57 protein-coding genes (2 of these 57 only partly in view) are annotated in these 55,410 nt (G+C 64.4%); 39 read left to right on the plus strand and 18 right to left on the minus strand.

The genetic code is table 11. From position 1 onward, the window contains the following. The 15 genes from AC1DW9_RS16935 to AC1DW9_RS17005 all read left to right on the plus strand — a co-directional run. Window positions 1–284 carry the final stretch of an NADH-quinone oxidoreductase subunit M gene (locus AC1DW9_RS16935; protein ID WP_441505508.1) on the plus strand. The gene continues 1,228 nt to the left of window position 1, outside the view, so the window shows 284 of its 1,512 coding nt (coding positions 1,229–1,512); its start codon lies beyond the left edge, outside the window; it ends in the stop codon at window positions 282–284. Window positions 285–296: 12 nt separating this feature from the next. Next, complete coding sequence (nuoN, locus tag AC1DW9_RS16940; RefSeq protein ID WP_441505509.1) at window positions 297–1,724, plus strand: NADH-quinone oxidoreductase subunit NuoN; 1,428 nt, start codon at window positions 297–299, stop codon at window positions 1,722–1,724. A 13-nt stretch (window positions 1,725–1,737) separates the two neighbouring features. Next, window positions 1,738–2,496, plus strand: a complete 759-nt coding sequence (locus AC1DW9_RS16945) for a biotin--[acetyl-CoA-carboxylase] ligase (RefSeq protein ID WP_441505510.1) — start codon at window positions 1,738–1,740, stop codon at window positions 2,494–2,496. Between the two features lie 111 nt (window positions 2,497–2,607). Beyond that, window positions 2,608–4,278 carry a ribonuclease J gene (locus tag AC1DW9_RS16950; RefSeq protein ID WP_441491867.1) on the plus strand — a complete coding sequence of 557 codons (1,671 nt, stop codon included), beginning with the start codon at window positions 2,608–2,610 and terminating at the stop codon, window positions 4,276–4,278. A gap of 110 nt (window positions 4,279–4,388) precedes the next feature. Continuing rightward, on the plus strand, window positions 4,389–4,793 hold the full coding sequence (gene mce / locus AC1DW9_RS16955; RefSeq protein ID WP_476770135.1) for a methylmalonyl-CoA epimerase: 405 nt from the start codon (window positions 4,389–4,391) through the stop codon (window positions 4,791–4,793). Between the two features lie 34 nt (window positions 4,794–4,827). Further along, window positions 4,828–5,205: a RidA family protein gene (locus tag AC1DW9_RS16960; RefSeq protein WP_476775419.1), complete on the plus strand. Its 378-nt coding sequence runs from the start codon at window positions 4,828–4,830 to the stop codon at window positions 5,203–5,205. Window positions 5,206–5,307: 102 nt separating this feature from the next. After that, window positions 5,308–5,538, plus strand: coding sequence for a DUF1467 family protein (locus tag AC1DW9_RS16965; protein WP_069880671.1), 231 nt, complete (start codon window positions 5,308–5,310; stop codon window positions 5,536–5,538). A 381-nt stretch (window positions 5,539–5,919) separates the two neighbouring features. Further along, the gene (locus AC1DW9_RS16970; protein ID WP_441491865.1) at window positions 5,920–6,471 is read left to right on the plus strand and encodes a peptidylprolyl isomerase; all 552 of its coding nucleotides are present in this window, start codon (window positions 5,920–5,922) and stop codon (window positions 6,469–6,471) included. A gap of 18 nt (window positions 6,472–6,489) precedes the next feature. Beyond that, window positions 6,490–7,119, plus strand: coding sequence for a hypothetical protein (locus AC1DW9_RS16975; RefSeq protein ID WP_441491864.1), 630 nt, complete (start codon window positions 6,490–6,492; stop codon window positions 7,117–7,119). After that, complete coding sequence (locus tag AC1DW9_RS16980) at window positions 7,119–7,589, plus strand: peptidylprolyl isomerase (RefSeq protein ID WP_441491863.1); 471 nt, start codon at window positions 7,119–7,121, stop codon at window positions 7,587–7,589. Before AC1DW9_RS16975 ends, AC1DW9_RS16980 begins: the two co-directional genes overlap by 1 nt. A 131-nt stretch (window positions 7,590–7,720) precedes the next feature. Continuing rightward, complete coding sequence (queA, locus tag AC1DW9_RS16985) at window positions 7,721–8,827, plus strand: tRNA preQ1(34) S-adenosylmethionine ribosyltransferase-isomerase QueA (protein ID WP_441505512.1); 1,107 nt, start codon at window positions 7,721–7,723, stop codon at window positions 8,825–8,827. A gap of 62 nt (window positions 8,828–8,889) precedes the next feature. Next, window positions 8,890–9,552 carry a tetratricopeptide repeat protein gene (locus tag AC1DW9_RS16990; protein ID WP_476775418.1) on the plus strand — a complete coding sequence of 221 codons (663 nt, stop codon included), beginning with the start codon at window positions 8,890–8,892 and terminating at the stop codon, window positions 9,550–9,552. A gap of 45 nt (window positions 9,553–9,597) precedes the next feature. Further along, window positions 9,598–10,989 carry a ribosome biogenesis GTPase Der gene (gene der, locus AC1DW9_RS16995; protein WP_441491860.1) on the plus strand — a complete coding sequence of 464 codons (1,392 nt, stop codon included), beginning with the start codon at window positions 9,598–9,600 and terminating at the stop codon, window positions 10,987–10,989. Continuing rightward, the gene (locus AC1DW9_RS17000) at window positions 10,986–12,083 is read left to right on the plus strand and encodes an NAD(P)/FAD-dependent oxidoreductase (RefSeq protein WP_476775417.1); all 1,098 of its coding nucleotides are present in this window, start codon (window positions 10,986–10,988) and stop codon (window positions 12,081–12,083) included. Before der ends, AC1DW9_RS17000 begins: the two co-directional genes overlap by 4 nt. Before the next feature lie 17 nt (window positions 12,084–12,100). Continuing rightward, window positions 12,101–12,514 (plus strand): NUDIX hydrolase, encoded by a 414-nt coding sequence (locus AC1DW9_RS17005; protein ID WP_476770024.1) that lies wholly within the window; start codon window positions 12,101–12,103, stop codon window positions 12,512–12,514. A 112-nt stretch (window positions 12,515–12,626) separates the two neighbouring features. On the opposite strand, the gene AC1DW9_RS17010 is transcribed toward AC1DW9_RS17005, so the two are convergent. The 10 genes from AC1DW9_RS17010 to rpsF form a co-directional block, all read right to left on the minus strand. Continuing rightward, on the minus strand, window positions 12,627–13,370 hold the full coding sequence (locus tag AC1DW9_RS17010) for an SDR family NAD(P)-dependent oxidoreductase (protein WP_441491857.1): 744 nt from the start codon (window positions 13,368–13,370) through the stop codon (window positions 12,627–12,629). 12 nt (window positions 13,371–13,382) lie between these two features. Next, window positions 13,383–14,855, minus strand: a complete 1,473-nt coding sequence (purF, locus tag AC1DW9_RS17015; RefSeq protein ID WP_476775416.1) for an amidophosphoribosyltransferase — start codon at window positions 14,853–14,855, stop codon at window positions 13,383–13,385. 42 nt (window positions 14,856–14,897) lie between these two features. Further along, window positions 14,898–15,581 carry a CvpA family protein gene (locus AC1DW9_RS17020; RefSeq protein ID WP_441505517.1) on the minus strand — a complete coding sequence of 228 codons (684 nt, stop codon included), beginning with the start codon at window positions 15,579–15,581 and terminating at the stop codon, window positions 14,898–14,900. Between the two features lie 107 nt (window positions 15,582–15,688). Further along, window positions 15,689–17,086: a DNA repair protein RadA gene (gene radA / locus AC1DW9_RS17025; RefSeq protein ID WP_441491854.1), complete on the minus strand. Its 1,398-nt coding sequence runs from the start codon at window positions 17,084–17,086 to the stop codon at window positions 15,689–15,691. Between the two features lie 6 nt (window positions 17,087–17,092). Next, window positions 17,093–18,226, minus strand: coding sequence for an alanine racemase (alr, locus tag AC1DW9_RS17030; protein WP_476770022.1), 1,134 nt, complete (start codon window positions 18,224–18,226; stop codon window positions 17,093–17,095). Then, window positions 18,223–19,710, minus strand: coding sequence for a replicative DNA helicase (locus AC1DW9_RS17035; RefSeq protein WP_069880684.1), 1,488 nt, complete (start codon window positions 19,708–19,710; stop codon window positions 18,223–18,225). Before AC1DW9_RS17035 ends, alr begins: the two co-directional genes overlap by 4 nt. A gap of 166 nt (window positions 19,711–19,876) precedes the next feature. Further along, entirely contained in the window at window positions 19,877–20,443 is a 567-nt protein-coding gene (gene rplI, locus AC1DW9_RS17040; RefSeq protein ID WP_441491852.1) for a 50S ribosomal protein L9, read from the minus strand. Window positions 20,444–20,469: 26 nt separating this feature from the next. Beyond that, on the minus strand, window positions 20,470–21,417 hold the full coding sequence (locus AC1DW9_RS17045) for a DUF2232 domain-containing protein (RefSeq protein WP_441505519.1): 948 nt from the start codon (window positions 21,415–21,417) through the stop codon (window positions 20,470–20,472). Window positions 21,418–21,558: 141 nt separating this feature from the next. Further along, the gene (gene rpsR / locus AC1DW9_RS17050) at window positions 21,559–21,804 is read right to left on the minus strand and encodes a 30S ribosomal protein S18 (RefSeq protein ID WP_038367644.1); all 246 of its coding nucleotides are present in this window, start codon (window positions 21,802–21,804) and stop codon (window positions 21,559–21,561) included. Between the two features lie 3 nt (window positions 21,805–21,807). Next, window positions 21,808–22,260: a 30S ribosomal protein S6 gene (gene rpsF, locus AC1DW9_RS17055; protein WP_113518472.1), complete on the minus strand. Its 453-nt coding sequence runs from the start codon at window positions 22,258–22,260 to the stop codon at window positions 21,808–21,810. A gap of 324 nt (window positions 22,261–22,584) precedes the next feature. Between rpsF and fabD the strand changes: the two genes are divergently transcribed. From fabD to fabF, 4 genes are all read left to right on the plus strand, one after another. Further along, window positions 22,585–23,529 (plus strand): ACP S-malonyltransferase, encoded by a 945-nt coding sequence (fabD, locus tag AC1DW9_RS17060; protein WP_441505520.1) that lies wholly within the window; start codon window positions 22,585–22,587, stop codon window positions 23,527–23,529. A gap of 38 nt (window positions 23,530–23,567) precedes the next feature. Then, window positions 23,568–24,305 carry a 3-oxoacyl-[acyl-carrier-protein] reductase gene (gene fabG / locus AC1DW9_RS17065; protein WP_476775414.1) on the plus strand — a complete coding sequence of 246 codons (738 nt, stop codon included), beginning with the start codon at window positions 23,568–23,570 and terminating at the stop codon, window positions 24,303–24,305. A gap of 256 nt (window positions 24,306–24,561) precedes the next feature. After that, window positions 24,562–24,795 (plus strand): acyl carrier protein, encoded by a 234-nt coding sequence (locus AC1DW9_RS17070; protein ID WP_043236751.1) that lies wholly within the window; start codon window positions 24,562–24,564, stop codon window positions 24,793–24,795. 45 nt (window positions 24,796–24,840) lie between these two features. After that, complete coding sequence (gene fabF / locus AC1DW9_RS17075) at window positions 24,841–26,106, plus strand: beta-ketoacyl-ACP synthase II (protein WP_441491919.1); 1,266 nt, start codon at window positions 24,841–24,843, stop codon at window positions 26,104–26,106. Between the two features lie 44 nt (window positions 26,107–26,150). Here fabF and AC1DW9_RS17080 read toward each other — a convergent pair whose 3' ends face one another. Then, window positions 26,151–26,381: a hypothetical protein gene (locus tag AC1DW9_RS17080; RefSeq protein ID WP_476775413.1), complete on the minus strand. Its 231-nt coding sequence runs from the start codon at window positions 26,379–26,381 to the stop codon at window positions 26,151–26,153. Between AC1DW9_RS17080 and mltG the strand changes: the two genes are divergently transcribed. From mltG to gmk, 3 genes are all read left to right on the plus strand, one after another. Beyond that, the gene (gene mltG / locus AC1DW9_RS17085; protein ID WP_441505521.1) at window positions 26,374–27,606 is read left to right on the plus strand and encodes an endolytic transglycosylase MltG; all 1,233 of its coding nucleotides are present in this window, start codon (window positions 26,374–26,376) and stop codon (window positions 27,604–27,606) included. The genes AC1DW9_RS17080 and mltG overlap by 8 nt on opposite strands. A 184-nt stretch (window positions 27,607–27,790) precedes the next feature. Further along, window positions 27,791–28,672, plus strand: coding sequence for a YicC/YloC family endoribonuclease (locus tag AC1DW9_RS17090; RefSeq protein ID WP_441491846.1), 882 nt, complete (start codon window positions 27,791–27,793; stop codon window positions 28,670–28,672). 6 nt (window positions 28,673–28,678) lie between these two features. Next, window positions 28,679–29,326: a guanylate kinase gene (gene gmk / locus AC1DW9_RS17095; RefSeq protein WP_476775412.1), complete on the plus strand. Its 648-nt coding sequence runs from the start codon at window positions 28,679–28,681 to the stop codon at window positions 29,324–29,326. A 9-nt stretch (window positions 29,327–29,335) separates the two neighbouring features. Here gmk and rsmA read toward each other — a convergent pair whose 3' ends face one another. From rsmA to lptF, 5 genes are read right to left on the minus strand one after another with little or no spacing between them, the layout of a single operon-like run. After that, window positions 29,336–30,190 carry a 16S rRNA (adenine(1518)-N(6)/adenine(1519)-N(6))-dimethyltransferase RsmA gene (rsmA, locus tag AC1DW9_RS17100; RefSeq protein ID WP_441505523.1) on the minus strand — a complete coding sequence of 285 codons (855 nt, stop codon included), beginning with the start codon at window positions 30,188–30,190 and terminating at the stop codon, window positions 29,336–29,338. Beyond that, window positions 30,187–31,203, minus strand: coding sequence for a 4-hydroxythreonine-4-phosphate dehydrogenase PdxA (gene pdxA / locus AC1DW9_RS17105; RefSeq protein ID WP_441505524.1), 1,017 nt, complete (start codon window positions 31,201–31,203; stop codon window positions 30,187–30,189). Before pdxA ends, rsmA begins: the two co-directional genes overlap by 4 nt. Before the next feature lie 49 nt (window positions 31,204–31,252). After that, complete coding sequence (locus tag AC1DW9_RS17110) at window positions 31,253–33,760, minus strand: LPS-assembly protein LptD (protein WP_441491843.1); 2,508 nt, start codon at window positions 33,758–33,760, stop codon at window positions 31,253–31,255. Between the two features lie 58 nt (window positions 33,761–33,818). Further along, window positions 33,819–34,907 carry an LPS export ABC transporter permease LptG gene (gene lptG / locus AC1DW9_RS17115; protein WP_441491842.1) on the minus strand — a complete coding sequence of 363 codons (1,089 nt, stop codon included), beginning with the start codon at window positions 34,905–34,907 and terminating at the stop codon, window positions 33,819–33,821. After that, entirely contained in the window at window positions 34,907–36,100 is a 1,194-nt protein-coding gene (gene lptF, locus AC1DW9_RS17120; RefSeq protein WP_441491841.1) for an LPS export ABC transporter permease LptF, read from the minus strand. Before lptF ends, lptG begins: the two co-directional genes overlap by 1 nt. A gap of 162 nt (window positions 36,101–36,262) precedes the next feature. Between lptF and AC1DW9_RS17125 the strand changes: the two genes are divergently transcribed. The 3 genes from AC1DW9_RS17125 (at window position 36,263) to AC1DW9_RS17135 (ending at window position 38,657) form a co-directional block, all read left to right on the plus strand. Continuing rightward, complete coding sequence (locus AC1DW9_RS17125) at window positions 36,263–37,756, plus strand: leucyl aminopeptidase (protein WP_441505601.1); 1,494 nt, start codon at window positions 36,263–36,265, stop codon at window positions 37,754–37,756. A gap of 47 nt (window positions 37,757–37,803) precedes the next feature. After that, window positions 37,804–38,256 (plus strand): DNA polymerase III subunit chi, encoded by a 453-nt coding sequence (locus AC1DW9_RS17130; RefSeq protein ID WP_441505525.1) that lies wholly within the window; start codon window positions 37,804–37,806, stop codon window positions 38,254–38,256. A gap of 134 nt (window positions 38,257–38,390) precedes the next feature. Next, on the plus strand, window positions 38,391–38,657 hold the full coding sequence (locus AC1DW9_RS17135) for a hypothetical protein (RefSeq protein ID WP_441505526.1): 267 nt from the start codon (window positions 38,391–38,393) through the stop codon (window positions 38,655–38,657). 150 nt (window positions 38,658–38,807) lie between these two features. On the opposite strand, the gene AC1DW9_RS17140 is transcribed toward AC1DW9_RS17135, so the two are convergent. Next, complete coding sequence (locus AC1DW9_RS17140; protein WP_476775411.1) at window positions 38,808–40,682, minus strand: ABC-F family ATP-binding cassette domain-containing protein; 1,875 nt, start codon at window positions 40,680–40,682, stop codon at window positions 38,808–38,810. Between the two features lie 165 nt (window positions 40,683–40,847). Between AC1DW9_RS17140 and AC1DW9_RS17145 the strand changes: the two genes are divergently transcribed. The 5 genes from AC1DW9_RS17145 (at window position 40,848) to AC1DW9_RS17165 (ending at window position 45,123) form a co-directional block, all read left to right on the plus strand. Further along, on the plus strand, window positions 40,848–41,036 hold the full coding sequence (locus tag AC1DW9_RS17145; RefSeq protein ID WP_441505527.1) for a hypothetical protein: 189 nt from the start codon (window positions 40,848–40,850) through the stop codon (window positions 41,034–41,036). 54 nt (window positions 41,037–41,090) lie between these two features. After that, a complete protein-coding gene (coaD, locus tag AC1DW9_RS17150) occupies window positions 41,091–41,591 on the plus strand; it encodes a pantetheine-phosphate adenylyltransferase (RefSeq protein WP_441505528.1) in 501 nt (166 codons plus the stop codon). A 152-nt stretch (window positions 41,592–41,743) separates the two neighbouring features. Continuing rightward, complete coding sequence (gene proS, locus AC1DW9_RS17155; protein ID WP_441505529.1) at window positions 41,744–43,075, plus strand: proline--tRNA ligase; 1,332 nt, start codon at window positions 41,744–41,746, stop codon at window positions 43,073–43,075. A gap of 37 nt (window positions 43,076–43,112) precedes the next feature. Continuing rightward, window positions 43,113–44,414: a lipoprotein-releasing ABC transporter permease subunit gene (locus AC1DW9_RS17160; RefSeq protein ID WP_476775410.1), complete on the plus strand. Its 1,302-nt coding sequence runs from the start codon at window positions 43,113–43,115 to the stop codon at window positions 44,412–44,414. 19 nt (window positions 44,415–44,433) lie between these two features. Beyond that, window positions 44,434–45,123, plus strand: coding sequence for an ABC transporter ATP-binding protein (locus tag AC1DW9_RS17165; protein WP_069880703.1), 690 nt, complete (start codon window positions 44,434–44,436; stop codon window positions 45,121–45,123). A gap of 27 nt (window positions 45,124–45,150) precedes the next feature. Here AC1DW9_RS17165 and AC1DW9_RS17170 read toward each other — a convergent pair whose 3' ends face one another. Further along, complete coding sequence (locus tag AC1DW9_RS17170) at window positions 45,151–46,125, minus strand: DMT family transporter (protein WP_476775409.1); 975 nt, start codon at window positions 46,123–46,125, stop codon at window positions 45,151–45,153. Between the two features lie 407 nt (window positions 46,126–46,532). On the opposite strand from AC1DW9_RS17170, the gene dnaE reads away from it, so the two are divergent. The 9 genes from dnaE to tsf form a co-directional block, all read left to right on the plus strand. Then, window positions 46,533–50,006, plus strand: coding sequence for a DNA polymerase III subunit alpha (dnaE, locus tag AC1DW9_RS17175; RefSeq protein ID WP_441505531.1), 3,474 nt, complete (start codon window positions 46,533–46,535; stop codon window positions 50,004–50,006). A 17-nt stretch (window positions 50,007–50,023) separates the two neighbouring features. After that, window positions 50,024–50,638: a bifunctional nicotinamidase/pyrazinamidase gene (gene pncA, locus AC1DW9_RS17180; protein ID WP_441505532.1), complete on the plus strand. Its 615-nt coding sequence runs from the start codon at window positions 50,024–50,026 to the stop codon at window positions 50,636–50,638. A gap of 9 nt (window positions 50,639–50,647) precedes the next feature. Then, window positions 50,648–51,340 (plus strand): helix-turn-helix transcriptional regulator, encoded by a 693-nt coding sequence (locus AC1DW9_RS17185; RefSeq protein WP_441505533.1) that lies wholly within the window; start codon window positions 50,648–50,650, stop codon window positions 51,338–51,340. A gap of 69 nt (window positions 51,341–51,409) precedes the next feature. After that, on the plus strand, window positions 51,410–51,781 hold the full coding sequence (locus AC1DW9_RS17190; RefSeq protein WP_441491830.1) for a VOC family protein: 372 nt from the start codon (window positions 51,410–51,412) through the stop codon (window positions 51,779–51,781). Between the two features lie 10 nt (window positions 51,782–51,791). Beyond that, on the plus strand, window positions 51,792–52,109 hold the full coding sequence (locus tag AC1DW9_RS17195) for an EVE domain-containing protein (RefSeq protein ID WP_441505534.1): 318 nt from the start codon (window positions 51,792–51,794) through the stop codon (window positions 52,107–52,109). Between the two features lie 344 nt (window positions 52,110–52,453). Continuing rightward, window positions 52,454–52,849, plus strand: coding sequence for a pore-forming ESAT-6 family protein (locus tag AC1DW9_RS17200; RefSeq protein WP_441491828.1), 396 nt, complete (start codon window positions 52,454–52,456; stop codon window positions 52,847–52,849). A gap of 99 nt (window positions 52,850–52,948) precedes the next feature. Beyond that, on the plus strand, window positions 52,949–53,275 hold the full coding sequence (locus tag AC1DW9_RS17205; protein WP_441491827.1) for an MmcQ/YjbR family DNA-binding protein: 327 nt from the start codon (window positions 52,949–52,951) through the stop codon (window positions 53,273–53,275). Window positions 53,276–53,436: 161 nt separating this feature from the next. Next, window positions 53,437–54,441, plus strand: a complete 1,005-nt coding sequence (locus AC1DW9_RS17210; protein ID WP_476855136.1) for a 30S ribosomal protein S2 — start codon at window positions 53,437–53,439, stop codon at window positions 54,439–54,441. A gap of 203 nt (window positions 54,442–54,644) precedes the next feature. Then, a protein-coding gene (tsf, locus tag AC1DW9_RS17215; RefSeq protein ID WP_113518499.1) for a translation elongation factor Ts crosses the window boundary here: on the plus strand, window positions 54,645–55,410 show its 5' portion. 158 nt of this gene lie beyond the right edge of the window; 766 of the gene's 924 nt are visible here — the first part of the coding sequence; the start codon lies at window positions 54,645–54,647; its stop codon lies beyond the right edge, outside the window.

The following is a 55,410-nucleotide window of genomic DNA, read 5'->3' on the forward strand; positions in this document are numbered from 1 at the left end:
TCGCGTTCTTTGCAGCTTTCGGCGTCATCCTCTCGGCCGGCTATGCGCTCTGGCTCTATCGCCGCGTCGTGTTCGGCGAACTGGTGAAGCCCGAGCTCAAGAGCATCACCGATCTCAACACCCGCGAGGTCGTCATCCTCGCTCCGCTGATGCTGCTGACGATCTGGTACGGCATTGCGCCGGGTACCATCCTCGACGCCTTTGCTGCGCCGACCGAAGCCCTCATCAAGAATTATCAGGCCGCACTCACCGCCGCGAAAACGGCGATGCTGGTCGTACAGTAAGGTTTGGCAGCAATGACCTTGCCCGCCCTCGGCCCAGCTCTGCCGGAAATCACCCTCGCCATCGGCGCGATCGCCATGGTGCTCTACGGCGCCATCCGCGGCGAGGGCGCGACCCGTACGCTCGAAGCCTTCGGACTTGCCTTGCTCGCGCTAGCGCTCGTGATGGTGCTCTCGGGCACCGGCAAGGCGGTGACCTTCAACGGCGGCTTCGTCGCTGACGGTTTCGCGCGCTTCATGAAGGCACTGACCCTGATCGGTGCCGGCGCGGCGATCGTGCTCGCAGGCGATTTCATGCGCCGCGACGGCTCGATGCGTTTCGAGTTCCCCGTGCTGGTCGTGCTCGCCACGATCGGCATGATGATGATGATCTCGGCCAGCGACCTGATCGGCCTTTATATCGGTCTCGAGCTGCAGAGCCTTGCGCTCTATGTCGTCGCCGCCTTCGACCGCGACAATACCAGGTCGACCGAAGCGGGCCTGAAGTACTTTGTCCTCGGCGCGCTGTCCTCGGGCATGCTGCTCTATGGCAGCTCGCTGGTCTATGGCTTCACCGGCACCGTGACCTATTCCGGCATCGCCCAGGCCGTCCACGGCGAGCATATCAGCCTCGGGCTGATCTTCGGCATCGTCTTCGTCGCCGCCGGCCTTGCCTTCAAGATCTCGGCCGTGCCCTTCCACATGTGGACACCGGACGTCTATGAGGGTGCGCCGACGCCGGTCGCCGCCTTCTTCGCGACTGCGCCCAAGATGGCTGCGATGGCGATGATGGTTCGCATCTTCGTCGGGGCGTTCCCGGGCGCGCTGCATGAGTGGCAGCAGATCATTATCTTCATGTCGATCGCCTCGATGGCGCTCGGCGCCTTCGCTGCCATCGGCCAGCGCAACATCAAGCGCCTGCTCGCCTATTCCTCGATCGCCAATATGGGCTATGCGCTGGTTGGCCTTGCGACAGGAACGGCAGCGGGCGTCCAGGGCGTGATGACCTATATGGCGATCTATCTCGCCACGACGCTTGCCGCTTTTGCCTGCGTTCTGCTGATGCGCCGCAACGGCAAGCCGGTCGAAGACATCTCCGAGCTTGCCGGGCTCTCGCGTACCAATCCCTGGATGGCTTTCGCGCTGGCGATGATGATGTTCTCGCTCGCCGGCATTCCGCCGCTGGCCGGTTTCTGGGCGAAGTTCTACGTTTTCTATGCCGCGATCGATGCCAAGCTCTACGCACTTGCCGTGATCGGCGTGGTGACCAGCGTGGTCGGCGCCTACTACTACCTGCGCGTCATCAAGGTGATGTATTTCGACGAGGCGAAGCCGGCCTTCGAGAAGGGGGACATCGGCGTGCGCGGCGTGCTGCTGGTCTCGACTCTGTTCGTGCTGATGCTCTCGTTCGTGCCGGCCCCGCTGTTCGACTCGGCTGCTGCTGCCGCCAAGTCGCTGTTCTAAGGGGGCGGGCGGCGTGCTCGGCGAGGCGGCACGCGCCGCCGGCTACCGGCTGATCGTGCGGGACGCGGTAGGCTCGACCATGGAAGAGGCGCGTCGCGCCTCCGACCAGGGCGACCCTGGCTTACTCTGGATCGTGGCTCGCAGCCAAAGCGCCGGGCGTGGCCGTCATGGCCGCAATTGGGGCTCACCGCCCGGAAATCTCTACGCCAGCCTCTTGCTCGTGCAGCCCTGCGAACCTGCGCTGGCGCCGCAGCTCGGGTTTGTTGCCGGCCTCGCCTTGCATGACGCCGCAGCCAGGGTGACCGGCCTCTCTGCTCCGCGCCTTGTTTTGAAATGGCCCAACGACCTGCTGATCGACCGCGCCAAGACGGCGGGGCTGCTGCTCGAAGGCGAGAGCCGGGCAGGGCGCTTTGCGGTCACCATCGGCATGGGCGTCAATGTCGCCAGCCGACCGGACGATACCCCTTATCCCGCGACCTTCCTGAAGGCCGAAGACCAGGCTGCGAGTATCGAGGCTCTGCTGGCCGCGCTCAGCGACGCCTGGGTTGCCCGCTTCAATGCCTGGTCATTGCCGGGCGGCTTTGGCCCGGCCCGGGCGGCCTGGCTCGAACGTGCAGCATTCCTCGGCGAGACCATCACCCTGCGCCTGGCGGAGGGGCCGCTGAGCGGTCGCTTCCTTGGCCTCGATGCTTCGGGTCGGCTCGAGCTCGATGTCGCAGGCGCGCGACATCTGGTTGACGCAGGCGATCTCTATTTCGGCCCTCCCGGCTGAACGGCTACGCCTGTCCCAGAGCGGCTCCTGTCGCGCTTCCACGGCCTTCATGCTAGGCCTTGCCACTCATCCGGCGCGCTCTGCGCCCTGCCTTTTGCCTTAGGATTTCCCGTGACCCGTTCCAGCGACCAACTCGTCTTCGTTCCCCTCGGCGGCCTAGGCGAGATCGGTATGAATGCGGCACTCTATGGCTTCGGGCCTGAAGGGCGGCGCAAATGGATCCTGGTTGATTGCGGCCTGTCATTTGCCGGTCCCGATGTTCCGGGCGTCGACATCGTCCTCCCCGACCTGCGCTACATCATCGAGGAGCGGGCCAATCTGCTTGGCATCGTGATCACCCACGCGCATGAGGATCATATTGGCGCGCTCGCGGCGCTGTGGCCCTCCCTGCGCGCGCCCGTCTACTGCACACAGTTCGCGGCCGGGCTGCTTGCCACGCGGCGGCTGGGCGAGCCCGGCGCTCCGAAGGTGCCGATCAACGTCGTCGCCCAGGGCGGACATGTTACGCTGGGGCCCTTCGAGATCGAGTTCGTGCCGGTGGCGCATTCCATTCCGGAATCCTGCGCGCTGGCGATCCGTACTCCGGTCGGCCTCGTCGTTCATACCGGCGACTGGAAGATCGACCCGACGCCGCAGGTCGGCCTGCCAACCGACGAGAAGCGACTGCGCGAGCTCGGCGACGAGGGCGTGCTCGCCCTGATCTGCGACTCGACCAACGTTATGCGTGACGGCATCAGCCCGAGCGAGGCGGACGTCGCAGCCAAGCTGAAGGAACTGGTCGCTTCCGCGCCCGGCCGAGTCGCCGTCACGACATTCGCCTCGAATGTGGCCCGGCTGCGGGCCGTCGCCGAAGCTGCCATGGCCGGTCATCGCGATGTCGTCGTGGTCGGCCGTGCGATGGACCGTGTCATCGATGTCGCGCGCGAATGCGGCTATCTCGACGGCATTCCGGCATTCCGCTCCGTCGAGCACTATGGCTACCTGCCGCGCGACAAGGTTGTGGCGCTGCTCACCGGCAGTCAGGGTGAGCCGCGCGCCGCGCTCTCGCGCATTGCGTCCGACGATCATCCCGAGATCGCCCTGTCGCCAGGCGACCGTGTGATCTTCTCGTCCCGCACCATTCCGGGCAATGAGAAGGCGGTCGGCAACATCCTGAATGCACTGGCACGGGACAATATCGAGATCATCACGGACCGCACGCATCTCGTCCATGTCTCGGGCCATCCGCGCCGCGAGGAAATGGCCCGGCTCTATGGCTGGCTCCGACCGAAGATCGCCATTCCCGCCCATGGAGAGGATCTGCATCTGAGCGAGCACGCGGCCTTCGCACGCGGGCTCGGCGTCAAGAACGTCGTTCGTGCCGGCAATGGCGACATCATCGCCATTACGGCCGATGGCGCCGGCAAGATCGATGAAGCACCCCATGGCCGGCTCTATCAGGACGGGGCTCTCCTGGTGAATGCCATGGAGAAGACGATCCAGGAGCGCCGCCGGCTCTCCTTTGCCGGCATGATTTCGGTCGCGGTTGCGGTTGACGACAAGGGCGGTATCGCCGGCGAGCCAGAGATTGCCGTGCTGGGCCTGCCGCCGGCCGCGCGCGACGGCACGCCCTTCGACGAACTGGTCGCCGATGCGGTCTCCGACCTGCTCGACAACATCCCCAAGGCGCGTCGCCGCGATCCTGAAGCGCTGCGCAACGCGCTGGAGCGTGGCCTGCGTAGCACCGTCAACGAGGAATGGGGCAAGAAGCCGCTGGTGCATGCGCTGGTGATCGAAGTCTAAGATATCGGCCCGAAAACTGGATTGCGGTTTTCGGGCCGATGCCAGCGCGGAAGGCTAGATCATCGGCAGTATGGACGGCGGTGTTCTCGCCGGATGCAAGGGAACTCTGAATGATTGGTCGCCTCAACCATGTCGCCATCGCCGTAAAGGACCTTGCGGCCTCGAGTGCGCTCTATCGCGATACGCTCGGTGCACGCGTCTCCCAGCCGCTGCCGCAGCCTGAGCACGGCGTCACGGTCGTCTTCGTCGAGCTGCCCAACACCAAGATCGAGTTGCTCGAGCCCCTTGGAGCGGATTCGCCTGTCGCGAAATTTCTCGAGCGGAATGTCGATGGCGGCATTCATCACATCTGCTACGAGGTCGACGACATCCTGGCTGCGCGGGACCGGCTGAAGGCAACGGGCGCGCGCGTGCTCGGTTCCGGTGAGCCGCGCATCGGCGCCCATGGCAAGCCAGTCCTGTTCCTGCACCCCAAGGATTTCTGCGGAACGCTTGTCGAACTGGAACAGGCCTGAGATCCGACGGCGCGAAACAAGCGGGAGACGATTGATGATCGAGTTCTTCGGTGAGCCCGAAGCGGGCTCGCCACGCCCGTTCAGTGCGGCGCCGCGGGCAGCGGGGCTTATCTTTGTCTCCGGACATTCGGCTCCGCATGATCCTGCGAACGGCATCCACCGCGGTGCGACACCGGTCGATGAGGTTCGCAATGCGCTGGGGCGGATCAGCGAGATTCTGACGGAAGCGGGCAGCAGCCTCGACCGTGTCGTGCAGATGACGATGCTGATCACCGACCCATCCGACTACGTCGCCTGCAATGCTGAATATGTGAAGCATTTCCCCGGCGGCCTGCCGGCGCGCCATACCGCGCGCTTCGGCGTGCCCACGGAAGCGCGCGTCGCATTCTCCTGCGTCGCCTTGGTCGGATAGGCTTTCGCGTGGATTGCGAGGGGCTGCGGCAGCGAGGAGCCTTGCCGCAATCCCGCTGGCTTGCCATGAGATGACCGCCTCCGCCCGAGAAAGGATCAGGCCATGACCATTGCTGGCGGTCTCGCCGTTTATTTCGTGATCTGGTGGACGGTTCTGTTCGTGACCCTGCCGTTCGGGGTCCGCAGTCAGGCGGAGGACGGGGAGGTCGTTCAGGGCACCGAGCCAGGCGCGCCCGTGCTTCCGGGCCTCGCCAAGAAGGCGCTGATCACAACGATCCTGGCCGGAATCATCTTCGTGTTCGTCTGGTATATCTGGTCGGCCTACGATCTTTGATCGGCCGCGGACGGTAACGCCAAAAACAAAGGGCAAGGCCGAAGCCTTGCCCTGGAGTCTGTTTTTTCCGCAGTAACGGCGCACATCTGGTTGCGTGCGACTCATATACTAGGCGGGCGTTTGTTCCTCCCGAGACCTGGTCCGCGGCGCTCAAGGTTTCCCCGAGCGAGCCCAGCGCCAGATGAGTATCCGATTGTGACAGGGCTGTCACCCATTTAGGCAGCGCTAGCCTGATCTTTTTGCAAGTTAAATGAAGTTTGCTCTTGTGCAGTGCAGCATGCTCCAGATGTGGCGGCTCAACGCCTTGTTCCCGTCAAAGGATGCCGTTACGACGCCGGTGATGATCGGCCGGATCCTCCGGCAACGACGGAGATGCTTCACATGCTGCGCAGTTCTCTCGCCATTCTCGCCCTTGCTGCGTCGCTTGGCTGCGCTCAGGCGCAAGCGCCGGCCTCCGATCCCAACAATACGGTCGTGCTCGAGACCAAGGACGGCAACATCACGATTCGTCTTCGTCCCGATCTGGCGCCCAAGCATGTCGAGCAGATCAAGGCGCTGACCAAGCGTGGCTTCTATGATGGTATCGTCTTCCATCGCGTCATCGACGGCTTCATGGCCCAGACCGGCGACCCCACCGGCACCGGCACGGGCAAGTCAGACCTGCCTAATCTCCCGGCTGAATTCAGCCCCACGCCCTACAAGGTCGGCTCGGTCGGCATGGCGCGTTCCGCCTCGCCCGATTCCGCCAATTCCCAGTTCTTCATCTGCTACGAAGGCTGCGGTTCGCTGACGGGGCAGTACACGCTGTTCGGCGAAGTAGTGTCCGGCATGGATGTGGCGCGCAAGATCAAGAAGGGCAGCTCGGCCAATAATGGCCAGGTCAGCGGCCCCGACAAGATCGTGCGCATGCGTCTTCAGTCCGACGCGAAATAGCAACGAGCGGCTACCTGCATGTCGCGTGTCCTGCCCCTGTTCGTCGCCGGCTTGTCGATCGTCATGGTCGGCGCTGGCGCGGCACAGGACACACGCGACCTGGGATTGCCACCGCCCTCCGGCTCGCAGAACCCGGTTCTGCCTCCGCCTTCCGGCTCGCAGAATCCCGTGCTGCCCCCACCGACGGGGCAGCGCTACCTGCCGGGGATCGGCGGGCCGTTCGGGGAACACGCGCCACGCCGCGCCATTCCAAGCCTGCCGCCTCCTGTCGATTCGGGGCTGAGCGGTTCGGTCTCGCCAGTGACGCGGAGCTTTGAAGGCGACGCCGTCGATCGCGTTTCGGAGCTCGGTCCAGCGTTTCGACGCTGCTGGAATCCGCCTGCGATGACCGGCTCCAGCGACAGCGCCATGGCGACTGTCCGCTTCAGCCTGCGGCGCGACGGCACCATCTTTGGCCAGCCGCGCGTCACCTGGGAAACGCGCCGCACCGACCCCGATCTGCGGGAACGGTTCACCGCCTCCGTGATCGACGCCATCCGAAACTGCGCACCTGTGAGGTTGTCGCCGCGCTTCGGAGCGAGTATCGCGGGGCGACCCTTCACCATTCGCTTCCACGGCCGTGCGCCGTCCAATGAAAGGCCGATCTGATGTCGCTCGATCCCGAGAACACCCTCGTCATGGAAACCACAAAGGGCCGCGTTGTCATCAAGCTGCGCCCCGACCTCGCCCCTGCCCATGTCGAGCGCCTGAAGACGCTGGCGCGCCAGGGCTTCTATGACGGCATCGTCTTCCACCGCGTCATTGATGGCTTCATGGCGCAGGTCGGCTGCCCGCATGGCACCGGCACCGGCGGCTCCGACCTGCCGGACCTGAAGGCCGAGTTCAACGCCGAGCCGCATGTTCGGGGCATCTGCTCGATGGCCCGTTCGCAGAACCCGAACTCGGCCAACAGCCAGTTCTTCATCGTCTTCGACGACGCCCGCTTCCTCGACAAGCAGTACACGGTCTGGGGGCAGGTCGTTGAAGGCATGGAGAATGTCGACAACATCAAGCGGGGCGAGCCGGTGCGTGAGCCGGACTCCATCGTCTCGATGAAGGTGATGGCCGACGCGGCCTGATATCGCCACGGGCCCCGTTCGAACGGGGCCTGAGTTCAGATGAGCCCTCATCCCGGCAGCGCCGCAGGCGCGTCCCGACGGATGGGGGCTCATCTTGTTCTGGTTCGCAGTTTTGTGAGGCGGATTCGATCGTGGATGTCGAACTTTTCGACTTCGACCTGCCGGAAGAACGTATCGCGCTGAGGCCCGTCAGCCCACGCGATGCTGCGCGGATGCTCGTGGTGCGGCCGGATGCAGCCGAACCATTCGAGGATCGCGGCGTTCGCGAACTCGCCAGCCTGCTTCAACCCGGCGACGCGCTCGTCCTCAACGATACGCGCGTGATCCCGTCCCGGCTCTACGGCCGGCGCGTCAGGGGAGAGGCCTCGGCGCGCGTCGAGATCATGCTGCACAAGCGCGAAGCATCCGACCGATGGCTCGCGTTTGCCAGGCCGGCCAAGAAGCTCGCTCTCGGCGAGACGGTCGTGTTCGGCTCGGATGCGGCATCGAATGCGTGCGAGCTCGGCGCGCTGCATGCCGAGGTCGTCGGAAAGGGCGAGGGCGGCGAGGTCGAGTTGCGCTTTGCCTGGTCCGGTCCGGTGCTCGATGAAGCGATCGCGCGGCTGGGTGAGTTGCCGCTCCCGCCCTATATCGCGGGCAAGCGGCCGACCGATCTGGCCGATGCCCACGACTATCAGACGGTTCACGCCCGTATGGATGGAGCCGTGGCCGCCCCGACCGCCGGTCTCCACTTCACGCCGGAGCTGTTTGCAGCCCTCGACGCGCACGGCGTTTCCCGCCATTTCGTGACGCTTCATGTCGGCGCGGGCACGTTCCTCCCGGTCAAGGCCGAGGATACGCGCGAACACCGCATGCATGCCGAATGGGGTAGCGTGAGCACTGAGACCGCAGCAGCGCTGAACCAGGTCAAGGCAAGGGGAGGCCGCATCGTTGCCGTTGGGACCACGGCCCTGCGGCTGCTCGAGAGCGCTGCCGGTGAGAACGGGGTCGTCGCGCCATTCTCCGGTGATACGGCCATCTTCATCACGCCAGGCTATCGCTTCCGGGCCGTCGATATCCTGATGACGAACTTTCACCTGCCGCGCTCGACACTGTTCATGCTGGTCTCGGCTTTCTGCGGGCTCGACCTCATGAAACAGGCCTATGCCCATGCGATCGCGGAGAAATATCGGTTCTATTCCTATGGTGACGGCAGTTTGCTGTTCAGGGCTGAACCCACCACGCCACGCCACGCTTGATCCGGCTCGCAATCGGCCAGCGAAAATGCTACCCGGCAGGGTGAAGAGGATTGTGACACCCTATGGCCGATATTTTTCGTGAGATCGACGAGGAGGTCCGGCGCGACAAGGCGGCGGCGCTCTGGAAGAAATATGGCAACCTGCTGATCGGTTTGGCCGTGGCTGCTGTCGTGGCCGTCGCAGCCTGGCAGGTCTGGCTGTATCGCGAGCAGCAGGCTTCGCAGGCCGTGGGTGCGCGGCTGGAAGAGGCGCTGAGGGCTTCGCGCGACAATCGCGGCGCCGAGGCGGAGTCGATCCTCGTTGACCTCGCGGCCAACGCGCCGGTGGGATACCGCCAGATCGCGCGGTTCCGCCTGGCTGCCGAAACCGGCAAGCGCGACGCTGCCGCGGGCGCAACGGCCTTCGACGCACTGGCGAATGACAGCTCTCTCGATCAGCTCTATCGCGATCTTGCCCGGCTTCGTGCCGGGATGTTGCGCGTCGATCTTGCGCCCTATGCCGAGACCCGCGCCGCGCTTGAGCCGCTCGCGTCTCCGCAGGGCGTCTGGCGCCATTCGGCCCGTGAGTTTCTCGGCATTGCCGCCCTCAAGGCCAATCTGTTCGAGGATGCCGGCCGCTGGTTCGATGCCATCGTGACCGATCCGCAATCGCCGCAGGTGCTGCGCCAGCGTACCGATCTCTATCTTGCGCTGGTGCGCGGCGGCGCCGTCGAGACCAAGAATTGACCCGACGCGCCGATCCCGGCGCGTAACAGGACGAATTTGAACACCATGACCGCGACCGTCGCCATCATCGGCCGGCCGAATGTCGGCAAATCGACGCTCTTCAACCGGCTCGTGGGCAAGAAGCTCGCTCTGGTCGATGACCGGCCGGGCGTGACCCGCGACCGGCGCGAAGGTGATGCCTCACTCGGCCATCTGCGCTTCCGCATCATCGATACCGCCGGACTCGAGGAGGCCGACAAGGACTCCCTTGCGGGCCGCATGCGCGCTCAGACCGAGACCGCGATCGCTCAGGCCGACGTGATCCTTTTCATGATCGATGCGCGGCTTGGCCTGACGCCGATGGACCAACCCTTCGCGGATCTGGTGCGCCGTTCTGGAAAGCCTGTGATCCTGCTCGCCAACAAGGCGGAAGGGAACAAGGGCAAGGACGGCACATTCGAGGCCTATGCGCTCGGGCTCGGCGACCCCGTTCCGTTCTCGGCCGAACATGGCGAAGGCACCGCGGATCTGCTCGAAGCGCTCGTGCCATTCATTGCCGACGAGCCAGACGAAGACGAGGACGATCAAGCCTGGGCCGAAGCTCCCGCCGCGGATCTCGATGAAGACAGCGACCCCAACAAGCCGCTGCGCGTCACCATTATCGGCCGCCCCAATGCCGGCAAGTCGACGCTGGTCAACCGGATGATTGGCGAAGACCGGCTGCTGACGGGACCGGAAGCCGGGATCACCCGAGACACCATCTCGGTTGACTGGGAGTGGCGCAGCCGCCCGGTCAAGCTCTTCGACACGGCGGGCATGCGCAAGCGCGCCCGCATCGAGGAGAAGCTCGAAAAGCTCTCGGTCGCCGATGCGCTTCGGGCCATTCGGTTCGCCGAAGTCGTCGTCGTCCTGCTCGATTCGACCATTCCCTTCGAGAAACAGGACCTGACGCTGGTCGACCTGACCGAGCGCGAAGGCCGGTCGGTTGTCATCGGGCTGAACAAGTGGGATCTCGTTGCCGACAAGCAAGGCCTGCTGGCCGAGCTCAAGGAGAAGGCGAACCATTTGCTGGCGCAGGTGCGCGGCGTGCAGATCGTTCCGCTGTCAGGTCTGGCGGGCGAGGGTATCGACCGGCTGATGCAGGCTGTCTTCGCCAGCTATGACGTCTGGAATCGCCGCGTCTCCACGGCGCGGATCAACCGCTGGCTCGAAGGCGTGCTCTCGGCTCACCCGCCTCCGGCCGTCGCCGGACGCCGCATCAAGATCCGCTATATGACGCAGGCAAAGGCGCGCCCGCCGACTTTCGCGCTGTTCGGCAACCAGCTCGACCATTTGCCGGTGTCCTATACGCGCTATCTCGTCAACAATCTGCGCGAGGCATTCGAGCTGCCGGGCACACCGATCCGCCTGCATACGCGCGGCGGTGACAATCCCTACGATCGCAACAAGCGCAAGTGAAGGTCACCGTCGTCGGCGCGGGCATTGGCGGCCTTGCGACGGCCTGGGCTCTCAGCGGACGTGGCCATGACGTAACGCTGCTCGAGCAGGCGCCGGTGATTCCCAATCCCTACGCCGCCTCGGGCGACCAGCATCGCATCATCCGTCGCGCCTATGGCAGTGCCGATGGCTATGCCCGCACCATCCCGGAGGCCTTCGCGGCATGGGACGAGATGTGGGCTGATCTCGGCCGGTCCCACCTCGCCAATTGCGGCGTTCTCGGCGTCTCGCTGCAGGAGGGCGACGAGGGCGAGCAGTATCGCGACGGGCTCGACCGGACGTCACAGCCTTATACGCTGCATGCGCCTGCCGAAGCCGCGACGCGCTGGCCCTTTCTCGATGCGGCAAGCCTCCGCTACGCCTATTTCAGTGCCGACGGCGGCGCTCTCTTTCCGGCACGGATTGCGGCGGATCTGCTCCGACTTCTGGCGGAACGCGGCGTCGCGATTCAGGCCAATGCGCGTGTTTCTGCCGTGGAGCCGGATGCCGGCGTCGCCATCCTTGACGATGGGGCGCGGATTGCTGCCGACCAGGTCGTGGTGACGGCTGGGGCCTGGGTGCTGCGCCTGTTCCCGGAACTCGGCGATGCGCTGAAGACCTACCGCACTGCGGTCGTCTATCTCGATCCGCCCGGGGATCTCCGTGACGCCTGGCAGCGTGCGCCTGCCATGGTCAGCGTCGGTGGCGACAGACACGGTTACATCCTGCCGCCGGTGGACGGGACCGAACTGAAGCTGGGCGCAGGAATCCATCGCCGCCCGAGAGAGCCCGACGAGGAGCGCGAGCCTCGTCCCGGGGAGGGCGAGCAGACCCGCGACTATTTTGCCCCGCCGCTCGCTCGGCTCGATGAGTATCGCGTCAAGCGTACCGCGACCTGCGCCTATACCTTCACCGAGGATGGCACATTCTTCGCGCGCCGGATTGGCAAGGCGCTCGCGGTCTCCGCATGTTCGGGGCATGGCTACAAATTTGGCGCCGCGGTCGGTCGACGGGTCGCGACTGCTCTGGAGAGCGGAGACGACGCCGCATTGTTCCGCTGGTTGCGGGCGGAGTAGGCCAGATGGAGGGGCGGATGCTCGAGACGGTCAGCGCCCTGTTCGTCAGCCCGGAAAACAAGGTTCTGCTCGGCTTGAGGGCATCCTGGAAGCGCGCATGGGCCGATCACTGGGATGCGATCGGTGGCCGGGTCGAACCGGGGGAAGGCCTCCAGGAAGCGCTTCTGCGCGAATGCCGTGAGGAAGTTGGCCTTGTCCCGACACGGTATCAGCTGGTGCTGTCGGAGCCGGAGCGCTTTCCGGAGCGCAATGGCGAGGCGCTGCACCACATCTACGTCGTGCATGCCTGGGCGGGCGGGGACGCGGTCAACCTCTGCGACGAGCATGTCGAGATACGCTGGTTTACGCTCGACGAGATGGCGGCGCTGCCAAACCTCACCATCCCCGATCTGATCACGCTGGCGCGTGCGGCGCCGCGCGCGGGAGACTGATTGCTCTCGAGCAGGGCATCAGACCGAAAAGTGGAATCCACCTCTCGGGGAAAATCCGATGCTGCCTAAAGAGAGGGATCGCCACTTTGCGCCCCCCAGGACGCGCGCCAATTTAGGCCGGCATTTGCGGGCTCAGTACCTTGCCCTGCGGAAAATCGAAAATCTTGCCGGTCTCCGCCCAATCGGGCGAGGCCAGGCGTACGAGATGCGGAGCGAGGTCTTCCGGGGTCTTCAGCGTCAGCGGATCCTCGCCCGGCATCGCTTCTTCCCGCATGCGGGTGCGCAGGGGGCCGGGGTTGACGATCATCACCTTGAGCGGGGTCGTCACGGTCTCGGCTGCATAGGTGCGCGCCATGGCCTCGACGGCCGCCTTCGAGATCGAGTACGGGCCCCAATAGGCCAGGCACTTATGCGCCGCACCTGACGACATCACGATGACCCGGCCCGAATCCGAGGCCTGCAGGGCCGGTTCGACCGATTTGATCAGGCGCCAGTTGGCCGTGACATTGGTTTCGAACACCTTGGCCCATTCCTTCGGCGAGGCATGGGTGAGCGGGGTCAGGGGGCCGAGGATGCCGGCATTGGCGAGCAGGATGTCGAGTTTGCCCCAGCGCTGCAGCAGAGCGGGGCCAAGCTTCTCGATCGCAGCCGCATCGCCGAGGTCGACAGGAACCAGCGTCGCACTGCCGCCAATGCCCTGAATCTCATCATCGAGTTCTTCAAGCGCGCCGGAGGTTCGCGCCAGAGCAACGACATGGGCGCCGGCATTGGCGAAGGCGAGGGCTGCGGCGCGGCCAATACCGCGCGACGCGCCAGTGACGAGCGCGACGCGCCCTGCGAGAGGCTTGGTCATCATAGACTCTTGTGATCAGCCGGCTTCGGCCAAGAGGGACAATTCCTGCTTGGCGCTCTCGCCGATGACGTCGGTCAGCGAGGTCGGGTAGTCGCCGGTGAAGCAATGGTCGGTGAATTGCGGCCGGGCGGGATCGCGCCGTTCATGCCCCATGGCGCGGTAAAGACCGTCGACCGAGAGAAAGGCGAGCGAATCCGCGCCGACGAACTGGCGCATCTCCTCAAGGGTATGCGTTGCCGCCAGCAGCTTCTCGCGGTCGGGCGTGTCGATGCCGTAGTAGTCGGGATGGGTGATCGGCGGCGACGAGATGCGGAAATGCACCTCGCGCGCTCCAGCCTCGCGCATCATCTTGACGATCTTGAACGAGGTCGTACCGCGCACGATCGAGTCGTCGACCAGAACGATACTCTTGCCCTCGACCACGCTGCGGTTGGCCGAATGCTTCAGCCGCACGCCGAGTTCGCGGACCTTCTGGGTCGGCTCGATGAAGGTGCGCCCGACATAATGGTTGCGGATAATGCCGAGCTCGAAGGGAACGCCGCTTGCCTGGGCAAAGCCCAGCGCCGCCGGCACGCCCGAATCCGGTACGGGCACGATCACATCGGCATTTGCCGGCGCTTCCGAGGCCAGCTGCGCGCCCATGCGCTTGCGACGTTCATAGATGCTCTGGCCCTTCACGATCGAGTCCGGCCGGGCGAAGTAGATATACTCGAAGATGCAGGGGCGTTCCGCAACCGGCGGGAAGGGCTTGTGGCTCTCGATGCCGTCCTCGGAGATGACGACGACTTCGCCGTTCTCGACCTCACGGACGAACTTGGCGCCGATGATGTCGAGCGCACAGGTCTCGGAGGTCAGGATCGGTGCCCCGTCGAGCTCGCCGAGCACGAGCGGGCGGATGCCCAACGGATCGCGAGCGCCAATCAACTTCTTGTTGGTGATGCCGACGAAGGCATAAGCGCCCTCGATCTGGCGGATGGCATCGACAAAACGATCGATGAAGCGGGTCTTGCGGCTGCGGGCGACAAGATGGAGCAGCACCTCCGTATCGGAGGTCGACTGATAGATCGCACCGTCACGGACAAGGTTGCGGCGCAGCGTCAGGCCGTTGGTGAGGTTGCCGTTATGCGCAACGGCAAAGCCGCCGCCATGCAGCTCGGCGAAGAGCGGCTGGACGTTTCGGAGGATCGTTTCCCCCGTTGTCGAATAGCGCACATGACCGATCGCCTGCGCGCCCTGGAGATTGTCGATGACCGAGGCTTCCGAAAACGCATCGCCGACAAGGCCGAGACGCCGCTCCGAATGGAAGCGCCTGCCGTCGAAGGTCACGATACCAGCCGCTTCCTGGCCACGATGCTGGAGAGCATGCAGGCCGAGCGCGGTCAGCGCGGCGGCATCGGCATGACCGAAGATGCCGAAGACGCCGCATTCCTCGCGCAGCCGGTCGGCATAGGGATCGAAGGCGTCGTGGGTCTCGGGTTGAGACGTCATTACGGGCTCCATACGCTGTAACACGGCTGCGTTACGCTCCAATTACGGACGAGTTTGGGCAGGCGTTCCCGGGCGGGTGCCTTCGATCGCACGCTGTAGCGCCTGGCGGTCGTTGGCGTTCGGCACTTCAGTGCGGCGCTGCGGGTCAGCGGTCGGGCTCGCCGGTGGGCGCGGCTCCTCGGCCGGCGCCTCGGCGGGCTCTTCGCCGGTCTTGGGCTTCAGCAGCTTCTTGACGAAGTCAGAATTGATGTCCTGCGGCAGCATCGTCAAAAGCGAGCGGCCGGTCTCTTCGAGGATCGGCTTGGCCTTGGCGTCCTTTGCCCAGGTCGGGAGATTCTTGTCGCCCATCAGCGCGGTGAAGAACACGTAACCGATCACCGCCAGCAGCAGCCCGCGGGCGGCGCCGAAGACAAAGCCGAGCGTCCGGTCGAGCGCGCCGATACGCGAGTCGAGGACGAAATCGGAAATCCGGGCAGTCACGAGCGACACGATGATCAAGGTTACCAGGAACAGGGCCGCGATCACGGCGACCAACGCGATGGTCTGGTTCGGGATATGTTGCTGCGCCAGCGGCAGGAGCTGGGGATGAAACACCCAAGCCACCACAGCTGCCGTCGCCCAGGACGCGATAGCCAACACTTCTCGTGTCAGCCCGCGCACAGCGGCCAGCAACGCCGAGATCAGAACCACGCCGATGACGACGAGATCGAGGATTGTGACAGGCATGTAGGAAGCCGCTTCTCTAGCATCTAGGGGTGGCCCGCAAGAAATGGGCTGGCCGCAACGATTTTGCTATACGCGTTCGAAGGGGTTCCGTCACCCTTGGGGGCGGTTCATTTCACATCCCTGCGAGGAGCGCGAGCCGCGATATCGGCGACGAGCTCCGCAACATGCCCGAAACGGCGCAGTCCCAGCCCGCTGCCATCGCCGAAATCTGCTCCACCTGCGGGAAAGAGTGCAGCCTCGAAGCCGAGCTTGGCAGCCTCGCGCAAGCGGGCAGCCGTGACGGAAACCGGACGAATCGCCCCCGACAGTGCGATCTCGCCAAAATAAACGCCTTCGGCCGGCAGAATCGCTCCGGTCAGCGAGGAGATCAGCGAGGCGGCAACCGCCAGATCCGCGGCCGGCTCGTTGACCCGCAGGCCGCCGGCTACGTTGAGATAGACATCATGCTGGCCGAGCCTTAGGCCGCCATGGGTTTCGAGCACGGCAAGCACCATCGCGAGACGGCTGTTCTCCCAGCCGACGACAGCGCGCCGCGGCGTGCCAAGTGAGGTCGGCGAGACCAGCGCCTGGATCTCGACCAGCACCGGCCGCGTGCCCTCAACTCCGGCGAAGACCGCGGCCCCAGGGGCGGCCTGATCCCGGCCCGCCAGGAAAAGGGCCGATGGATTGGTGACTTCCGACAATCCCTTGCCGGTCATCTCGAAGACGCCGATCTCGTCAGTTGCTCCGAAGCGGTTCTTCTGCCCGCGCAGGACGCGGAAGGCATGTGCGCCTTCGCCCTCGAAGGAGAGAACGGCGTCGACCATATGCTCGACCACACGCGGCCCGGCGATCTGACCGTCCTTAGTGACATGGCCTACGAGGATCAGGCAGGCGCCGCTGGTCTTGGCATAGCGGATCAATGCCTGGGCCGAGCCTCGTACCTGCGTCACTGTGCCCGGCGCGCTTTCAACCTCGCCCGACCACATGGTCTGGATCGAATCGATCACGACGAGGGCCGGACGCTGACCCTGATTGAGGGTGGCGACGATGTCCTCGACATTGGTTTCTGCAGCGAGGTCGACCGGCGCATCGGCGAGGCCCATGCGTTCGGCCCGCAGGCGGACCTGCCCGGTCGATTCTTCGCCCGAGACATAGACGACGCGATGGCCGCCATTGGCGAGCGCCGCACAAGCCTGCATCAGCAGGGTCGATTTGCCGATGCCGGGATCGCCGCCGATCAACAGCACAGAGCCGGGCACGAAACCGCCACCGGTGACGCGGTCGAGCTCACCGATGCCGGCGACAATGCGGGGAGCATCCTGTGTCTCGCCTTTGAGCGTCTCGAGCGCAAAGACACGGCCCCGCGCGCGGCCGTTCGACGAGCCGCGTCCGCCCGGCACCGGCGCAGCCTGCGCTTCCTCGCTGAGCGACGACCATGTGCCGCAGGCGTCGCATTTGCCCTGCCAGCGATGATAGACTGCGCCGCAGGCTTGGCAGGTATAGGTTGGACCGCGTTTCGCCATTCGGCACTAGAGCCCGACATAGCGGCGCGCATAGCGCCCGCCCAGCCCGGTCAGGATCTCGTAGCCGATGGTCTTGGCTCCAGCGCCCACCGTCTCGATGTCGAGCGGCCCGCCGATCAGCGTCACCGGCGCGCCCCGCACGGCGGCAGCGGCAGGCGCATCCGTGACATCGATGATGATCAGGTCCATCGAAACCGTGCCGACGAAGGGGCAGGTAACGCCGCCAACGATCGCCGAACCGCCGGTGCTGCTATCCGTCCAGCTCGCATTGCGCGGGTAGCCATCGGCATAGCCGAGGCAGATCGTGGCGAGCTTGCGCGGCCCCGGTGCGGTCCAGCGGCCGTTATAGCCCACCTGCGTGCCGGCCTGGACCTCGCGCAGTTGGAGAATGCGTGCCTCCAGCCCGATGACAGGCTGCATCGGGTTCGGCTGGTTCGGCGTCGGGTTGCCGCCATAGAGTGCGTAGCCCGGCCGGGTGAGCTGATAGGATGGGACATCCTTGAGGAAATGACCCGAAGAGTTCTTCAGCGAGGCGGGAATGCCGGGGAAGGCGGCTGCAATATCGGCGAAGGCTGCGGCCTGTCGCGCGTTGGCTGGATCGGCCTCATCCTCGGATGAGGCGAAATGCGACATCACAAGACCGATGCCTGCGGCCGTGATCGTGCCTGAGCGCTCACGCGCGAGGTTCAAGCCTTCGCCGGCCCAGAGCCCGAGCCGGTTCATCGCGGTGTCGACATGCAGTGCCGCCGACCTGACCGCGGCTCCGCCCTGGCGGAAAGCGGCCCATTCGAGCAGTTCTTCATGCGAACCGAGCACCGGTGACAGGCCGTGCAGGGCAAAGTGGCCGCAGGTTTCCGGCAAGAGGCCGTTCAGCACATAGATCGCCGCGTCCGGATCCACGGCTCGTGCCCGAATGCCCTCGGACAGATGGGCGACGAAGAACGTCCGGCAGCCGGCCTTGGCGAGAGCTGTGACCGCTGGCTCGATGCCGATGCCATAGGCGTCGGCCTTGACCACGGCGCTGGTCTCGGCCCCGCTGGCACGCTGTCCGAGCGCACGCCAATTCGCTACCAGCGCCCCGAGATCGATCGTCAGTGTCGCGCCGGCCATGCCGGCATCCGGGGTATCGAAGGCGGTCATATCTGTTCCGGCAAATGGGCTTCTTCGGCGCGGTCGGAGAAGCGTGTGACGTCGGCATCGAACTGCAGGGCGATGGTGCCGGTCGGGCCGTGACGCTGTTTGCCGATGATCAACTCGGCGAGACCATGGGCCACCTCCATCTCGTTGAGCCAGGTCGCATGTTCCGGCGTGCCGGCACGCGGTTCCTTGCCCTTGAGGTAATATTCCTCGCGATAGACGAACATCACGACGTCAGCGTCCTGCTCGATCGAGCCCGATTCGCGCAGGTCCGAGAGCTGGGGCCGCTTGTCGTCGCGGTTCTCGACCTGGCGCGAGAGCTGCGAGAGCGCGATGATCGGTACCGAGAGTTCCTTGGCCAGCGCCTTCAGGCTGGTCGTGATCTCGGTCAGTTCCTGCACGCGGTTCTCGCCCTTCTTGGCCGAGCCCGAGAGCAGCTGGAGGTAGTCGATGAAGAGAGCATCGAGCCCCTTCTGGCGCTTCAGCCGTCGCGCGCGCGCCATCAGCTGGGCGATCGAGAGGCCACCGGTCTGGTCGATATAGAGCGGCAGTTTCTCGATCTGGTTTGCGACATCGGCCAGCCGCGCGAAATCGCCTTCGGAGATGCGGCCCTGCCTGATCTTGTATGACGAGATGCCCGATTGTTCGGCGACGATACGGGTCGCGAGCTGGTCGGCCGACATTTCGAGTGAGAAGAAGGCGACGATACCGCCGTCGACGGATTTGAGCGAACCGTCATCCTGTCGCTCGCCGCGCCAGGCCTTGGCGATGTTGAACGCGATATTGGTCGCAAGCGAGGTCTTGCCCATGGCCGGGCGACCGGCCAGCACGATCAGGTCCGAGCGCTGCAGGCCGCCCATGCGCGCGTCGAGATCGCGGAGGCCGGACGAGATGCCTGAGAGACCGCCGGCGCGCTGGTAGGCGCTCGCCGCCATGTCGATCGCGAGGCGAAGCGCGCCATCGAATTTCTGGAACCCGCCCTCGTAGCGGCCCTTCTCGGCCAGTTCATAGAGCCGACGCTCGGCTTCCTCGATCTGCTCGCGAGGCGCCATCTCGACCGGTGCGTCATAGGCGACGTTGACCAGATCCTCACCGACGCCAATGAGCAGGCGCCGGATGGCGAGTTCGTAGATGGTGCGCCCGTAATCCTGCGCGTTGATGATGGTCGTGGCCTCGGCCGCGAGGCGCGCGAGATATTGCGAGGCCGTGATGCCGCCAAGATCGATCTCGGCGAGAAATGTCTTCAACGTGATCGGCGTCGCGATCTTGCCCGCTCGGATCAAACTCGCGGTCAACTCGAAGATGCGCTGGTGGATCGGCTCGAAGAAATGGTCCTGCAGCAGGAAGTCCGAGACGCGGTAGAACGCGTCGTTATTGACCAGGATTGCACCCAGCAGCGCCTGCTCAGCCTCGATATTATGGGGCTGGACGCGATACTCCGCCTCTTGACTGTCGAGACGGGCAACGAGGGCGGTGGCAGTGGCCATGATCTGCGGGCAAGCTCGGCTGAGATGAGTCGGATAAAATGTACTCTAGCACCCTGACGCCCGATGCCAGCAGGCAATGCGGCTTCCTCCCGATCTTCACACCCCTCCAACGAAAAGGGCGCCGTGTTGCCACGGCGCCCTTGACTCATGGTTAGACGAGGTCGTCTCAGCGATCGTCGTTGTCGCCGGCCTCGGCCAGTGCCGCGCCGACCTCGAGACCGAGATCGTCGAGATCGAACTCCTCGCGAGCCGTGACGTTCTCACCGCGGACCTGGCGCTCGGCCTCTTCAGCGGAACGGGCGATGTTGATGGTGACGGTGACCGAAACCTCAGGATGCAGCACGACCGGAACGGTGTGCAGACCGAGCGTCTTGATCGGCGCGTTCAGGGTGATCTGGCTACGGTCGACGCTGAAGCCGTCCGCGGTCAGGGCCTCGGCGATGTCGCGGGTCGAGACCGAACCGTAGAGCACGCCGGACTCGCCCGACTGACGCAGCATCACGACCGAGTGGCCGTTCAGCGTCTCGGCGACCGAATCGGCCTCCTTCTTGAGCTCGAGATTGCGGGTCTCGAGCTGGGCGCGCTGCGTCTCGAAGCGCTTCCTGTTCTCTTCGGTGGCGCGCAGCGCCTTGCCGCGGGGCAGCAGGAAATTACGGCCGAAGCCGTCACGCACGCGGACGACTTCGCCCATCTGGCCGAGCTTGGCGACGCGTTCGAGCAGGATCACTTCCATTGGTCTTCTCCTTCTTGTGTTTGATGTCAGGCGTTAGGCATGGGTGGAACGGTGGGTGGGGCCTTTCGGCGCCCCAGCAGAGAATCGACGATGCCGGCAAGCGACAGCAGCGGTGTCAGCAGGGCCTGCATGATGACGAGCGCGAGATAGACCGAGATCAGCGCCGGCCCGCGCCAGGCTTTGCCGCGCGTCAGATCGTGGATGGTGGCCAGCCCGCTGAACATGAAGGCAGCGAGGAGTGCGCCGGTCATCGCAGCTCCGGCGACGCCGATGAAACCGCCGAGCGTGCCTATCGCCATTGCCAGGCCAAGCAGGATCAGCGCCTGGCGGGGAACCGTCGTTGCCGGAATGAAAGGCCACGGGCGCGGCAGCCGGCCGGAGACCTGCACTGCCTTGGCCGCAAGCCAGAGATTGGCGACGATCGTCGTGACGAAGGACGCGCCGATCCCGACGGGGACCGCGGGCGCGAGCGTCAGCGCAAGCTCGGAAACCTTCACATCTGCTGGCAAGGCGATGAGGCGGCTGCGCACCATCTCGGAGAGCAGGTTCTCGATGACGCGTGCGATCACCGTGCGATAGGTGTCGTAGTCCGTGGTCATCACGAGAGCGCTGCCAACGGTTGTCAGCGCGGCTATTGCGGCGATCCAGACCAGAAGATGACCGAGCGGATACCACTCGGCACCGCCCGTGCCGTCATGACGGGCAAGAAGCGCGAGGTAGGCAATCCACCAGGCTGGCAGCGCGACGATCAGCGCATAATTCAGCCCGGCGGCAAAGCTGAGCGCGATCATGCCGGCGATCGCGCCGGCTGCGGTCGCAACAAGCCCGGCGCGATGATTCCAGCCGAGTGCCGCGATGAAGATCGGAAGAGGGGCTGCGGAATACAGCAGAATAGCCAGCGGCGATCCGGTGATCACCACTGCGAAAAGAAGGGCCGAGACAAGGCCCGCACCGATGCCGACGATCGGAAGCATTCTTCGTCCTGCTGTCCCGCTGCTCGAAAATGGCAGGGTGAGAGGCATCTTGCCTCAACATACCCGGCGGGATTTCACCGCTGGGCGACTAGGGGTTCGGCCATCGCCGGTGCAAGGCACCGGCGATGGGTCGCAATCCGCTTAGCGGATGACGTAGGGCAGCAGGCCCAGGAAGCGGGCGCGCTTGATCGCCTGGGCGAGCTCACGCTGCTTCTTGGCCGAAACGGCCGTGATACGCGACGGCACGATCTTGCCGCGCTCGGAGATGTAGCGCGAAAGCAGGCGCACATCCTTGTAGTCGATCTTCGGAGCGCCTTCGCCCGAGAACGGGCAGGACTTGCGGCGGCGGAAGAAGGGGCGGCGGGCGCCGGCGGAAGCGGTCGACATGGCTTAGGCCTCCGTGCCGGTGGTTTCGGTGGTCTCGTCTTCGCGACGCGGACGGTCACGGCGCGGGCCGCGATCGAAACGGTCGCCGCCACGCTCGAAGCGGTCACCGCCGCGCTCGCCGCGGTCGTCACGATCGCGCTTCTGCAGCATGGCCGACTGGCCTTCCTCGAGCTCCTCGACGCGGATCGTCAGGAAGCGCAGGACGTCTTCGTTGATGCGCATCTGGCGCTCCATCTCCAGCACGGCGGCGGAGGGAGCGTCGATGTTCAGCAGCGAGTAATGAGCCTTGCGGTTCTTGCGGATGCGATACCCGAGCGACTTCACGCCCCAGTACTCGGTCTTGGTGACCGAGCCGCCATTCGCCTCGATGATGCCCTTGAACTGTTCGACAAGAGCTTCGACTTGCTGCGCGCTGACATCCTGCCGCGCGAGCAGCACATGCTCGTACAATGCCATTATGGCCTTCCTTTGTTTTACCCTGTTTCGCTCGGCGCGGAGCCCTCCGAGCCCTGGATAAGGCCCGACAGGATTTCATCGAAGGCGGAGACACGGGATGGCGGTTCGAGAGCCGAACCTGCGGATGCTTGATAAGCGCCCGCCATCCGTTCAGCCTCCGGCCGAACAAACAGGAGGCGGCTGATACAGCGTCGTGGCCATTTCCGCAAGCCAAATCACTGCACAGGTGGCCGCGAATTCGCCAGCAAAGCTTGACTTGGCCTCCCAAGCAATGTGAGAGCGCCGTCGCGATGACTAATTTATGAACATCGGGATTTTCTCAGCATGACAACCGCGTTCATCTTTCCCGGCCAGGGCTCTCAGGCCGTCGGCATGGGCAAGACCTTGGCCGACGCCTTTCCGGTGGCCAGGGCAGTCTTTGCCGAGGTCGACGACGCCCTGTCGCAGAAGCTTTCGGCGATCATGTGGGATGGTCCTGCCGAGGAGTTGACGCTGACCGCCAATGCTCAGCCTGCCCTGATGGCTGTGAGTCTTGCCGTGATCCGCGTCCTTGAGGCGGAGGCGGGCCTGTCGCTGCAGCGCGATGCGGCCTTCGTGGCCGGCCACTCGCTCGGCGAGTATTCTGCGCTGGCGGCTGCCGGCAGCTTCTCGATTGCGGATGCTGCGCGCTTGTTGCGGATTCGCGGCGACGCCATGCAGAAGGCTGTGCCGGCAGGCGAGGGGGCGATGGCAGCACTGCTCGGGGTCGAGCTCGAACAGGCGCGCGAGATTGCCAGGGATGCAGCGCAAGGCGAGGCCTGCGAAGCTGCCAATGACAATGGTGGCGGACAGGTCGTTCTCTCCGGCAGCAAGGCGGCGATCGAGCGGGCTATTGCGCTCTCCGGGCAGCGCGGCGTCAAGCGCGCCCTGCCACTACCGGTATCAGCGCCCTTCCATTGCGCGCTGATGCAACCTGCCGCCGATGCTATGCGCGAGGCCCTGGCAAGGGTCGCTCTGGCGGCGCCGGTTGTTCCGGTGATGGCCAATGTCGGAGCTGCTCCGCTGAGCGACCCGGATGCGATCCGCGCGTCGCTGGTGGCGCAGGTGACGGGAACCGTGCGCTGGCGCGAATGCGTGCAGGCTATGGCCGATGCCGGCGTGACCCGTTTCGTCGAGGCAGGCAGCGGTAAGGTGCTGGCCGGCTTGGTCAAGCGTATCGCAGCCGGCACGAGTGCGGTTTCGCTCGGCGCCGCCGACGATATCCGCAATTACAGTGCCCAGAACGGGTGAGCCGGCAGGATGCCGGGTCGATATAAAGAGGAGGCAGCATGTTTGACCTGACGGGGAAGAAAGCCCTGGTCACCGGCGCGACCGGAGGGCTGGGCGGCGCGATCGCCCGCACGCTCCACGGCCTCGGTGCCAGCGTCGCTCTGTCCGGCACGCGGGTCGAGGCGCTCGAGGCTCTCGCAGCCGAGTTTGGCGAGCGCGTCGTGATTGCGCCCTGCAACCTGTCGGACAAGGATTCGGTCGAGGCGCTCGTCCCGACTGCTGAGGAGAAGCTCGGGGGGCTCGATATCCTCGTCAACAATGCTGGCGTGACGCGCGACAATCTTTTCCTCCGCCTCAAGGACGAGGACTGGGACAGCGTGATCGCCGTCAATCTGACCGCAGCATTCCGGCTGTCGCGGGCGGCCGTGAAGACGATGATGCGCCGCCGCTATGGCCGCATCGTTTCGATCGGTTCGGTCGTCGGCGTCACCGGCAATCCCGGGCAGGGCAATTACGCCGCCTCGAAAGCCGGGCTGATCGGGATGTCCAAGGCGCTGGCGGCGGAAGTCGCCAGCCGCAACATCACGGTGAATGTCGTTGCACCGGGCTTCATCGAGTCGCCGATGACGCAGGCGCTCAACGACAAGCAGCGCGAAGGCATCCTCGCCGACGTGCCGATGGGCCGATTGGGTGTGGGTGACGATGTTGCTGCAGCTGTCGCTTATCTCGCCAGCAACGAGGCCGCTTACGTGACCGGGCAGACGCTTCACGTCAACGGTGGAATGGCAATGATTTGAAGGTCTTGAGAAGGTTCTTTGTAACCTTCCCAGATCGGTTTGCGGCTCTCGTCAGCTATCGACGAGTGTGTTAACTAGCGCCGTCGCGCTGCAGCGCGCGTGCTCGGGGGGACTTGACGCGAACCCTGTTGTTGCGTTTGTGCAGCCTTAAGAGTTCCGCCCCGGCGGCATTCCGGAAGGGGTGCCGGGTGGCGGGAGCGGTTCCCTACACGCATCGCGATCCAGCGATGCGTTTCAAGCTTTGAGGAAAAGATCCATGAGCGATGTCGCCGAGCGCGTGAAGAAGATCGTGATCGAGCATCTCGGCGTCGAACCCGAGAAGGTCGTCGAAGGCGCCAACTTCATTGAAGATCTGGGTGCCGACAGCCTCGATACGGTCGAGCTCGTGATGGCTTTCGAGGAAGAGTTCGGCGTCGAGATTCCGGACGATGCTGCCGAGACGATCGTCACGGTCGGCGACGCCGTCAAGTTCCTCTCGAAGAGCGCCTGATCGGCCTCTGGCCGTTACTGCATCATGAGCCCACGCAGCTACACCATGCGACGTGTCGTGGTGACCGGGCTTGGCATGGTGACGCCGCTTGCATGCGGCGTCGAGCCGACCTGGTCACGTCTGATCTCCGGCGCCAGCGGCGCCGGTCCGATCACGAGCTTCGACGCGAGCGACCTTCCCGCCCAGATCGCCTGCAATATTTCGCGCGGCGATGGTTCCGACGGCACCTTCAATCCTGACGATTGGATGGAGCCGAAGGAACAGCGGAAGGTCGATGATTTCATCGTCTTCGCAATGGCGGCTGCGACGCAGGCGCTCAATGATGCCGGGTGGAAACCCGAAAGCTACGAGGACCAGATCGCGACCGGTGTCGCGATCGGGTCCGGCATTGGTGGGCTCGGCGGCATCTATGAAGCGTCGATCCTGCTCAAGGAGCGCGGCCCGCGCCGCCTCTCGCCTTTCTTCATTCCCGGCCGGTTGAGCAATCTCGCCGCCGGCTATGTTTCGATCACGCACGGCCTCAAGGGGCCGAATCACGCAGTGGTCACGGCTTGCTCGACCGGCGCTCATGCCATTGGCGATGCCTCGCGGATGATCGCTCTCGGCGATGCCAAGGTGATGGTCGCGGGTGGCACCGAATCGGCGATCAACCGCATCGGCATTGCCGGGTTCTGCGCGTGTCGCGCGCTGTCCACTGGCTTCAACGACACGCCTGAGAAAGCCTCGCGTCCCTATGACAAGGATCGCGACGGCTTCGTCATGGGCGAGGGGGCAGGGGTCGTCGTTCTCGAGGATCTCGAGCATGCCAAGGCGCGCGGTGCGCGCATCTATGCCGAAATCGTCGGGTACGGCATGTCGGGTGATGCTTATCATATCACCTCGCCGGCCGAGGATGGCGACGGTGCCTATCGTTGCATGTCGGCGGCGCTCGATCGTGCCGGGGTCACGGCGGGTGATCTCGACTACATCAACGCGCATGGCACCTCGACCCAGCTCGGCGACGAAATCGAGCTGCGGGCAGTCGAGCGGCTGCTCGCCAACGCTCCGCGGAAGCCCGCCATGTCCTCGACCAAGTCGGCGACGGGACACCTGCTCGGCGCGGCAGGCGCGATCGAGGCGATCTTCACGGTCCTCGCGATTCGCGACCAGATCGCACCGCCGACGATCAATCTCGACAACCCATCCGTCGAGACCGATCTGGACCTGGTGCCGAATGTCGCGAAGAAGCGCAGCATCGAGATCGCTCTCTCCAATTCCTTCGGGTTTGGCGGGACGAACGCCTCGCTGGTGATCCGGCGTTTCGTCGACTGACGCACCGGCCGATGAGGCTCAGCGCGCTTTCGCCATAATTTCTGCTAGTCTGTCACCGGATTTCGGGGCAGGCTCGAAATGCGTCGCATCGCCAGGGCATTGCGGCGAACCTCACGACACCAGAACGCGAGCGCCAGCACTGTGAACACTTCGCCCCGCGTCGCCCCGAAGAGCCCGAGCGAGGCGTTGAAGCCGGTGGCGCCGCCTGCTCCGCCGCCGAAGGCGCGTCGCAGGAGGCGCAATCCCTTCATCGGCATGCTCAGCGGGTTGTTCACGACTGCGCTCGTCTTGGCCGGCGTCGTCGGTGCTGGAATCGCTGTGGTCGGCAGCCAGGGTAAGGCGCCAGGGCCGCTCGCGAGCGACCGTGTGCTGATCATTCCCAAAGAAAGCGGCCTCACCGAAATTGCCGAGCTCCTTCAGCGCGAGGGATTGATCGAGCATCCCTGGACCTTCAAGGTTTCGGCGCTGATCTCCGGCAATTGGACCAAGCTCAAGGCGGGTGAGTATCTGTTCAAGGCTCGCGCCAGCCAGCAGGACATTCTCGACATCATTGCCGAGGGCAAGGCGGTCGAGCATTCGATCACCGTGCCGGAAGGTCTGACCAGCGAACAGATCATCGCGCGGTTGCGCGACAATGATCTCCTCACGGGCGACGTCATTCAGGTGCCTCGCGAGGGGACCATCCTGCCCGACACTTTCAAGTTTCCACGCGGGTTCACACGGCAGGCGATCGTCGACCGGATGACGCGCGATCAACGCCGTATCCTCAACGATGTCTGGAGTCGCCGCCCTGCCGACCTGCCGATCAAGACGCCGCAGGAGTTGGTGATCCTGGCTTCGATCGTCGAGAAGGAAACCGGCCGCGCCGACGAGCGCCCGCGCGTTGCCGGTGTCTTCATCAACCGTCTGAACCGCAAGATGAAGCTGCAATCCGACCCGACGATCGTCTACGGGCTCGTCGGCGGCAAGGGCACGCTCGGCCGCGCGATCCAGCGTAACGAGATTACCCAGGCGACGCCCTACAATACCTATGTCATCGACGGACTGCCGCCGGGCCCGATCGCCAACCCGGGCCGTGCCGCAATGGAGGCCGTGGTCAACCATTCCAGGACCAAGGAGCTCTACTTCGTGGCTGATGGCAGTGGTGGGCACGCCTTCGCCGAGACCTTGGAGCAGCATAACCGCAATGTCGCCCGCTGGCGGCAGGTCGAGTCGCAGCGGCGCGAGGCTGGCAAGCCCTCGCCGGATTCGAATGTCGACAAGGTGGAACCGCCGCCCTCGCCGGATAATCGCACCGAAGCGCCTGGGGCCTCGCGAGCGGCCGATGCGACGTCCGGGGACAGCGAGACGGTGGGGGGCAGCCGGCGTGCGTCGGCGGATGGTCCGGCGGGAACGCGCGCGCGCGCCTTCGATGCGTCGGAAGGGACGAACCGCGATCCGCTGCTGAACCGAAGCTACGATCTCAACTCGTCGAAGCAGGTTCCAGCACTGCGCCCCTGAGCGGCTCTGGCGAGTATGGGCAGTCACGCCCGATTTCTCCCCATCTTCGCGCTTCTATGTGTGCAGCGCGACTTGCGAGCGGTGTTTCGCCTCACTACGGTCCCGCCGCATCAGATACAGCGTCGAGCGGTGATCCTGCGCATTGTGATCGCACGGTGAGCCGTCGGGGGGAGTTTCAGCGTCCATGGCGATCGAGAGCATGACCGGCTTTGCCCGCGCAGCCGGCACCGCAGGTCTTCATGCCTGGGCATGGGAAATCCGCAGTGTCAATGCGCGCGGCCTCGATGTGCGCGTCCGGGTACCTTCCGGGTTCGAAGCCCTGGCCGAGGCGGCGCGCAAGCGCCTCGGCGCCGCCTTTTCTCGCGGTACATTGCACGTGAATCTCTCGATCAACAGCGATGCCCGGCCGGCGAAGCCTCGTATCAACGAGGCGGTGCTTGCGGGCCTGCTGGAATCCGTCGCGAGGCTGCCCGCCTCCGACAGCATCCGTCCGGCGTCCTTTGACGCGCTGCTTGGGATTCGCGGCGTGGTCGAGATTGCCGACGAGGACGAGGATATCCTGGCGCAGCTCGAGGCCCCCTTGCTTGCTGGCCTGGACGCGGTGGTCCTGGGTCTCAAGGAGGCGCGCTCCGCCGAGGGGAGAGCGCTTGAATCCGTTCTCACAGGCCACCTTGCCAGCATTGGCCGTCTGACCGATGAGGCGGAGCAGCATCCCGGGCGGAGTGTGGAAGCGATCCGCGCACGGCTCGCGACGCAGGTGCAGGCCCTGCTCGATGCCAGCCCGGCACTCGATCCGCAGCGCCTGCATCAGGAGGCCGCGCTGCTAGCGGTCAAAGCCGATATCCGCGAGGAGATCGACCGGCTGCATGCTCATGTTGCCGCGTTGCGGGGCTTGTTCGATCAGGGCGGGCCGATCGGCCGGAAGCTCGACTTTCTTGCGCAGGAATTCGGGCGAGAATCCTCGACGCTTTGCGCCAAGGCCGGTGATGCCGGGTTGTCGCGCATCGGGCTCGAGCTGCGGACGGTCGTCGACCAGATGCGCGAACAGGTTCAGAATGTGGAGTGACGGCTGATGGCCGATCTGGTGCGCCCGGCCCGTCGTGGCCTGATGTTGATCCTGTCCTCTCCCTCGGGAGCGGGCAAATCGACCCTGACGCGAACGCTGTCGCAGAAGGAAACCAATCTCGATCTATCGGTCTCGGTCACGACCCGGCTCAAGCGCCCCTCCGAGATTCATGGCGTCCATTATCACTTCATCGACCGCCCTGCCTTCGAGACGTTGCGCGAGCGCGATGATCTGCTCGAATGGGCCGAGGTCCATGGCAATGGCTACGGGACCCCGCGCAAGCCCGTCGAGGATGCGCTGAAGGCCGGCCGCGATGTGCTCTTCGACATCGACTATCAGGGCACGCAGCAGATCCTCGAAAAGGCGCGCGAGGATGTCGTCGCCATCTTCATCCTGCCGCCGTCCATGGCGGAACTGCGCTCTCGGCTCGTGCGTCGCGCCGAGGATGCGCCTGAGGTCATCGCCAAGCGACTCGACAACGCCCGCGACGAGATCGCTCGTTGGAGCGTCTACGACTACGTCATCATCAATGACGATCTCGGTGCTGCCTATGAATCGGTCCGCGCGATCCTCACCGCCGAACGCCTGAAGCGTTCGCGCGCGATTGGTATGAGTGAATTTGTCGCCGGGCTCCTCAGCGAAGCAATCGCGTAGGGTGCGCCGCTATCCGGCCTTCAGCCCAGCCAGGGCGTTGGCGAGGCGCACGAATCCTGAAACGGGCACTTCCTCTGCGCGCGCCGTTGGCGACAGGCCGGCGGCCTCGATCATCGGCTGCGGATCAGGCGTCACGGCCTTGAGGCTCTGGCGCAGCATTTTCCGGCGCTGGCCGAAAGCAGCCAGCGTGACACGCTCCAGCAATCTCTGTTCGCAGGGCTCCGGCCTCAGTCGCGGCACGAGTTGAACGATAGAGGACGTGATTTTCGGCGGCGGCACGAAAGCGGACCTGGGCACGTCGAACAGGATCTTGGTTTCGCAACGCCAGTTCGCGAGAACGGCCAGCCTGCCATAATCGGCGCGCTGCTCCGGGGTTGCAACGATGCGCTCGGCCACCTCGCGCTGGAACATCAGCGTGAGCGAGTTCCACCAGGAGGGCCAGGGTTCCTGGCTGAGCCAGCCAACGAGCAACGGCGTGCCGATATTATAGGGCAGGTTGGCGATGATCCGGGCGGGCGAGCCGCCAAGATGAGAGGAGAGGTCGACGGCAAGCGCATCGCCGTCAATCACCTCAAGCCGTCCCGGGTAATGTGCGGCGATCTCGGCCAATGCCGGCAGGCAACGTCGATCACGCTCGACCGCGATGACACGTCCAGCCCCGTTAGCGAGCAAAGCACGCGTCAGTCCACCTGGGCCAGGGCCGATCTCGACCACAGTCTCGCCATCGAGTGGCCCGGCGGCGCGGGCGATCCTGCTTGTCAGGTTGAGATCGAACAGGAAGTTCTGGCCCAGCGACTTCTGCGCCATCAGGCCGTGGCGTTCGACCACCTCGCGCAGCGGCGGCAGCGTGTCGATCTGACTCATGGCAGGCGGCTTTCGGAATGGGCCGCCATGCGGGCTGCCAGCCGCAGCGCGGCGCAAAGGCTGTCGGGGCGGGCAATGCCGCGGCCTGCAATGTCGAAGGCCGTTCCGTGATCCGGTGAGGTACGGATGAAGGGCAGGCCAAGTGTCACGTTGACGCCCTCGTCGAAGGCAATCGTCTTGATCGGGATCAGTGCCTGATCGTGATACATCGCCAGTGCCGCATCGTACCCGGCACGGGCGCGGGAATGGAACATCGTGTCGGCAGGATAAGGACCGCTTGCGTCGATTCCCAACGCCTTGAGCTGCGCGACGGCTGGCGCCACCACCGCAGCATCCTCCTCGCCCAGCGCTCCACCTTCTCCCGCATGCGGATTCAGCCCGCTCAGTGCGATCCGTGGCTGCGGAATTCCGAAGCGGGAGGCCAGTTCGCGAGCGACAATTCGCCCCGTCTCGACAATCAGATCCGTCGTCAGCAGCGATGGTACTGCACTGAGCGGCACGTGGATCGTTACCGGAACAACCGCCAGATCTTCGCACCAGAGCATCATCACGGGGTGGGGCGTCCTGCCTCCATCCGCCGCAAGATGCGCCAGATATTCCGTATGGCCGGGATGCCTGAAACCGGCGGCGTAAAGAACGCTTTTGGCAATGGGATTGGTGACCAGCGCGGCCGCATGTCCTTCGCGCACCGCGGCGACGGCGCGATCGATCGCCTCGATAGTCCCCGCAGCCGTGGCCGGATCAGGATGTCCGGATACCACGATCGCGGTCTTCTCAAGCGCAATGACGGGCAGGGCCTGTTCGAAAAGCGCCTCTGCCTCATGCCAGGCGCAGCCAACGATGGGCACATCGAGGCCCAGCCGTCGTGACAGGCTTTCCAAAAGACCGGGGTCGGCAATGCAAGCAAACGGCGGAAGAGCTGCGGGCTCCCGCAGCACCCAGGCTTTCAAGGCCAGCTCAGGGCCGATCCCTGCCGGATCACCTTGCGTGAGAGCGAGCAGTCGCGGTGACACGTTCTTCTCCACCCGCACCGGCTCGCTCGCAGTAATCCTGATTCTACCCTCAGCGAGCGGCGACGCCGTCGCCTGTCGAGCCCTGGCCCAGGTTCTGCGAGTAGCTGATCTCGCCCAAGGTGCGCAGTTCGAGCTTGAACATCACCGTCCGCGTATCCTTCGTGGCGCCGGACTGCCGGTCGGCATAGGACTGCGAATAGGAGATGTCGAACACGGTGCATTCGTCGGTGTAGTTGATGCCGAAGCTCATCGAGGCGGGCTGGAACGGGCCCGTCTTGGGATAGGTGAGTGCCGCAAGGGCTACGGGATCGAGTTGGGCTGCCACGAAGGCATCACGATACCGCTCGCGGTCGAACTTGTACTTGTCGAGGTCGAACAGGACCCCGGCGCGGACGCGCCAGTATTGCGCGATCCCGAGCGAGCCGTTCAGGCCGAGACCCTCGCGCCGCCGCGGAATGCCCAACTCGGGCTGGGGCTCATAGCGGCCATAGGTCACGGAGGTCGATACCACGCCATTGCTGTAGGTGGCGCCTGCATCGATCCGCTGCGCCTCGAACGTCGATTCGTCCAGCCGCGCCGCGCCGGACAGGAAGAAGTTCTTGAACGGCGAGATTTGCGCGCGGGTGACGAAATCGGACCGCGTCGTTTCGAGACCTGAATCCAGGCCGGTATTGACCAGGTCGGCTTGTGCGAAGGAATTGCGCCCGGCGAGATTGAAGGACTGGCCGACAAGGAAATTGGCGTAGGCCTCCTTGCCGAAACGGCCTGTGTAGAGCGCGCCGACATTCGCTCGCGTGCCACCCTCGACCCGATCATAGCCGGAGAACTTGCCGCTCCACTCGAACAGGTTGGTGTCGTCGAAGACGAGGCTTTGCGCATCTTCGTTGGCGACCCGCAAGACATTCGTCTCGTTCGGACGTGCAACGAACTGGGCGACTGGCTCGATGATATGCGTGCCCCACGAGGTCTTGGCCACGAAGGGGTAGCGGTACATCAGGCCGACCGCCGGCATGACGCGCCCGAAGACATCGTCGGATGTGTTGAAGATCGAGGAAACGTTGGCGTTGGAAAAGCCGGTCGTCGACGGATTGACCGAGAAGATATCCGCGCGAACCGACGCATACGGCGTCCAGACCTGGCCGAGCGAATCGATGAAATTGCGCCGCCAGGACACTTCCGCTGTTGCGCGCGCCACCGAACCGCCGATGCCGCGCACCAGGCACTGGTCTTTCTGGTAGACCGCGCAGCCATCATAGAGCGGGTTCGGCGTCGTGATCAGGAAGTTCTTCTGGGCCGGAATCTGCTGGAAGGCAGCGGCGTCCCGCGTGAGGCTTGTGACGTTCACATTGAACGCCAGTTCACCGCCAATGACGTCCGGCTTGTGCACCCGCTTGTTGTAGTCGAATACCGGCAGGACGAGCGGCTGCTGCTTCTGCCAATCGGACGACGTCAGGGGTTGGAAATAATAGCCACGCAGGTCGAACCAGGCATTCGGGCTCTGGCCGTTGAGATAGCCCGTAGAGATCGATTCCTGCAGGTAGGTCGTCGAGCTGATGCTCTCGCTTCGGATGCGATAGTTCTTCCAGAACCAGCGGTCCGTCGACATCGCGACGTCCCAGCCGTAGGTCCAGCGCGGATTCAAATAGAATTTGCCAGTGGTTTCCAGCGAGCCGCGGAAATCGCTGTCGCGCGCGCCGTACGGCGTCGGCTGGAACGCATCCGGCTCCGCCTGGAAGATGCCGGCTGCACGGATGTTATAGGACCCGTTGACGAGCCGGTGACGCCACTCGGCCTGGCCAAGGAATCCCTGCCGCGAGAGATAGGTTGGCGTGACTGTGAGATCGTAGTTCGGGGCGAGGTTGAAGAAATAGGGCAGGCCAACACCGAAGCCGAGCGCGCTGGTGTTGATGAAGGCCGGCGACAGGAAGCCGCTCTTGCGCTTCACCGTCGAGTCCGGGCCCGACATGTACGGGATATAGGCGATCGGAACCCCGGCGAATTCCAGCCGGGACGATTCGTAATAGATCGTCTGCTCGGACTTCTTATGGATAATCCGCGCCGAGCGGACCTGCCAGAGCGGCGGCTTTTCGGGCTTGTCCTTGCAGGGCTCGCAAGCGGTGTAGATGCCCTTCTCAAAGACGAAGGTCTCGCCGTCCGTACGTTCAGCCCGCGGAGCGGTAAACCGCGTCTTGTCCGGGTTCACGACGCGCAGCGAATCAATGAAGCCGTCGCGGAAATCGTCCGTCAGATTGAAGCGGTCGCCGGTGATGACGGTACCGTTCGATTCGGTGATCCGGGCATTGCCGCTGGCGATGACGCGCTTGCTGGCGCGGTCATAGGTGACCTTGTCGGCTTCGATCGTACGGCCCTGATAGAGAATCTGGACGTCGCCGACAGCCGAGACGCTGTTGTTCTTGTTGTCGTAGACCAACTCGCGCGCGTCGACGACCATGCGTTCCTGCGGCTTCGCCGGAGCTTGCGCGAAAGCGCTCCCTCCTGCCGTCAGGCAATAGGCCAAACTCGAGGCGAGGGCGGTCGCCGCGGCAAAACGAGCCATGCGTCTCACGCCAGAGGCCATATGCTCAATCCAAAATTAACCATAGGCACAGTACTAGTTACCCGTCTTCCTGGTGAAGGAGAGCGAGCGCCCCAAGCATCGTCCCCACAACCGCCGGCAACCACGCGGCCACCATGGGATTGACGATCCCTGATGCCCCGAGCTCTTCCGACAGCTGCGTCGCGACATAGAGCACGAACCCGGCCGCCACGCCACCTATCACCAATCTCGTAACACCACCAAATCTGAAAAATCTTAAGGAAACGGATGCCGCCACCAGGATCATGGCAACGAGCAGAAGCGGCCGCGCCTTGAGCGACTGATAGCGCAGCTCGTAGCGCGTGGAATCAAGGCCGGCCTTCTGCGTCCGTTCGATCACTGTCGGCATCGACCAGAACCCAACAGCGTCGGGCGGGGTGAAACTTTGCCGCACCTGGTCGGGCTCCAGAGTCGTCGCGAGCAGATAGGTCGTGTAGCTCTGTGGCTCTTCCGTGGCAGACACGACGCGTGCATCGGTCAATTCCCAATAGCCGCGATGCAGGATCGCTTCCCTTGCCTCCACGCGCTCGTTGAAGCCGCCATTCGCATCGAAGCTAAAGACAGCGACCTGGGAGAGGCCTGACGCGTCCGGCAAGGCTGCCGCAGCGCGAATAATCGCCTGCCCGTCGACGCTGCGCTGGCGAATCCAGATTTCCTGCGCTCCGGACGCCTGGGTACTCCTCGCGAAGAGCCTGGCTTCGAGGGCCGTCGCGCTGCGCTTCAGTTCGGCTGCGAGCGGGTTGTAGATCATGATCGAGACAAAGCCGATCACTGCTGCGACCAATGCGGCCGGCTGCAGGAATTGCCAGGCCGAGACGCCCACGGAGCGGGCCACCACGAGCTCAAGCTTCCGGCTTAGCGTCAGCAGTGCGAACATGCCACCGAACAGCACGGCAAAGGGAAAGATCTGCTCCGCCACCGCAGGCGCGCGAAACAGCGCGAGCCTGATGATTTGCGGCGTCGTCGCGAGCGGCGAATCGCCGGCACGGCGCATCAGCTCGACGAAATCGAGCGTCAGGATCAGAAAGAAGAAGGTGCTGAACACGCTGATGATGGCGCGTGTGAAGCGCTTCGTCAGGTATCGGCCGAAGGTCGAGACAAGCAGCATCAGGCGCGACGCAGGCGAGAGGGCAGGGCGGATAGCGACAGGATGATCGGCTCGAACAGCTTGTTGAGCCGCGGCCTCAGCGACGCGCCAAACATGATAAGGGCCGTAGAGCAGATGATTGTGACCAGGGGCAGAAGGTAGAGCAGGACGACTGCAAAACCCGATCTGACGCTGGCGGTCCACGCGGCGTAGGCGCCGATGCGGACCGCACCGACAATCAAAATCGCTGCCTGGATCGCGACATTGCGGCCCTGACGCGTCGTACGCGCTTCGCCGAGGGCGGCGAAGGCGACGAGCATGAACGCGATCGGGTAGAGCGGCGCCGAAAGACGATTGTGCAGTTCGGCGCGGAACCGCCCGGCCTGCAGCTTGTAATAGGCTTCATTGGGGTCCTGTCGCAGCAAGGCCCAGGTCGTGCGTTCGCGTGGCTTGTAGATCACCCTGTCGCCATTGCCTTCGCCATCGCCGCCTGTCGACTCGCCCGATAGAGCCGACAGGTTGAGCGCGTAGCGCTCGAAGGAGATGATCGAAGTCGACTCCTTGTTCTTGGCTTCGCGCTGGATGGTACCCTTCTCCAGCATCAGGAAGCTGTTGCCGTCCGATTCCACTGTCCGGCCGCGCTCGGCGATGTAGACGGAGGGTTGGCTGGGGTCGCGGCGGTCCTGCATAAAGATGCCGAGCAGCGCGTCACCCGAACGCTCGCGGTAGTGAAACGTCACTCCGGAATCGAGTGAGACGAACTGGCCTTCCTTCACGACATTGGCGACGAAATCGGCCCTGATCAGCGTGATCAGGTCCCGCAACGCCCGGAACCCCGACGGCATGACCGAAATCGCCATCCAGCCGACAAGGAGGGAGGTCGCCAGCGTCAGCACGATGAACGGGCGGGTCAGCCGGTAGGGCGCGACTCCGGCCGCATTCATGACGATCAACTCCGAATCGCCGTTCAGCCGGTTCAGCGTGTAGAGCGTCGACATGAACAGCGCGACCGGTGCGATGCCCGCGATCAGCGCCGGCAACGAAAGCAGTGTCACCGTGAAGAAGATGTAGATGGTCTGGCCCTTGCCGGTGATCAGGTCGACCTCACGCAGGGCCTGCGTCACCCAGATCACGCTGGTCAGCCCGATCAGAAGTACGATCGCTGCGACCGCGGCGATCTTCAGGATGTAGCGGTCGAGACGGAGAAGACGCACGCGTTAGCTTCCGGTGAAACCGAGGGCAGTTCGAGGCTCCCCTTGGACGGTTCGCCAAACACTCCCTATGGTATAGCCACGATCATGGCGCAAACGGGAATCGTTCGCATCATGTTCACGACCTTCCTGAAGAGCCCTATTCCCGCCAATTGTGAGCAGCTTATGTCGCAGCGCCTGAAGCTTGAGGTCAAAGCCCTGAACACCATCGGCGGGCAGGACCTCGTCATTTTCGTGTCGGACAAGCTGACCCCGGCGAAGCTTGCCGAGGATTGGCTCGGAGAGGGCGCTCATGCACTGCTCGCCAGGGCTGCGGCAGCCGACAAGTTCAAGGGCAAGGTGTTTTCCGGGATGACGTTGCTGGCGCCGGACGGGGCCGGGTATGAGCGGCTGGTCGTCATCGGGGTCGGACCTGATGCAGATCACGATAAGCTCGATTTCGCCAAGCTTGGCGGGGCTGTTGCGGGCAAGCTTGGCAGTGGCCGCTCGGCCGATGTGATCATCGCTCTGCCTGACGTTGAAATCAGTGCCGAGCAAGCAGCCGCGGTCGCTCTCGGGTTGCGGCTCCGGGCCTATGTCTTCGACCGTTACAAAACCAAGACCCGCGAAGCCGACGATGCCGATCCGATCACCGTGACGCTGCGCACCCCCGACCCTGCCGCTCTCAAGAAGGCCCTCAAGGCCTGCGAAGCTGTCGCCGGCGGCGTCGAGATTGCTCGCGATCTCGTGAACGAGCCGCCGAATGTGCTCTATCCCGAAGAATTCGCCGAACGCGCCGCCAAACTTGAGAAGCTTGGTGTCGAGGTCGAGATTCTCGATGAGAAGCAACTCAAGAAGATCGGCATGCGGGCCTTGCTTGGCGTTGGCCAGGGGTCGCGCCGGGAGAGCCGCGTCGTCGTCATGCGCTGGAATGGCGCCAAACCCGGAGTTCGGCCCGTCGCCTTCGTCGGCAAGGGCGTCACGTTCGACACTGGCGGCATCTCGCTGAAGCCGGGCGCCGGGATGGAGGACATGAAGGGGGACATGGCCGGAGCCGCCTGCGTCACCGGACTGATGCATGCGCTCGCAGCGCGCAAGGCCAAGGTCAATGCGATTGGCGTGATTGGGCTGGTCGAGAACATGCCGGATGGCAACGCCCAACGCCCCGGTGACATCGTCACCTCGCTTTCAGGGCAGACCATCGAGATCATCAATACCGACGCAGAGGGGCGGCTCGTCCTCGCCGATGTGCTCTGGTACACGCAGGACAAGTACAAGCCGCGCTTCATGATCAACCTGGCAACCCTGACAGGAGCGATTTTGGTAGCGCTCGCGCAGGAGAATGCCGGGCTGTTCTCGAATGATGACGAGTTGTGCGAGCGACTGGCAGTCGCTGGCAAGGCCACCGGCGAAACCGTCTGGCGCATGCCGCTTGGCGCAGCCTACGACAAGATGATCGATTCAAAGTTCGCGGACATGAAGAACTCGGCCGGGCGTTATGGCGGTTCGATCACTGCTGCGCAGTTCCTGCAGCGGCATGTCAATGAAACGCCCTGGGCGCATCTCGACATCGCCGGCACCGGCATGGGCTCGCCAAACAGCGAGACCAATCGCTCCTGGGGCTCGGGCTGGGGCGTGCGCCTCCTCGACCGGCTCGTCGCGAATCATTACGAGTCCTGATTCACTCGAAACATTGTTTCGCAATGCTCTGATAAGAAAGGGCTTTCATGACGGAAGTCCTGTTCTTCCATCTTCAGTCGCGTCCGCTGGAGCAGGTTCTCCCGACCATCCTCGATCGGGCGCTGTCGCGCGGCCAGAAGGTGGTCATCGAGGTCTCCAGTTCCGAGCGGGCGAGCGTGCTGGACGATCATCTGTGGACCTACGCGGATGACAGCTTCCTGCCGCATGTCATGGCGAGCGAGCCGGATGCACCGACCAATCCGGTCGTGCTGACGACACAGGCCCATAATCCCAACGCGGCCCAGGTTAGAATCTGCGCTGACGGCATCCGTATTCCCGACGCATTGCAGGACTACGAGCGCGTCGTCCTCATCTTCGACGGCGACGACCCCGACGCGCTTGCGGCTGCGCGCGAGGATTGGAAGGCAGTTCGCGCCACAGGCGCGACGGCCAGCTACTGGCAGCAGGACGAAACCGGTCGCTGGGAGAAAAAAGCGTGAGAGTGCCTGTTCTGTTCGTGTGCGCTGTGGCTCTGGGCGGATGTTCCGTCGATATTGGCGGTTTCTCCTTCACTCAGGATTCCAGCGGTACGCGAACCAGCAGCGCTTCAGCCCGCGCATCCACTCAGGAAGCCATGCTGACCGCCGATGGCGGTTGCGAGGCGGAGGTTTCGCTCGATCCGTCGACGCGTCCACTGCCAAGGGAGATCGCGCTGGGCGTGACCGAATGCGAACTCGTGAAATTGAAGGGGGGCCGGCCGACCGATGTCCTCATCGGTGAGAGCGGCAAGGGCCAGCGCGAGGTGCAGGTGCTCTATTCCGAGCCCGGCGGCCGCGAGATCTATATGTTCACCGACAACCGCCTCAGCCGAATCGTAAAGCCGGGACAAGGGGAGGGCTGAAGCATCGGCCCGAACAGTGGATTGCGGTGTTCGAGCAAGCCGATTCCACCACAGGAGCTTAGATCATCGGACCGGATACGCGATCCGATCGGATGATCTACGCATCGGACGATAGTTCGGATTTCGCCCGAGCCTATCGTCTGGGCCGCTTCAGGCGTTCTCGAGTTCCTCGCTCAGTCCGAGCCATTCTTCCTCCGCGGTCGTCAGTGCCTCCGACAATTCCGCACGCTGGCGCGAGAGCTGCAGGGCTTTTTCCGGATCGCGGGCGAATGCTGCACCGTTGCCTAGCACGCCATCGACCTTCTCGATCAATCCGGTCAGCTTGGCGATCCGTGCCTCGGCCAGGTTGAGCTTCTGACGCAGCGGCCCTTGGGCCACACGCTTGACGGCTGCGCCCTTGCGTTCTTCGGCCTTGCTGTTGGTATTCGCCGTCTCTGCGGGCTTCTCGCGACGGGCTGCCTTGGCGCCTCCGAGGACGAAGGCGCGATAATCCTCCATGTCGCCGTCAAAATTCTTCACCGTGCCGTCGCCGACGAGCCAGAGCCGGTCAGCGCAGGCTTCGATCAGGAAGCGGTCGTGGCTGACCAGGATGACAGCGCCGGGATAGTCGTTGATAGCCTTGACCAAGGCGGTGCGACTGTCGATGTCGAGATGGTTCGTCGGTTCGTCCAGGATGAGCAGATGCGGGCCACCGAAGGCCGCGATTCCGAGCATCAGCCGCGCCTTTTCGCCGCCGGACAGGTTCTTGACCGGTGTATCCGCCTTGCTGGCGGGAAAGCCGATCTGAGCCGCTTTCGAGCGCACCTTGGCTTCCGGCGCATCAGGCATCAGGTCGCGCAGATGCGCGACCGGCGTTTCCTCCATCCGCAGCTCGTCGAGCTGATGCTGGGCGAAATAGGCGGTCTGAAGCTTCGACGAACGTCGCAGATCGCCTGACAGGGGTGGGAGCCGCCCGCCGATCAGCTTGCAGAAGGTCGATTTGCCGTTGCCGTTCGAGCCAAGCAGCGCAATCCGATCGTCCGGCAGCAAAGTGAGGTCGAGCCGCGACAGCACCTTGCGCTCGCCATAGCCGGCGCTGACATCATCCAGCACCACCATGGGTGGCGAGAGCGGCCGCTCCGGCCCCGGAAGGCTGAATGGCTGCACGTCACGGTCGACGATGGTCGCGATCGATTCCATCTTCTCCAGCCGCTTGACGCGCGATTGCGCCTGGCGCGCCTTCGAGGCCTTGGCCTTGAAGCGATCGACGAAGGCCTGGAGATGCTTACGCTCGGCGTCCTGCTTCTCGCGCTGCTTCGCGAGCAGCATCTGCTTCTCGGCACGCTGGCGTTCGAACGAGGAATAGCCGCCGCGATAGATGGTGAGTTTGCCCTGATCGAGATGCAGGATGTGATCGACACAGGTGTCGAGCAGTTCGCGGTCGTGGCTCACCACCAGGACGGTGTGCGGATAGCGCTCCAGATAGTCGTAGAGCCAGAGCGTGCCTTCGAGATCGAGATAATTGGTCGGCTCGTCGAGCAGCAGCAGATCCGGTTCGGCGAAGAGCACGGCAGCGAGAGCAACGCGCATGCGCCAGCCGCCCGAATAATCGGAGCAGGGGCGTTGCTGCGCGGCCTCATCGAAGCCGAGCCCGTGCAGGACGGTCGCTGCCCGGGCCGGGGCGGCATGCGCGCCGATATCGGCGAGCCGGGTCTCGATCTCGGCGATGCGCAGCGGGTCGGTCGCGGTTTCGGCTTCCTTCATCAGGGCCGCGCGCTCGGTGTCGGCTGCGAGCACGACCTCGATCAACGATTCCGGGCCACCGGGGGCTTCTTGGGCGACGCCACCGATCCGCATGCCCCTCGGCACGCTGACCGAACCGCCCTCAGGCGAGAGATCGCCGGTAATGATCCGGAAGAGCGTGGTCTTGCCGGTGCCGTTGCGACCGACGAGGCCGACGCGTGATCCGTCCGGCAGGGCCGCACTGGCCCGGTCCAGGAGCAGCCGTTCGCCGAGCCTGTAGGTGATATCGTTGAGCGTGAGCATGGCGCGGATTTAGGGCCTGGAGCCATGGCAAGCAATGGTTAACGCTGCGGGCTAACGCGATCGAAAGACCAATCATGTTTTTGACATGAAGCAGCCACGGCTCCGCCGGAGCTGCCCTTCAGCCATGGGATTGCGTCTATATCCATGATTCGCAAAGAGAAACCGATGCATCTCAGCCCCCGGCATATGGTTCAGCGGCGCTTCTCCACGACCGCAGCTGCCCTGGCGATCGTCTCTCTGATCCTGGGCAGCGCCGGTGCGCTGAGCGCGCTTCTGGTCGATCGTCGCACCGAGCCGTCCGTGACCTGGCAGTCCGTGCCGCAGCAGGATGCCGGGACGACGTCGTTCAGATAGAGCCGGTTCGCTGCCGCGCTTGCCGCAAGGATGCCCCGAGGGTAACGCTGTCCCATGAGCAGAACCGCTTTCTATCCTGGATCCTTCGACCCGATCACCAATGGCCATGCCGATGTGATCGCTGGTGCTTGCCGGCTATGCGACAGGCTGGTGCTCGCTATTGGGGTCCACCCGGGCAAGGCCCCGATCTTCTCGGCAGACGAGCGCGCTCATCTGCTGCGGGAGGTTGCAAGCCCGATTGCTGCTGCTGCCAAAGTCGCGATCGAAGTCGTGACCTTCGACTATCTCGCCGTTCAGGCGGCCAGGGAGGCAGGTGCGACGATCATGATTCGCGGCCTGCGTGACGCCACCGATTTCGACTACGAAATGCAGCTTTCCGGCATGAACCAGGCCATGGTGCCCGAGTTGCAGACCGTGTTTCTGCCGGCTTCCGCGAGGACGCGCCACATCACTTCGACGCTTGTGCGGCAGATCGCCTCCATGGGGGGCGATGTCTCGGCTTTCGTGCCATCCGCGGTCAGCGGCCAACTCAAGGCGAAGTTCCCGAAGCGCTGACCTAGCGATAGTCGAGAGCCGAGCCGATCGTTTGGCATCTTCCTCCGTATTCTGCGGATTTGCGTTTGCATTTTGCCGGCGGCGATGGTGTCTCTGGGACAACATGACTCGCTGCGCGCTGAGCCGCGTACTGCCCTCGAACGAGTTTTCCGATGCGCCTTTCCCGCTATTTCCTGCCGATCCTGCGTGACACGCCCAAGGAAGCCGAGATCGTCTCGCATCGCTTGATGCTGCGCGCCGGTATGATCCGCCAGCAATCGGCAGGAATCTACTCGTGGCTGCCACTCGGCCTGCGGGTGCTCAACAAGATCAACGCGGTGGTGCGCGAGGAGCAGAATCGTTCGGGCGCTATCGAGGTTCTGATGCCGACCATTCAGTCGGCCGATCTCTGGCGCGAGAGCGGGCGGTATGACGCCTATGGCAAGGAGATGCTGCGCATCAAGGACCGGCACGACCGCGACATGCTGTACGGGCCGACCAACGAGGAGATGATCACCGACATCTTCCGGTCCTATGTGAAGTCCTACAAGGACCTGCCCCTCAATCTCTACCATATTCAGTGGAAGTTCCGGGATGAGGTCAGGCCGCGCTTTGGCGTGATGCGTGGGCGCGAATTCCTGATGAAGGACGCCTATTCCTTCGATCTCGACCAGGCCGGCGCGCGGCACGCCTATAACCGCATGTTCACCGCCTATCTCAGGACCTTCGCCCGGCTCGGGCTGAAGGCAATCCCGATGCGTGCCGATACGGGCCCGATCGGTGGCGACCTCAGCCACGAGTTCATCGTCCTCGCTTCCACCGGCGAGAGCGAGGTATTCTGCCACAAGGACTATCTCAGCTTCGAGACGCCGAAGGTCGACACCGACTTCGATAGCGTCGACGGATTGCAGGCCATCGTCGACAAATGGACGAGCCTCTACGCTGCGACCGAGGAGATGCACGACAAGGCGGCATTCGACGCGGTTCCCGCCGGCCAGCAACTGTCGGCGCGCGGTATCGAGGTCGGGCATATCTTCTATTTCGGCACGAAGTATTCCGAGCCGATGGGCGCGACGGTGACCGGGCCGGACGGGCAGCAGGTGCCGGTGCATATGGGCTCTTATGGCATCGGCCCGAGCCGTCTCGTCGCAGCGTTGATCGAGGCCGGTCACGACGATGCCGGCATCGTCTGGCCGGACGAGATCGCACCGTTCGACATCGCGGTGCTGAACCTGAAGATCGGTGACGCAGCGACCGACGGCGCCTGCGAGCAACTCTACAGAGCGCTCTCCGCCAAGGGCTATGACACGCTCTATGATGATACAGACGGTCGGCCAGGCGCCAAGTTCGCGACGGCAGACCTGATCGGCGTACCGTGGCAGGTCATCGTCGGGCCTAAGGGCCTGGCTGAGGGCAAGGTGGAAATCAAACGCCGCGCCGGCGGAGAGCGCGAACTCGTCTCGCTCGCGGCTGCGCTGGAACGCTTCCCGGGCCGCTCGGCTTGAGTGGGAGCGGCATGATCGCGGAGCGGAGCAGGCGCCGATGAACGTGGCGGTGGAGTCGATGTCGACCGAAGCAGAGCAGCCCACCGGCACACGCCCCTTTGCGGGTTTCGAATGGCTGCTGGCCGGGCGCTACCTGCGCACGCGTCGGCGCGAAGGCTTTGTTTCGGTCATCGCGGGCTTCTCGTTCCTCGGCATTTTGCTCGGGGTCGCCACGCTGATCATCGTGATGTCGGTGATGAACGGCTTCCGGAAGGAACTCCTGGAGAAGATCGTCGGCGTCAACGGCCACATCTTTGCGACGCCGATTGATCGCCCGCTCGATGACTACGAAGCGGTCGCGGCACGGCTGCGGCAGGTTCCCGGCATCAAGCTCGCAATCCCCTTGGTGGAAGGCCAGGCGCTTGCTTCGTCGCAATACGCCAATGGCGGCGTGCTGGTGCGCGGCATTTCCGAGGCGGATCTGAAGTCGATCCCCTTCATCGGCAACAATATCAAGCGCGGTACGCTCGATGGTTTCGACGCCGCCGCCGGCGTCGCCATTGGCAGTCGGCTTGCCGCGGCGCTCTCGCTGACCGCTGGCGACACGATCACGCTCGTTTCTCCGAAGGGAGCCTCGACCCCGTTCGGAACCGCTCCGCGCATCAAGGCCTATCCGATCCAGGCGGTATTCGAGATAGGCATGACCGAGTTCGATTCCTCGTTTGTCTTCATGCCGCTGGCAGAAGCGCAGGCCTATTTCAACCGCGATGGCGATGTGAACGTCATCGAGGTCTTCATCGACAATCCGGATCGGACCCAGGTCGTGCGCGATGCGATCGAGGCCGACGCGCCACGGCCGCTTGTGCTGTCCGATTGGCGGCAGCGCAACCGTACCTTCTTCAACGCGCTCGAGGTCGAGCGGAACGTCATGTTCATCATTCTCACCCTGATCGTGCTGGTGGCGGCGCTGAACATCGTCTCGGGCCTGATCATGCTGGTGAAGGACAAGACCGAGGACATCGCGATCATGCGCACCATGGGCGCGTCTCGCGGCACTGTGCTGCGCGTCTTCCTGATCACGGGGGCGGCCATCGGCGTGTTCGGTACATTGGCAGGGCTAGGCCTCGGCGTTCTCTTCGCCAACAACATCAAGTCGATCATGGCCACCCTGAATTGGATCACCGGGGCCAATCTCTGGGATCCGACAGTACGCTTCCTGAGCGACATTCCCTCCGTGATCGACTGGCGGGAAGTGGCGAGTGTCGTCGGGATGGCGTTGGCCCTATCGCTGCTGGCGACGCTGTATCCGGCCTGGAAGGCCGCGCGGCTGGACCCGGTCCAAGCCCTGCGGATGGGTTGAGGCAGAAGAACCCGTGGCCATGCAACGCGAAACACCGGCGCTCTTCCTCTCCCAGATCGAGCGCTATTACCCACAGACCGATGCTCCGCTCGAGATCCTGCGCAAGGCGGATTTCGCACTGTGGCCGGGCGAGCTTGTCGCGCTTGTTGCACCGAGCGGTACCGGCAAATCGACGCTCCTCCATGTCGCCGGCCTGCTCGAGAAACCCGATAGCGGCGAGGTCTTCGTCGGCGGAATCGCGACCAGCAAGCTGGACGACAAGGGCCGCACCCGGCTGCGCCGCACCGAGATCGGTTTTGTCTACCAGTTCCACCATCTGCTGCCTGAATTCACGGCGCTCGAGAACGTCATGCTGCCGCAGCGCATTCGCGGCCTGCGGAAGCGGGAAGCCGAGGAGCGGGCGACTGAACTGCTCGCCTTTCTCGGGCTCGGCGAGCGGCTCGACCATCTTCCGGGCGAGCTTTCCGGTGGCGAGCAGCAGCGCGTCGCGATTGGGCGTGCGGTCGCCAATGCGCCCCGTCTGCTCCTCGCGGACGAGCCGACCGGCAATCTCGACCCTCACACCTCGCTGCATGTCTTCAACACGCTGGTCGCCTTGGCCCGGGCTTCGGGTCTCGCGGCCCTGATCGCGACCCATAATCTCGACCTCGCCCGGCGGATGGACCGGCAGGTGACGATTCGGGACGGGCTGGTCGTTCCGCTGCGTTAGCGCGGGCACGGCTTCTCCCGTTGCGCACTACCGGGCGCGCCCGCGCTTTCCGCGAGCTGGCGCCACGACGGCAAGGCCGGCAATCACGATCACGAGAATGCCGATCCAGGTCGCGGTCGATGGCAGATCGTCGAACATCGCGTAACCCAGCGCGGTCGCGCCAAGCAGTTCGAGATAGACGAGCGGCGACAGCGTCGAGACCGGCGCCATTCTGAAGGCGCTGATCGTGAGCAGGTTGCTGACGGCCGAAAGCAGTCCCATCAGGAGGATCAGCAGAATCTCCTCGCGATTGGGCACCGTCCACTGGAACAGGACGATAGGCGTCAGCAACAGGATGCCGAAGACGAGCTGGATGGTCAGTGCCGACAGCGGTGTGCTGCCCTGGGCGGTCGCTCGGGTCATCACAAGGTAGCACGCCATCAGTCCGCCCGACGCCAGCGCGATCAGCGTGCCGGAACTGCCGTCAGCGCCCGATCTCACGATCAGCATGGCTCCGATGAAGCCTAGAATGACGGCCGCCAGCTTTCGGCGATCAAGCCGCTCGCGCAGGACAATCATGGCCAGCAGGGTCGCGATGATCGGCGCGATGAAGTAGGCACCCAGAGCGTCGGCAAGCGGAATGCGCGCGATTGCGGTGAAATAGAGCGTCATCGCGCCAACGAGGAAGGCGGTGCGCAGAAGCTGCGGCAGGATCTGGTTGCGGCCAATCAGCGGCGCCGGCGCGCGCGCCTGCACATACAGCACGACAGGCAGTACGAAGCCGAGCGCCGCGACATAACGAGCCCAGCTTAGAAAGGCCGGGGAATGCGCTCCGCTGAGATACTTGCCGATCGCATCCGCGCCCGGGATGAACAGCATCGATATGGCCATCAGGACGATGCCCAGCGCGGGGCTACGCGTGCTGCCGGAGGCTGACGCGCGCTCGTCCTGCTGGTTCGCCTCGGCGGGTTCTGAGCGGAGATTGGCGACGGAAGCGCCGGAGGCATCTGAACTTTGGTCCATGCGGCTCTCTAGCAGATTCCGCGGCGCCGACAGCCGTGGACGAGCCTGAATGCGCCGACGGGAAAGCGTACGCGACCTACGCCGAAGGGTTAATCGCCTTCCACCACCATCAAGGGGTTATTAACCTCCATCCAGACGTCCAGAATGGAACTAACGCTGCGCGATTGACGAGAACAAAACAGGAATTATGATGGACATATAGCGAACATCTGGAGGTCAAGATGGTTTTAGCACGTAAGCTGGTCGTCGGAATGGTGGAGCTTGCCTCGCTCGGCCTCTTCCTTGGGATGATCTGGCTCTGGGCGGCGCTGCTCGCCGCTCCTAGCGTCTGAGCCATCCACAGCCGGGCGGAAAGCCTCTCGACTGGACCGGTCGGCCCGCTCCATAAGGGCGGACGAGGTGACCCGATGAGTCGTGAGCAGGGCCGGTCCCGCATTCTGTCCGAGGTGGGTTTCGTCCATCTCCACGTTCATTCGAGCTATTCCCTGCTCGAAGGGGCCATGACGGTCAGCACGCTGGCCAAGCTAGCCACTGCGGACGGCCAGCCCGCTTTGGCCCTGACCGACAGCAACAATCTCTTCGGCGCACTCGAATTCTCCGAGAAGCTCGCTGGTGGCGGCATCCAGCCCATCGTGGGCGTCCAGCTCTCGGTCGATTTCGCCGACGAGGTGGATAGCGGCCGCCGGCCCGTTCAGGCGCAGGCCGTGCCGCACATCGTGCTGCTTGCCATGTCCGAGGCGGGCTACGGCAATCTGATGAAACTCGTCACCGAAGCGTGTCTCGCAAGCGGCGGCGCCGGGCAGCCGATTTCGTCGCTCGAGAAACTGACGGCACATCATGACGGCGTGATCGCGTTGACCGGCGGGCCGGGCGGCCCGATCGACAGTGCGCTGCGTGCCGGGCAGGTAGCCCAGGCTGGCGCTCGCCTGGCAAAGCTCGCCGAAATCTTCGGCGACAGGCTCTATGTCGAGATCCAGCGCCATGGCCGTGATGGCGAGGCTGCCGTCGAGGCGCATCTGCTCAGGCTCGCCTATGATTCCGAACTCGCCATCGTCGCGACCAACGAGCCCTTCTTTGCCAAGGCCGGGGATTTCGAGGCGCATGATGCGCTGCTTGCGGTAGCCGAAGGGCGGCTGGTCTCCGACGGCGAGCGCCGGCGCGTGACGCCAGGGCATTTCTTCGTCACCCGGTCCGAGATGAAGCGCCGCTTCGCCGATCTGCCGGAGGCGCTGGCCGCGACCGTCGAGATCGCGATGCGCTGCACCTGGCGCGTCACGACACGCAAGCCGATCCTGCCGCGTTTCGGCGAGGAGGGGCGCGACGAGGCAGAGGAGCTCGAGGTCCAGGCGCGCGCCGGTCTGGCGGCTCGGCTGTCCAAGCACGGCCCGGCTTCGGGCTATACTGTCGGTGAATACGAGTCGCGGCTTGATTTCGAGCTTTCGATCATCAACCGCATGAAGTTCCCGGGCTACTTTCTCATCGTCTCGGACTTCATCAAATGGGCGAAGGACCAGGGCATCCCGGTCGGGCCGGGACGCGGCTCCGGCGCGGGTTCGCTCGTTGCCTATGCGCTGACCATCACGGACGTCGATCCGCTCCGCTTCGGCCTGCTTTTCGAGCGCTTCCTCAATCCCGACCGCGTCTCGATGCCGGACTTCGACATCGACTTCTGCCAGAACCGACGCGAAGAGGTGATCGACTACGTCAAGCGGCGCTATGGTGAGGAGCGCGTTGCGCAGATCATCACCTTCGGCACGCTGCTGGCGCGTGGTGTGCTGCGCGACGTCGGCCGCGTGCTGGAAATGCCCTATGGCCAGGTCGACAAGCTGACCAAGCTGGTGCCGCAGAACCCGGCGAAGCCGATCTCGCTGCCGGAGGCGATCGCTGGCGAGCCGAAGCTGCAGGCGGCTGCGGACGAAGAGCCGGTTGTGGCCCGCCTGCTCGAAATTGCCCAGAAACTGGAAGGGCTTCACCGCCACGCTTCGACCCACGCCGCAGGCGTGGTGATCGGCGATCGACCGCTCGAGCAACTCGTCGCGCTCTCGGTCGATCCGCGTACCGGTATGCGCGTGACCCAGTTCAACATGAAATGGGTCGAGCAGGCCGGCCTGGTGAAGTTCGACTTCCTCGGCCTCAAGACGCTGACGACGCTGACGACCGCCGTCACGCTGATTGCCCAGCGCGACATCCAGATCGACCTCGCCAAGCTGCCTTTCGACGATCCGAAGAGTTACGAGATGCTGGCGCGCGGCGAGACGGTCGGCGTGTTCCAGGTTGAATCGGCGGGCATGCGCAAGGCCCTGGTCGAGATGAAGGCCGACCGGATCGAGGACCTGATCGCGCTCGTCGCCCTCTACCGGCCGGGTCCGATGGACAACATCCCGACCTATTGCCGCCGCAAGCTCGGCTTGGAGGATCCCACCTATCTCCATCCGAAGCTGGAACCGATCCTGGCCGAAACGCATGGCATCATCGTCTACCAGGAACAGGTGATGCAGGTGGCTCAGGCGCTCTCGGGCTATTCGCTCGGTGAGGCCGATCTGCTGCGTCGCGCCATGGGTAAGAAGATCAAGGCGGAGATGGACGCTCAGCGCGACCGCTTCGTGAAGGGCGCCGTCGAAGGCGGCATGACGAAGAGCATCGCCTCCGAGATCTTCGACCTGCTCGCGAAATTCGCCGACTACGGCTTCAACAAGAGCCATGCCGCCGCCTATGCCGTCGTCGCGTTCCAGACCGCCTATCTCAAGGCGAACTTCCCAGTCGAGTTCCTCGCCGCGTCGATGACGCTCGACATGGGCAACACCGACAAGCTCTCGGAATTCCGGCGCGATGCCGAGCGCCTCGGCATCACGGTCGAGCCGCCGTCGATCAACCGCTCGGGCGTCGAGTTCGACGTGGCCGATGGCGCGATCCGCTACGCGCTCGGCGCGATCAAGGGGGTGGGGCGCACGGCGGTCGAATCCGTCGTCGTGGCGCGTAATTCGGACGGGCCGTTCCGCGATCTCGCCGATTTTGCGCGCCGCATCGACACCAAGCTCGTCAATCGCCGCACGATCGAGGCCCTGATCGCCGCTGGTGCGCTCGATCCGCTGGAGAAGGACCGTGCACGTGCCATGGCGGCGATCGACGGCATGCTGGCGCTCTCCAACCGCACGCGCGAGGCGGCTGCCGGTGGCCAGTCCGAGCTCTTTGGTGGGGGCTCCGTCGCGGAAGCCTTTCGCATCCCGCCGACCGAGCCGTGGGCGCCGGCAGAGCGGCTGCGGCGCGAACATGACGCTGTCGGCTTCTTCCTGTCGGGGCATCCGCTCGACGATTACGAACATGTGTTGAAGCGGCTGCGCGTTCAGCGCTTTGCCGATTTTGCCAAGACGGTCAGGGCAAACGGAACCTCCGTCGCCAAAGTTGCGGTCTCGGTCATCGACAAGTCGGAGCGGCGCACCAAATCCGGCAACAAGATGGGCATCGTCAACCTGTCAGACCCCAGCGGGCAGTTCGAGGCGATCCTGTTCTCGGAAGGACTGCAGCGTTACCGCGATCTGCTGGAGCCGGGCCGGGCGCTGGTGTTGCGCCTCAGCGCGGTACTCGATGGCGAGGATGTGCGACCACGCATCGAGGATGTCGAGGTGCTCGATGATCTGGCCGCTCGCCAGAAACAGGATCTGCTGGTCTACTTGCGCGACGACAGGGCACTGGGCAGCATTGCGGAGCGCATTCGCCCGCGCGAAGGCGCCCGCGCCGAGGGCAAGGTTGCGGTGATCATGATCCTCGATGACGGCGCGCAGGAGGTCGAGATCGAGTTGCCGGGCCGCTACCCGGTCAACCAGCAGATTGCCAACGCGGTACGGGCGGCGCCGGGAGTGGTCAGCGTCGAATTGCGCTGAGAGGCGGAGAGGGCAGCATGACAGCGCTGATTGTCGTCGATGTGCAGAACGATTTCTGCCCGGGCGGCCGTCTCGCCGTTACTGGCGGAGACGAGATCATCCCTCTGGTCAACGCGCTCGGTCTCCGCTTTGAAACGGTGGTCCTGACCCAGGACTGGCATCCGGCGGGGCACTCCTCCTTTGCCTCGCACCATCCTGGCAGGAAGCATTTTGAGAGTGTGGCGATGGCCTATGGCGAGCAGGTGCTTTGGCCTGATCACTGTGTCCAGGGCACGCGAGGCGCGGAGTTTCATCCAGGCCTCGACCTGCCGCATGCCCAAGCCATCATCCGCAAGGGCTATCGATCCGGGATCGACAGCTACTCCGGCTTCTTCGAGGCCGACCGTGTGACACCCACAGGATTGGGGGGCTATCTCAAGGAGCGCGGCATCTCGCGAGTCGCCATTGTCGGGCTCGCGACGGATTTCTGCGTCAACTGGACGGCGCAGGATGCTGCCCGGAGCGGGCTGGAGACCTTTGTTGTCGAGGAGGCCTGCCGCGCCATTGATCTCAATGGCTCGCTGGCCAAGGCCTGGTCCGACATGTCGGCGCTGGGGGTGAGGCGCTTCGCCCCGCAGGAGTTACCAATGTGACGCAGGCAGATGTCGCGCTCGCAACGCCTGCTTGATCTGATCCAGCTGCTGCGGCGCCATCGTCGCCCGGTCTCCGGCCGGCGGCTCGCCGACGAGCTCCGTGTCAGCATACGCACCCTCTACCGCGACATCGTCACCTTGCAGGCGCAAGGCGCGCCGATCGAGGGGGAGCCGGGACTGGGCTATGTTCTCAAGCCGGGTTTCATGCTGCCGCCGCTGATGTTCTCCGAGGACGAGATCGAAGCACTGGTGCTCGGCTCGCGCTGGGTTTCCGACCGGGCTGATGGCCGCCTTGCCCTGGCTGCGCGCGATGCGCTGGCCAAGATCCTCGCCGTCCTGCCGGGGGATCTGCGCGATGATGCCGAGGCGTCCGCCCTGTTGGTCGGCCCCGGTGCCGCGATCATGGCGGAGAGCTTCGATCTCTCGGCCATCCGCAAGGCGATCCGTTCAGAGCGCAAGCTCTCGATCCTCTACCGGGATGGTGCCGGGCAGGCGAGCGAGAGGGTCGTCTGGCCGTTCGCCTTGAGCTTTTTCGACCATGTCCGCGTCGTCGTCGCCTGGTGCGAACTGCGGCAGGATTTCCGGCATTTCCGCACCGACCGCATCTCGCAGGTTCAGCCGCTCGATATCCGCTATCCGCGCCGGCGCCAGGGCTTGCTGAAGGAGTGGCGCGAGCGGGAGGGAGTTCCGCCGCCATCGTGAGCGACACTGCCGGAAATTGGCAGCATCTGCATCTAGGATCTCCTCATCGCCCAACCGGAGACACGACCGATGCAGAACGCCAGTTTCGTCATCCTTTACGTCGACAGCCCGACTGCTAGCTGCCGGTTCTATCGTGCGCTGCTCGGAGCCGAACCGGTTGAAGCCTCTCCGACCTTTGCATTGTTTGCGCTGAAGTCGGGCATCATGCTCGGGCTCTGGTCGCGCCATACGGTCGAGCCGGGAGCGGAAGCGGCCGGTGGCGGCGGAGAACTGGGCATGCCTGTCGGTCACGCCGATCAGGTCGATGCGATCCATAAGGAGTGGAAGGAACGCGGCATCACCATCCTTCAGGAGCCGGTCGATCTCGATTTCGGCCGCACCTTTGTCGCGACCGACCCGGATGGCCATCGCCTGCGTGTTTTCTCTCCGACCGAAGCCTGAGGAGGCGAGCATGACCGGCTATTGGATCGCCGTCGCTTCAGCCGAGCATGTCCGGCTAGGGGTGGCCGGAGGCTTCATGCAGGTTTGCCATGGCAAGACCGGGCCCTTGCGTCGGATTCGAGCCGGTGATGGCGTCGCCTGCTACTCGCCGACTGAAACCTTCGGTGGCGGGGAGAGGCTGCAGGCCTTCACCGCGATCGGCCGAGTCTGCGGCGATGAGCCCTATCCCGCCGATATGGGGGGCGGCTTCGACCGTCCCGGCGCGATGTCGCCTGGCTTGCCGCATCCGAGGCATCGATCAAGCCACTGCTCGACAGGCTGGAATTGACATCCGGGCGGCTGAACTGGGGCTATCTGTTTCGCTTCGGGCTGGTCGCCGTCAGCGCTCATGACTTCACTCTGATCGCTCAGGCTATGTCTGCTCGCGAGTCGGAAACCCTGACAGCTGCGTGACGCCTGGCGCCCGAGCGGCGCCGTCGCAAGGCGGGCGGCTGTCCGGATCCTTGCCAAAAGGGGACGATCGGGAATGCTGCGCTGCGGGGCGACCTCCGGTTGAGTGTACCCTGCCATGACAGTCGCGCGATTGTCTTGACCTGCCCGCAAGGTTAGTCACGACCCTGGGGAAGCGGGGTACGCGTCGATCCGATCTTCATTGCTTGAGGGAAAGCCGTTATGTCGTTTCTTTTGAAGCCCTTTTGCGCAGTTGGCGCACTGGTTTCCGTTCTCTCTGCCGGTCCGGCCTTGGCGCAGAGCCAGGCCGACCAGCTCGCTGTCGTCTATCAATCGGGCCGCAATCAGCTTGGGATCCTGACCTACTGCAACGAGAAGGGTCACATCGGAGCTGATGTGGTCGAGATCCAGAAGAAGATGCTCGGCCTGATCCCGGCTCCTGCCGACAAGAGCGGCGGGGATGCCGCCGAAGCGCAGGGCAAGAAGGGGACGATCGCCATGATGGGCGTCACTCAGGACATCGAGGCCATAGCCAAGGCCCAGAATGCATCGGCCGCGACCTACTGCAAGCAGATTGGCGATGTGGTGAAGCAAGCGGGCGCAGCCCTGCCCAAATAGCCATCCGGGGTCGCGCTCTCGGGTTATGGTCGCCGGTCATGATGAGGCCGGCGAATCCGGCTTCCGGCTGAATTCGTTCTGGCTTGGGAGGTGAGGACGATGCCGACGGGAGATGATCTGCGCCGTCTGGCGCTGGCTCTGGACGGCACGGTCGAGGCTCCGCACTTCGACCGGGTCGCCTTCAAGGTCTCGCGAATCTACGTCACTCTCGCTCCTGACGGTTGCAGCGCGAATTTCGGCTTCTCGCCCGAGGAGCAGGAATTCAGGTGCATGATGGCGCCGGATGCCTTCAGCCCGGTGCCAAATGCCTGGGGCAAGCGGGGTTGGACGACAGCCGATCTCTCCAGGCTGGGCCTGGCTGAACTTGCCGGAGCGCTCGAGGCGGCATGGGCGCATGGCGCGCAAAAGAAGCCACGGCGCCGATGACCTGGTGAGGTGCGAGCCTTGCGTTGCCACGCTTTCCCGTGTAAGGCGCAGGCCATCCCACATGGGGAGCATCGCCTCACTTCCGAGGCGTTCCGGTGACGTGGCAGTCCATGCCTTGTTCATTCGCACCCCAGAGGCTCAACCGGAAGGACGATCGAATCATGGCTCTGCCAGACTTTTCCATGCGCCAGCTGCTCGAAGCCGGCGCGCATTTCGGYCACCAGGCTCACCGCTGGAACCCGAAGATGTCGCCGTATATCTACGGCACCCGCAACAACATCCACATTCTCGACCTGTCGCAGTCGGTGCCGATGCTCTCGCGCGCCCTGCAGGCTGTCAGCGACACCGTGGCCCGTGGCGGCCGCGTCCTGTTCGTCGGCACCAAGCGCCAGGCGCAGGACTCGATCGCCGACGCTGCCAAGAGGTCGGCTCAGTACTACGTGAACTCCCGTTGGCTCGGCGGCATGCTGACCAACTGGAAGACCATCTCGGCCTCGATCCAGCGCCTGCGCAAGGTCGACGAGCTCCTGAATGGCGGCAGCACCGGCCTGACCAAGAAGGAACGCCTGATGCTGGCGCGTGAGCGCGACAAGCTCGAGAAGGCGCTCGGCGGCATCAAGGACATGGGCGGCACGCCCGACATGATCTTCGTGATCGACACCAACAAGGAAGCGCTCGCGATCAAGGAGGCCCAGCGCCTCGGCATCCCGGTCGCCGCCATTGTCGACTCGAACTCGGATCCGGATGGCATCACCTACCCGGTGCCTGCCAATGACGACGCCGGCCGCGCCATCCAGCTCTATTGCGACCTGATCGCCCGTTCGGCCATCGACGGCATCTCGCGCGCCTCGGGCGACCATGGCATCGATCTCGGTGCTGCCGAGGCCCCGATCGTTGAGACGGCGATCATCGAGCCGGCCGCAGACGCTGCCCMGGTGTTCGAGCTGCTTACTGCGCCGCGCGGCGCGCCGGACGACTTCATGAAGCTCTCCGGCATGGGTCCGGAGCTGGTTCAGAAGCTCAATGACGGTGGCCTGTTCCACTTCTGGCAGATCGCTGCGATGTCGCCGGCCGATGTCGTCAAGGTTGATGCCGATCTGAAGCTCGGTGGTCGCATCGAGCGCGACGGCTGGGTTGCCCAGGCGCGCGATCTCGCCGAGGCCTGAGAGCAAACTCAGGGCGGCGCGTCATCGGCGCGTCGCCTCGGCAGCGCAGCAATGCGCGGCAGATGAATGAAGTCACGCCGACGGCCGGTCACGGAGCGTCGGCGTTTTCCCTTCGCGCTATGGCGCGCTCTGAAATCGAAGACCGTGCCGTTGGCCGCCAGCGTCGTTGCGCAGGCCCGGCACATGACAGCAAGGAACGACAGATGGCTGCGATCACCGCCGGCATGGTGAAGGAACTCCGCGACAAGACTGGCGCGGGCATGATGGATTGCAAGACCGCGCTGGCCGCGACCGACGGCAACATCGAGGCCGCCATCGACTGGTTGCGCACCAAGGGCCTCGCCAAGGCCGCGAAGAAGGCCGGCCGCGTTGCCGCCGAGGGCCTGGTCGCCGTGGCCGTGTCCGAGAACCGCGGTGTCGTTGCCGAGGTCAATTCCGAGACCGACTTCGTTGCGCGCAACCTCGAGTTCCAGGCGCTCGCCCGCACGATCGCCGACGTCTCGCTGGAGCGCGGCGGCGACGTCGAGGCACTGCTCGCCCATCACTATCCGGGCGGCGGCACCGTCGCTGACGCCATCGCCAATGCCATCGCCACGATTGGCGAGAACATGACCCTGCGCCGCGTCGCCGAGGTCAAGGTCAGCGCCGGCGTCATTGGCCATTACGTCCACGGCTCGGTCGCCGATGGTCTCGGGAAGATCGGCGTCATCGTCGGTCTCGAGACGACCGGCAAGGGCGAGGAGCTCGCAGCCCTCGGTCGTCAGCTTGCCATGCACGTCGCCGCTACCAATCCGGTCGCGCTCGATCTCGCTTCGGTCGATCCGGCGATCCTGGAGCGCGAGAAGGCGATCCTGGCCGAGAAGAATGCCGGCAAGCCCGCCAACGTGCTCGAGAAGATCACCGAGAGCGGCTTGAAGAGCTACGCCAAGGAATACTGCCTGCTCGAGCAGGCCTATATCCATGACGGCT

This window comes from Allobosea sp. P4_E12 (genome assembly GCF_056401655.1).

Excerpts from the sequence above, each read along its gene's own strand:
- radA (WP_441491854.1), bottom strand. The coding sequence starts at position 17,086 with ATGGCGAAACGCGGTCCAACCTATACCTGCCAAGCCTGCGGCGCAGTC.
- AC1DW9_RS17070 (WP_043236751.1), top strand. The coding sequence starts at position 24,562 with ATGAGCGATGTCGCCGAGCGCGTGAAGAAGATCGTGATCGAGCATCTC.
- AC1DW9_RS17005 (WP_476770024.1), top strand. The coding sequence starts at position 12,101 with ATGCTCGAGACGGTCAGCGCCCTGTTCGTCAGCCCGGAAAACAAGGTT.
- AC1DW9_RS17145 (WP_441505527.1), top strand. The coding sequence starts at position 40,848 with ATGCATCTCAGCCCCCGGCATATGGTTCAGCGGCGCTTCTCCACGACC.
- coaD (WP_441505528.1), top strand. The coding sequence starts at position 41,091 with ATGAGCAGAACCGCTTTCTATCCTGGATCCTTCGACCCGATCACCAAT.
- AC1DW9_RS17090 (WP_441491846.1), top strand. The coding sequence starts at position 27,791 with ATGGCGATCGAGAGCATGACCGGCTTTGCCCGCGCAGCCGGCACCGCA.
- gmk (WP_476775412.1), top strand. The coding sequence starts at position 28,679 with ATGGCCGATCTGGTGCGCCCGGCCCGTCGTGGCCTGATGTTGATCCTG.
- rsmA (WP_441505523.1), bottom strand. The coding sequence starts at position 30,190 with ATGAGTCAGATCGACACGCTGCCGCCGCTGCGCGAGGTGGTCGAACGC.
- AC1DW9_RS17195 (WP_441505534.1), top strand. The coding sequence starts at position 51,792 with ATGACCGGCTATTGGATCGCCGTCGCTTCAGCCGAGCATGTCCGGCTA.
- AC1DW9_RS17170 (WP_476775409.1), bottom strand. The coding sequence starts at position 46,125 with ATGGACCAAAGTTCAGATGCCTCCGGCGCTTCCGTCGCCAATCTCCGC.
- AC1DW9_RS16965 (WP_069880671.1), top strand. The coding sequence starts at position 5,308 with ATGACCATTGCTGGCGGTCTCGCCGTTTATTTCGTGATCTGGTGGACG.
- purF (WP_476775416.1), bottom strand. The coding sequence starts at position 14,855 with ATGACGTCTCAACCCGAGACCCACGACGCCTTCGATCCCTATGCCGAC.
- AC1DW9_RS16990 (WP_476775418.1), top strand. The coding sequence starts at position 8,890 with ATGGCCGATATTTTTCGTGAGATCGACGAGGAGGTCCGGCGCGACAAG.
- der (WP_441491860.1), top strand. The coding sequence starts at position 9,598 with ATGACCGCGACCGTCGCCATCATCGGCCGGCCGAATGTCGGCAAATCG.
- fabF (WP_441491919.1), top strand. The coding sequence starts at position 24,841 with ATGCGACGTGTCGTGGTGACCGGGCTTGGCATGGTGACGCCGCTTGCA.
- AC1DW9_RS17130 (WP_441505525.1), top strand. The coding sequence starts at position 37,804 with ATGACGGAAGTCCTGTTCTTCCATCTTCAGTCGCGTCCGCTGGAGCAG.
- dnaE (WP_441505531.1), top strand. The coding sequence starts at position 46,533 with ATGAGTCGTGAGCAGGGCCGGTCCCGCATTCTGTCCGAGGTGGGTTTC.
- rpsR (WP_038367644.1), bottom strand. The coding sequence starts at position 21,804 with ATGTCGACCGCTTCCGCCGGCGCCCGCCGCCCCTTCTTCCGCCGCCGC.
- mce (WP_476770135.1), top strand. The coding sequence starts at position 4,389 with ATGATTGGTCGCCTCAACCATGTCGCCATCGCCGTAAAGGACCTTGCG.
- AC1DW9_RS16975 (WP_441491864.1), top strand. The coding sequence starts at position 6,490 with ATGTCGCGTGTCCTGCCCCTGTTCGTCGCCGGCTTGTCGATCGTCATG.
- lptG (WP_441491842.1), bottom strand. The coding sequence starts at position 34,907 with ATGCTGCTTGTCTCGACCTTCGGCCGATACCTGACGAAGCGCTTCACA.
- AC1DW9_RS17165 (WP_069880703.1), top strand. The coding sequence starts at position 44,434 with ATGCAACGCGAAACACCGGCGCTCTTCCTCTCCCAGATCGAGCGCTAT.
- AC1DW9_RS17010 (WP_441491857.1), bottom strand. The coding sequence starts at position 13,370 with ATGATGACCAAGCCTCTCGCAGGGCGCGTCGCGCTCGTCACTGGCGCG.
- AC1DW9_RS17110 (WP_441491843.1), bottom strand. The coding sequence starts at position 33,760 with ATGGCTCGTTTTGCCGCGGCGACCGCCCTCGCCTCGAGTTTGGCCTAT.
- AC1DW9_RS17045 (WP_441505519.1), bottom strand. The coding sequence starts at position 21,417 with ATGCTTCCGATCGTCGGCATCGGTGCGGGCCTTGTCTCGGCCCTTCTT.
- fabG (WP_476775414.1), top strand. The coding sequence starts at position 23,568 with ATGTTTGACCTGACGGGGAAGAAAGCCCTGGTCACCGGCGCGACCGGA.
- AC1DW9_RS17125 (WP_441505601.1), top strand. The coding sequence starts at position 36,263 with ATGTCGCAGCGCCTGAAGCTTGAGGTCAAAGCCCTGAACACCATCGGC.
- nuoN (WP_441505509.1), top strand. The coding sequence starts at position 297 with ATGACCTTGCCCGCCCTCGGCCCAGCTCTGCCGGAAATCACCCTCGCC.
- rpsF (WP_113518472.1), bottom strand. The coding sequence starts at position 22,260 with ATGGCATTGTACGAGCATGTGCTGCTCGCGCGGCAGGATGTCAGCGCG.
- AC1DW9_RS17185 (WP_441505533.1), top strand. The coding sequence starts at position 50,648 with ATGTCGCGCTCGCAACGCCTGCTTGATCTGATCCAGCTGCTGCGGCGC.
- AC1DW9_RS16960 (WP_476775419.1), top strand. The coding sequence starts at position 4,828 with ATGATCGAGTTCTTCGGTGAGCCCGAAGCGGGCTCGCCACGCCCGTTC.
- AC1DW9_RS17160 (WP_476775410.1), top strand. The coding sequence starts at position 43,113 with ATGAACGTGGCGGTGGAGTCGATGTCGACCGAAGCAGAGCAGCCCACC.
- pncA (WP_441505532.1), top strand. The coding sequence starts at position 50,024 with ATGACAGCGCTGATTGTCGTCGATGTGCAGAACGATTTCTGCCCGGGC.
- proS (WP_441505529.1), top strand. The coding sequence starts at position 41,744 with ATGCGCCTTTCCCGCTATTTCCTGCCGATCCTGCGTGACACGCCCAAG.
- rplI (WP_441491852.1), bottom strand. The coding sequence starts at position 20,443 with ATGGAAGTGATCCTGCTCGAACGCGTCGCCAAGCTCGGCCAGATGGGC.
- AC1DW9_RS17205 (WP_441491827.1), top strand. The coding sequence starts at position 52,949 with ATGCCGACGGGAGATGATCTGCGCCGTCTGGCGCTGGCTCTGGACGGC.
- fabD (WP_441505520.1), top strand. The coding sequence starts at position 22,585 with ATGACAACCGCGTTCATCTTTCCCGGCCAGGGCTCTCAGGCCGTCGGC.
- AC1DW9_RS17135 (WP_441505526.1), top strand. The coding sequence starts at position 38,391 with ATGCTGACCGCCGATGGCGGTTGCGAGGCGGAGGTTTCGCTCGATCCG.
- alr (WP_476770022.1), bottom strand. The coding sequence starts at position 18,226 with ATGACCGCCTTCGATACCCCGGATGCCGGCATGGCCGGCGCGACACTG.
- AC1DW9_RS17140 (WP_476775411.1), bottom strand. The coding sequence starts at position 40,682 with ATGCTCACGCTCAACGATATCACCTACAGGCTCGGCGAACGGCTGCTC.
- AC1DW9_RS17020 (WP_441505517.1), bottom strand. The coding sequence starts at position 15,581 with ATGCCTGTCACAATCCTCGATCTCGTCGTCATCGGCGTGGTTCTGATC.
- AC1DW9_RS16970 (WP_441491865.1), top strand. The coding sequence starts at position 5,920 with ATGCTGCGCAGTTCTCTCGCCATTCTCGCCCTTGCTGCGTCGCTTGGC.
- AC1DW9_RS16980 (WP_441491863.1), top strand. The coding sequence starts at position 7,119 with ATGTCGCTCGATCCCGAGAACACCCTCGTCATGGAAACCACAAAGGGC.
- AC1DW9_RS17190 (WP_441491830.1), top strand. The coding sequence starts at position 51,410 with ATGCAGAACGCCAGTTTCGTCATCCTTTACGTCGACAGCCCGACTGCT.
- AC1DW9_RS17035 (WP_069880684.1), bottom strand. The coding sequence starts at position 19,710 with ATGGCCACTGCCACCGCCCTCGTTGCCCGTCTCGACAGTCAAGAGGCG.
- AC1DW9_RS17200 (WP_441491828.1), top strand. The coding sequence starts at position 52,454 with ATGTCGTTTCTTTTGAAGCCCTTTTGCGCAGTTGGCGCACTGGTTTCC.